Origin of the sequence: Streptomyces sp. NPDC057099 (genome assembly GCF_042671245.1) — a bacterium.
Lineage (GTDB): Bacteria > Actinomycetota > Actinomycetes > Streptomycetales > Streptomycetaceae > Streptomyces > Streptomyces purpurascens.
This window is the reverse complement of sequence record NZ_JBHUTX010000006.1, coordinates 1-56,016: the sequence shown is the minus strand read 5'-3', so window position 1 is coordinate 56,016 and position 56,016 is coordinate 1. Positions and strand designations below refer to the sequence as shown.

52 protein-coding genes (1 of these 52 only partly in view) are annotated in these 56,016 nt (G+C 72.3%); 18 read left to right on the top strand and 34 right to left on the bottom strand.

Features of this window, described 5'->3' with window-relative positions; translation table 11 throughout:
- Positions 1-375, top strand: the end of a protein-coding gene (locus ACFT4A_RS10685; protein WP_382827879.1) for an NAD(P)H-dependent flavin oxidoreductase. It extends 678 nt beyond the left edge of the window; only the last 375 of its 1,053 coding nucleotides appear in the window; its start codon lies beyond the left edge, outside the window; it ends in the stop codon at positions 373-375.
- Positions 376-399: 24 nt separating this feature from the next.
- Here the strand turns inward: ACFT4A_RS10685 and ACFT4A_RS10680 are convergent, their stop codons facing one another.
- From ACFT4A_RS10680 to ACFT4A_RS10670, 3 genes are read right to left on the bottom strand one after another with little or no spacing between them, the layout of a single operon-like run.
- Entirely contained in the window at positions 400-1,557 is a 1,158-nt protein-coding gene (locus tag ACFT4A_RS10680) for an acetyl-CoA C-acetyltransferase (protein WP_382827876.1), read from the bottom strand.
- 23 nt (positions 1,558-1,580) lie between these two features.
- Positions 1,581-2,195 carry a TetR/AcrR family transcriptional regulator gene (locus ACFT4A_RS10675; RefSeq protein ID WP_382827873.1) on the bottom strand — a complete coding sequence of 205 codons (615 nt, stop codon included), beginning with the start codon at positions 2,193-2,195 and terminating at the stop codon, positions 1,581-1,583.
- A 15-nt stretch (positions 2,196-2,210) separates the two neighbouring features.
- A complete protein-coding gene (locus ACFT4A_RS10670) occupies positions 2,211-2,999 on the bottom strand; it encodes an SDR family oxidoreductase (RefSeq protein WP_382827870.1) in 789 nt (262 codons plus the stop codon).
- 47 nt (positions 3,000-3,046) lie between these two features.
- Here ACFT4A_RS10670 and ACFT4A_RS10665 point away from each other — a divergent pair, with 47 nt between their 5' ends.
- Both ACFT4A_RS10665 and ACFT4A_RS10660 read left to right on the top strand, forming a co-directional pair.
- Positions 3,047-4,186, top strand: coding sequence for an acyl-CoA dehydrogenase family protein (locus tag ACFT4A_RS10665; RefSeq protein WP_382827868.1), 1,140 nt, complete (start codon positions 3,047-3,049; stop codon positions 4,184-4,186).
- Positions 4,187-4,302: 116 nt separating this feature from the next.
- Complete coding sequence (locus tag ACFT4A_RS10660; RefSeq protein WP_382827865.1) at positions 4,303-5,265, top strand: acyl-CoA dehydrogenase family protein; 963 nt, start codon at positions 4,303-4,305, stop codon at positions 5,263-5,265.
- On the opposite strand, the gene ACFT4A_RS10655 is transcribed toward ACFT4A_RS10660, so the two are convergent.
- The 3 genes from ACFT4A_RS10655 to ACFT4A_RS10645 all read right to left on the bottom strand — a co-directional run bounded on the left by ACFT4A_RS10655 (position 5,237) and on the right by ACFT4A_RS10645 (position 8,477).
- Positions 5,237-6,895 carry a cytochrome bc complex cytochrome b subunit gene (locus ACFT4A_RS10655; protein ID WP_382827862.1) on the bottom strand — a complete coding sequence of 553 codons (1,659 nt, stop codon included), beginning with the start codon at positions 6,893-6,895 and terminating at the stop codon, positions 5,237-5,239. The two genes, ACFT4A_RS10660 and ACFT4A_RS10655, sit on opposite strands and share 29 nt — an antisense overlap.
- A 111-nt stretch (positions 6,896-7,006) precedes the next feature.
- A complete protein-coding gene (locus ACFT4A_RS10650) occupies positions 7,007-7,732 on the bottom strand; it encodes a vWA domain-containing protein (RefSeq protein WP_382827859.1) in 726 nt (241 codons plus the stop codon).
- A 13-nt stretch (positions 7,733-7,745) separates the two neighbouring features.
- Positions 7,746-8,477, bottom strand: coding sequence for an ABC transporter ATP-binding protein (locus tag ACFT4A_RS10645; protein ID WP_382827856.1), 732 nt, complete (start codon positions 8,475-8,477; stop codon positions 7,746-7,748).
- A gap of 136 nt (positions 8,478-8,613) precedes the next feature.
- On the opposite strand from ACFT4A_RS10645, the gene ACFT4A_RS10640 reads away from it, so the two are divergent.
- Genes ACFT4A_RS10640 through ACFT4A_RS10630 form a run of 3 tightly spaced genes read left to right on the top strand, consistent with a single transcriptional unit; the run spans position 8,614 to position 15,639 of the window.
- On the top strand, positions 8,614-11,949 hold the full coding sequence (locus ACFT4A_RS10640) for an FtsX-like permease family protein (RefSeq protein WP_382827854.1): 3,336 nt from the start codon (positions 8,614-8,616) through the stop codon (positions 11,947-11,949).
- Position 11,950: 1 nt separating this feature from the next.
- Positions 11,951-14,686, top strand: coding sequence for an ABC transporter permease (locus ACFT4A_RS10635; protein ID WP_382827851.1), 2,736 nt, complete (start codon positions 11,951-11,953; stop codon positions 14,684-14,686).
- On the top strand, positions 14,683-15,639 hold the full coding sequence (locus ACFT4A_RS10630; RefSeq protein ID WP_382827849.1) for an ABC transporter ATP-binding protein: 957 nt from the start codon (positions 14,683-14,685) through the stop codon (positions 15,637-15,639). The genes ACFT4A_RS10635 and ACFT4A_RS10630 overlap by 4 nt, the downstream gene beginning before the upstream one ends.
- Positions 15,640-15,775: 136 nt before the next feature.
- Here ACFT4A_RS10630 and ACFT4A_RS10625 read toward each other — a convergent pair whose 3' ends face one another.
- From ACFT4A_RS10625 to ACFT4A_RS10615, 3 genes are all read right to left on the bottom strand, one after another.
- Complete coding sequence (locus tag ACFT4A_RS10625) at positions 15,776-17,236, bottom strand: glutamate synthase subunit beta (protein WP_382827846.1); 1,461 nt, start codon at positions 17,234-17,236, stop codon at positions 15,776-15,778.
- Complete coding sequence (gene gltB, locus ACFT4A_RS10620) at positions 17,229-21,827, bottom strand: glutamate synthase large subunit (RefSeq protein ID WP_382828469.1); 4,599 nt, start codon at positions 21,825-21,827, stop codon at positions 17,229-17,231. Before gltB ends, ACFT4A_RS10625 begins: the two co-directional genes overlap by 8 nt.
- Before the next feature lie 384 nt (positions 21,828-22,211).
- Positions 22,212-22,943 (bottom strand): VIT1/CCC1 transporter family protein, encoded by a 732-nt coding sequence (locus ACFT4A_RS10615; RefSeq protein WP_382827844.1) that lies wholly within the window; start codon positions 22,941-22,943, stop codon positions 22,212-22,214.
- Positions 22,944-23,156: 213 nt separating this feature from the next.
- On the opposite strand from ACFT4A_RS10615, the gene ACFT4A_RS10610 reads away from it, so the two are divergent.
- Genes ACFT4A_RS10610 through ACFT4A_RS10585 form a run of 6 tightly spaced genes read left to right on the top strand, consistent with a single transcriptional unit; the run spans position 23,157 to position 29,954 of the window.
- On the top strand, positions 23,157-24,173 hold the full coding sequence (locus ACFT4A_RS10610) for an ADP-ribosylglycohydrolase family protein (protein WP_382827842.1): 1,017 nt from the start codon (positions 23,157-23,159) through the stop codon (positions 24,171-24,173).
- Positions 24,170-25,384 carry an ADP-ribosylglycohydrolase family protein gene (locus ACFT4A_RS10605; RefSeq protein WP_382827839.1) on the top strand — a complete coding sequence of 405 codons (1,215 nt, stop codon included), beginning with the start codon at positions 24,170-24,172 and terminating at the stop codon, positions 25,382-25,384. Before ACFT4A_RS10610 ends, ACFT4A_RS10605 begins: the two co-directional genes overlap by 4 nt.
- Before the next feature lie 7 nt (positions 25,385-25,391).
- On the top strand, positions 25,392-26,561 hold the full coding sequence (locus ACFT4A_RS10600; protein WP_382827837.1) for an ADP-ribosylglycohydrolase family protein: 1,170 nt from the start codon (positions 25,392-25,394) through the stop codon (positions 26,559-26,561).
- The gene (locus tag ACFT4A_RS10595) at positions 26,549-27,913 is read left to right on the top strand and encodes an ADP-ribosylglycohydrolase family protein (protein ID WP_382827834.1); all 1,365 of its coding nucleotides are present in this window, start codon (positions 26,549-26,551) and stop codon (positions 27,911-27,913) included. Before ACFT4A_RS10600 ends, ACFT4A_RS10595 begins: the two co-directional genes overlap by 13 nt.
- On the top strand, positions 27,910-29,133 hold the full coding sequence (locus ACFT4A_RS10590; RefSeq protein WP_382827831.1) for a CaiB/BaiF CoA transferase family protein: 1,224 nt from the start codon (positions 27,910-27,912) through the stop codon (positions 29,131-29,133). The genes ACFT4A_RS10595 and ACFT4A_RS10590 overlap by 4 nt, the downstream gene beginning before the upstream one ends.
- Positions 29,130-29,954, top strand: coding sequence for an HpcH/HpaI aldolase/citrate lyase family protein (locus ACFT4A_RS10585; protein ID WP_382827828.1), 825 nt, complete (start codon positions 29,130-29,132; stop codon positions 29,952-29,954). The genes ACFT4A_RS10590 and ACFT4A_RS10585 overlap by 4 nt, the downstream gene beginning before the upstream one ends.
- 66 nt (positions 29,955-30,020) lie before the next feature.
- Here the strand turns inward: ACFT4A_RS10585 and lgt are convergent, their stop codons facing one another.
- From lgt to hisI, 11 genes are all read right to left on the bottom strand, one after another.
- The gene (gene lgt / locus ACFT4A_RS10580; protein ID WP_382827825.1) at positions 30,021-30,968 is read right to left on the bottom strand and encodes a prolipoprotein diacylglyceryl transferase; all 948 of its coding nucleotides are present in this window, start codon (positions 30,966-30,968) and stop codon (positions 30,021-30,023) included.
- Between the two features lie 84 nt (positions 30,969-31,052).
- Positions 31,053-31,829, bottom strand: coding sequence for a DsbA family protein (locus ACFT4A_RS10575; protein WP_382827822.1), 777 nt, complete (start codon positions 31,827-31,829; stop codon positions 31,053-31,055).
- A gap of 86 nt (positions 31,830-31,915) precedes the next feature.
- Positions 31,916-32,734 carry a tryptophan synthase subunit alpha gene (gene trpA / locus ACFT4A_RS10570; RefSeq protein ID WP_382827819.1) on the bottom strand — a complete coding sequence of 273 codons (819 nt, stop codon included), beginning with the start codon at positions 32,732-32,734 and terminating at the stop codon, positions 31,916-31,918.
- On the bottom strand, positions 32,731-34,017 hold the full coding sequence (gene trpB, locus ACFT4A_RS10565; protein WP_382827816.1) for a tryptophan synthase subunit beta: 1,287 nt from the start codon (positions 34,015-34,017) through the stop codon (positions 32,731-32,733). Before trpB ends, trpA begins: the two co-directional genes overlap by 4 nt.
- Before the next feature lie 109 nt (positions 34,018-34,126).
- A complete protein-coding gene (trpM, locus tag ACFT4A_RS10560) occupies positions 34,127-34,294 on the bottom strand; it encodes a tryptophan biosynthesis modulator TrpM (protein WP_382827813.1) in 168 nt (55 codons plus the stop codon).
- Positions 34,295-34,315: 21 nt separating this feature from the next.
- Positions 34,316-35,125, bottom strand: coding sequence for an indole-3-glycerol phosphate synthase TrpC (gene trpC, locus ACFT4A_RS10555; RefSeq protein ID WP_193480575.1), 810 nt, complete (start codon positions 35,123-35,125; stop codon positions 34,316-34,318).
- A gap of 138 nt (positions 35,126-35,263) precedes the next feature.
- The gene (locus tag ACFT4A_RS10550) at positions 35,264-35,698 is read right to left on the bottom strand and encodes a DUF2752 domain-containing protein (RefSeq protein WP_382827810.1); all 435 of its coding nucleotides are present in this window, start codon (positions 35,696-35,698) and stop codon (positions 35,264-35,266) included.
- An 82-nt stretch (positions 35,699-35,780) separates the two neighbouring features.
- Positions 35,781-36,032 (bottom strand): HGxxPAAW family protein, encoded by a 252-nt coding sequence (locus tag ACFT4A_RS10545; RefSeq protein ID WP_382827807.1) that lies wholly within the window; start codon positions 36,030-36,032, stop codon positions 35,781-35,783.
- Positions 36,033-36,156: 124 nt separating this feature from the next.
- Positions 36,157-36,798: a TIGR02234 family membrane protein gene (locus tag ACFT4A_RS10540; RefSeq protein WP_382827805.1), complete on the bottom strand. Its 642-nt coding sequence runs from the start codon at positions 36,796-36,798 to the stop codon at positions 36,157-36,159.
- Positions 36,799-36,839: 41 nt separating this feature from the next.
- Positions 36,840-38,321 (bottom strand): anthranilate synthase component I, encoded by a 1,482-nt coding sequence (locus ACFT4A_RS10535; RefSeq protein ID WP_382827802.1) that lies wholly within the window; start codon positions 38,319-38,321, stop codon positions 36,840-36,842.
- Positions 38,322-38,332: 11 nt separating this feature from the next.
- Positions 38,333-38,719, bottom strand: a complete 387-nt coding sequence (gene hisI, locus ACFT4A_RS10530; protein ID WP_382827799.1) for a phosphoribosyl-AMP cyclohydrolase — start codon at positions 38,717-38,719, stop codon at positions 38,333-38,335.
- 83 nt (positions 38,720-38,802) lie between these two features.
- Here hisI and ACFT4A_RS10525 point away from each other — a divergent pair, with 83 nt between their 5' ends.
- Positions 38,803-39,438, top strand: a complete 636-nt coding sequence (locus tag ACFT4A_RS10525; protein ID WP_382827796.1) for a TIGR03085 family metal-binding protein — start codon at positions 38,803-38,805, stop codon at positions 39,436-39,438.
- 34 nt (positions 39,439-39,472) lie between these two features.
- Here ACFT4A_RS10525 and ACFT4A_RS10520 read toward each other — a convergent pair whose 3' ends face one another.
- From ACFT4A_RS10520 to hisD, 10 genes are all read right to left on the bottom strand, one after another.
- Positions 39,473-40,120, bottom strand: a complete 648-nt coding sequence (locus ACFT4A_RS10520; protein ID WP_382827793.1) for an NYN domain-containing protein — start codon at positions 40,118-40,120, stop codon at positions 39,473-39,475.
- A gap of 115 nt (positions 40,121-40,235) precedes the next feature.
- Positions 40,236-41,384 carry a DNA sulfur modification protein DndB gene (locus ACFT4A_RS10515; RefSeq protein WP_382827790.1) on the bottom strand — a complete coding sequence of 383 codons (1,149 nt, stop codon included), beginning with the start codon at positions 41,382-41,384 and terminating at the stop codon, positions 40,236-40,238.
- Between the two features lie 168 nt (positions 41,385-41,552).
- Entirely contained in the window at positions 41,553-42,308 is a 756-nt protein-coding gene (gene hisF / locus ACFT4A_RS10510) for an imidazole glycerol phosphate synthase subunit HisF (RefSeq protein WP_382827787.1), read from the bottom strand.
- Positions 42,305-42,709: a RidA family protein gene (locus ACFT4A_RS10505; RefSeq protein WP_382827784.1), complete on the bottom strand. Its 405-nt coding sequence runs from the start codon at positions 42,707-42,709 to the stop codon at positions 42,305-42,307. Before ACFT4A_RS10505 ends, hisF begins: the two co-directional genes overlap by 4 nt.
- Positions 42,706-43,446, bottom strand: a complete 741-nt coding sequence (gene priA / locus ACFT4A_RS10500; protein WP_382827781.1) for a bifunctional 1-(5-phosphoribosyl)-5-((5-phosphoribosylamino)methylideneamino)imidazole-4-carboxamide isomerase/phosphoribosylanthranilate isomerase PriA — start codon at positions 43,444-43,446, stop codon at positions 42,706-42,708. Before priA ends, ACFT4A_RS10505 begins: the two co-directional genes overlap by 4 nt.
- A complete protein-coding gene (gene hisH / locus ACFT4A_RS10495; protein WP_382827778.1) occupies positions 43,446-44,090 on the bottom strand; it encodes an imidazole glycerol phosphate synthase subunit HisH in 645 nt (214 codons plus the stop codon). The genes priA and hisH overlap by 1 nt, the downstream gene beginning before the upstream one ends.
- Positions 44,087-44,251 carry a hypothetical protein gene (locus tag ACFT4A_RS10490; RefSeq protein WP_189729006.1) on the bottom strand — a complete coding sequence of 55 codons (165 nt, stop codon included), beginning with the start codon at positions 44,249-44,251 and terminating at the stop codon, positions 44,087-44,089. Before ACFT4A_RS10490 ends, hisH begins: the two co-directional genes overlap by 4 nt.
- Complete coding sequence (hisB, locus tag ACFT4A_RS10485) at positions 44,248-44,841, bottom strand: imidazoleglycerol-phosphate dehydratase HisB (protein ID WP_030248649.1); 594 nt, start codon at positions 44,839-44,841, stop codon at positions 44,248-44,250. Before hisB ends, ACFT4A_RS10490 begins: the two co-directional genes overlap by 4 nt.
- Positions 44,838-45,953 carry a histidinol-phosphate transaminase gene (locus ACFT4A_RS10480; protein ID WP_382827775.1) on the bottom strand — a complete coding sequence of 372 codons (1,116 nt, stop codon included), beginning with the start codon at positions 45,951-45,953 and terminating at the stop codon, positions 44,838-44,840. Before ACFT4A_RS10480 ends, hisB begins: the two co-directional genes overlap by 4 nt.
- Positions 45,950-47,275, bottom strand: a complete 1,326-nt coding sequence (hisD, locus tag ACFT4A_RS10475) for a histidinol dehydrogenase (RefSeq protein ID WP_382827772.1) — start codon at positions 47,273-47,275, stop codon at positions 45,950-45,952. The genes ACFT4A_RS10480 and hisD overlap by 4 nt, the downstream gene beginning before the upstream one ends.
- Positions 47,276-47,453: 178 nt before the next feature.
- On the opposite strand from hisD, the gene ACFT4A_RS10470 reads away from it, so the two are divergent.
- The 4 genes from ACFT4A_RS10470 to ybaK all read left to right on the top strand — a co-directional run bounded on the left by ACFT4A_RS10470 (position 47,454) and on the right by ybaK (position 51,451).
- Entirely contained in the window at positions 47,454-49,031 is a 1,578-nt protein-coding gene (locus ACFT4A_RS10470; RefSeq protein WP_382827769.1) for an oxidoreductase, read from the top strand.
- Positions 49,032-49,152: 121 nt separating this feature from the next.
- Positions 49,153-50,184: a hypothetical protein gene (locus tag ACFT4A_RS10465; RefSeq protein ID WP_382828467.1), complete on the top strand. Its 1,032-nt coding sequence runs from the start codon at positions 49,153-49,155 to the stop codon at positions 50,182-50,184.
- 11 nt (positions 50,185-50,195) lie between these two features.
- Positions 50,196-50,936, top strand: a complete 741-nt coding sequence (locus ACFT4A_RS10460) for an LON peptidase substrate-binding domain-containing protein (protein WP_382827766.1) — start codon at positions 50,196-50,198, stop codon at positions 50,934-50,936.
- 11 nt (positions 50,937-50,947) lie between these two features.
- Positions 50,948-51,451 carry a Cys-tRNA(Pro) deacylase gene (gene ybaK / locus ACFT4A_RS10455; protein WP_382827763.1) on the top strand — a complete coding sequence of 168 codons (504 nt, stop codon included), beginning with the start codon at positions 50,948-50,950 and terminating at the stop codon, positions 51,449-51,451.
- A 106-nt stretch (positions 51,452-51,557) separates the two neighbouring features.
- Here ybaK and ACFT4A_RS10450 read toward each other — a convergent pair whose 3' ends face one another.
- The 4 genes from ACFT4A_RS10450 to ACFT4A_RS10435 form a co-directional block, all read right to left on the bottom strand.
- On the bottom strand, positions 51,558-52,262 hold the full coding sequence (locus ACFT4A_RS10450; protein ID WP_382827760.1) for an AAA family ATPase: 705 nt from the start codon (positions 52,260-52,262) through the stop codon (positions 51,558-51,560).
- Positions 52,263-52,318: 56 nt separating this feature from the next.
- On the bottom strand, positions 52,319-53,140 hold the full coding sequence (locus tag ACFT4A_RS10445) for an ABC transporter permease (RefSeq protein WP_382827758.1): 822 nt from the start codon (positions 53,138-53,140) through the stop codon (positions 52,319-52,321).
- Positions 53,141-53,247: 107 nt separating this feature from the next.
- Positions 53,248-54,222 carry an ABC transporter ATP-binding protein gene (locus ACFT4A_RS10440; protein ID WP_382827755.1) on the bottom strand — a complete coding sequence of 325 codons (975 nt, stop codon included), beginning with the start codon at positions 54,220-54,222 and terminating at the stop codon, positions 53,248-53,250.
- Positions 54,223-54,345: 123 nt separating this feature from the next.
- Positions 54,346-55,557, bottom strand: coding sequence for an NYN domain-containing protein (locus ACFT4A_RS10435; RefSeq protein ID WP_382827752.1), 1,212 nt, complete (start codon positions 55,555-55,557; stop codon positions 54,346-54,348).
- A gap of 222 nt (positions 55,558-55,779) precedes the next feature.
- Between ACFT4A_RS10435 and ACFT4A_RS10430 the strand changes: the two genes are divergently transcribed.
- Positions 55,780-55,944 (top strand): hypothetical protein, encoded by a 165-nt coding sequence (locus tag ACFT4A_RS10430; RefSeq protein WP_382827749.1) that lies wholly within the window; start codon positions 55,780-55,782, stop codon positions 55,942-55,944.
- Positions 55,945-56,016 lie beyond the last annotated feature (72 nt).

Here is a 56,016-nt window from a genome sequence, read left to right as displayed (position 1 = left end):
GGGCTGCCGCACCGCATGCTGCGGACGGAACTGGTCGACGCGCTGGAGCGCTCCGGCCGGGTGCGGGGTGCCCTCCAGGCGGTCCGCAGGGCGGCGGGCTACCGGAGGCTGTCCGGCACGAGCTGGCGCCGCATGCTCCAGGACGGCCGTGCGCTCAAGCACGGCAAGGACCTGACCTGGAGCCAGGTCCTGCTGGCCGCCAACACCCCGATGCTGCTCAAGGCGTCCATGGTGGACGGCCGTACGGATCTGGGGGTGATGGCGTCCGGGCAGGTCGCCGGGGTGATCGACGACCTGCCGTCCTGCGCGGAACTGGTGGAGCGGATCATGAAGGAGGCCGAGGACATCTGCCGAGGGCTCACCGCCCCTCGATAGTGGCTCACAGCCCTCGCTGACGGCTCACAGCCTCTCGATGATCGTCACATTGGCCTGTCCGCCGCCCTCGCACATGGTCTGCAGGCCGAACCGGCCGCCGGTGCGCTCCAGTTCGTGCAGCAGGGTCGTCATCAGCCTCACGCCGGTCGCGCCGAGCGGATGGCCCAGGGCGATGGCGCCGCCGTTGACGTTGACCTTGTCCGGGTCCGCGCCGGTCTCCTTCAGCCAGGCGAGGACGACCGGGGCGAAGGCCTCGTTGATCTCGACGAGGTCGATGTCGTCGATGGCCATGCCGGTCTTCTTCAGGGCGTGGGCGGTGGCCGGGATAGGGGCGGTGAGCATCCGGATCGGGTCCTCGCCGCGCACCGAGAGATGGTGCACGCGCGCGCGTGGGGTGAGGCCGTGGTCGCGCACCGCCCGCTCGGAGGCCAGCAGCATCGCCGCCGCCCCGTCGGAGACCTGGGAGGAGCAGGCGGCGGTGATCGTGCCGCCGTCGAGGACCGGCTTGAGCCCGGCCATCTTCTCCAGGGAGGTGTCCCGGCGCGGGCCCTCGTCGGCGGTGACCTCCCCGTACGGCACGGTCTCGCGGTCGAAGCGGCCCTCGTCGATCGCCCGGGCCGCCCGCCGGTGGGAGCGCAGGGCGAACTCCTCCTGGTCCCGCCGGCTGATCCCCCACTTCGCGGCGATCGTCTCGGCGCCCACGAACTGGTTCACGGGCTTGTCCCCGTACCGTGCCCGCCAGCCCGCGCTGCCGGCGAACGGCCCCTGGGTCAGCCCCAGGGGTTCGGCGGCCTGCCGGGTGGCGAAGGCGATGGGGATCATCGACATGTTCTGCACACCGCCGGCGACCACCAGGTCCTGGGTGCCGGACAGGACGGCCTGTGCCGCGAAGTGCACGGCCTGCTGCGAGGAGCCGCACTGCCGGTCGACGGTCACGCCCGGCACCTCCTCGGGCAGCCCGGCCGCCAGCCAGGCAGTCCGGGCGATGTCCCCGGCCTGCGGCCCCACGGCGTCCAGGCAGCCGAGGACGACGTCCTCCACAGCGGCCGGGTCGACACCCGAGCGGCGCATCAGCTCCCCCAGCGCGTGCGCGCCGAGGTCGGCCGGATGGACCGCGCTCAGCCCTCCCCCGCGCCGCCCGACGGGCGTCCGCACCGCTTCGACGATGTAGGCCTCGGCCATGACAACTCCCTGACAGTTAAGGGCTATTCGCGTACGGCGATCCCGTCCAGCACCATCGACAGGTACTGCCGGGCGATCTCCTCCGGACTGTGCTGTCCGCCCGGGCGGTACCAGGACGCGGCGACCCACACCGTGTCGCGCACGAAGCGGTAGGTGAGCCGGACGTCGAGGTCGGCGCGGAAGGCCCGCTCGGCGACGCCGCGCTCCAGGGTGGACAGCCACGCCTTCTCGAATCTGCGCTGTGACTCGGCGAGGAACGCGAACCGCTCCTGCGCCACGAGCTGCTTGCTCTCCTTCTGGTAGATCGCGACGGCCGGGCGATGCCGGTCGATCTCCCGGAACGACTCGGTGACCAGGGCTTCCAGCGTCTCGCGGGGACCGAGCCCGGCGTCCAGGACGGCGTCGTAGCCGTCCCAGAGCTCGTCGAGGAAGGTCCGCAGGATCTCCTCCAGCATCGATTCCTTGGAGTCGAAGTGGTAGTAGAGGCTGCCCGCGAGCATGCCGGCGTGGTCCGCGATCTTGCGGACGGTGGTGGCGTTGTAGCCCTGCTCGGCGAAGACCTCGGCGGCGGTGCCGAGGAGTTCGCTGCGACGGGCGGGCGCTGCGGTCACCTGGGGTTTCTTCTTCGTGGGAGGCACGGGTCCATTGTCGTCCTAGGGATGGCGGCTGCTGACGGCGACTACTTCTCCCGTCATGTACGAGGAGTAGCCGGAGGCCAGGAACACGATCACGTTGGCCACCTCCCAGGGCTCGGCGTACCGCCCGTAGGCCTCGTGTGCGGTCAGTTCGGCGAGCAGTTCGGGCGTGGTCACCTTCACCAGGTGCGGATGCAGGGCGAGGCTGGGTGCCACGGCGTTGACCCGCACCCCGTAGTCGGCCGCCTCCAGCGCCGCGCAGCGGGTCAGCGCCATCACACCGGCCTTGGCGGCGGCGTAGTGGGCCTGTCCGGCCTGGGCGCGCCAGCCGACGACCGAGGCGTTGTTGACGATCACGCCGCCCCGGGTGTCCTTCATATGACGGAGTGCGGCCCGCACGCACCGGAAGGTGCCGTTCAGTGTCACGTCCAGGACGCGGGTCCACTGGTCGTCGGTCATGTCGACGAGCTGCGCGGTGCCGCCAAGACCGGCGTTGTTGACCACGACGTCGAGACGTCCGTGCTCCCGCACGGCCGTATCGAAGAGCGTGCGCACCTGTGTCTCGTCCGTGACGTCGCAGGGCACGGCGGCGACCGACGCCGCCCCGAACTCGGCGGCCAGTTCCGCCTCGTGCTCCTTGAGCCGCCGCGTGTGCGCGTCGCTGATCAGCACGCGTGCGCCCTCCTCCAGGAGGCGCCGCGCCGTGGCCCCGCCGATCCCCGCGCCGGCCGCCGCGGTGACGACGGCGGTCCGGCCGGTCAGCAGGCCGTGACCGGGCACGTACGACGGACTCTCGACGTCTGTCATGGGCTCACGCTAACCTACCAAACACTTGTTAGGGAAGGAGGGCGGTCGTGGACCTCGCGTTCTCCCCGGCGGACGAGGAGTTCCGCACCGAGGTGCGGGAGTGGCTGCACACGCACGTGCCGAGCGAACCGCTGCCCTCCCTGGAGACGGCGGAGGGTTTCGCGGCGCACCGCGCCTGGGAGGCGGAGCTGGCCGCGGACCGCTGGTCGGTGGTCAACTGGCCGTCGCAGTACGGCGGACGGGACTCCGGTCTGCTGCGGTGGCTGCTCTTCGAGGAGGAGTACTACGCGGCGGGCGCCCCGGGGCGCGTCAGCCAGAACGGCATCCATCTGCTCGCCCCGACCCTCCTCGATCACGGCACCGAGGAGCAGCGGGCCCGGGTCCTGCCCGCGATGGCCTCCGGCGAGGTGATCTGGGCGCAGGCCTGGTCGGAGCCCGAGGCCGGATCCGACCTGGCGTCGCTGCGGGCGAAGGCCGTGCGCACGGACGGCGGCTGGCTGCTGAGCGGCCAGAAGACCTGGTCGTCGCGCGCCGCGTTCGCCGACCGCGCGTTCGGCCTGTTCCGCAGCGACCCGGAGGCCCCGAAACCCCACCAGGGCCTGACGTATCTCATGTTCGGCCTGCGCGCCCCCGGTGTCACGGTCCGCCCGATCGCCCGGCTCGACGGCAAGCCTGCGTTCGCGGAGCTGTTCCTGGACGAGGTCTTCGTACCCGACGAGGACGTGATCGGCGCACCCGGCCAGGGCTGGCGGATCGCGATGTCGACGGCGGGCAACGAACGCGGGCTGATACTCCGCTCCCCCGGCCGGTTCCTCGCCTCCGCGCGGCGGCTGGAGGGGCTGTGGCGGGAGCGGGGCGGTCCGGTGTCGGCGCGGGACCGGGTGGCCGACGCCCTGATCGGCGCGCGGGCCTACCAGCTCTTCACGTACGCGGCGGCCTCCCGCTTCCTGGACGGCGAGGCGGTCGGCCCGGAGTCGAGTCTCAACAAGGTCTTCTGGTCCGAGCTGGACATCGCGCTGCAGGAGACGGCCCTCGACCTCCTCGGCCCGGAGGGCGAGCTGGCGGACACCGACTGGGCGGAGCGGTACGTCTTCGCACTCGCCGGCCCCCTCTACGCGGGCACGAACGAGATCCAGCGCGACATCATCGCCGAGCGCCTGCTCGGCCTGCCGAAGGGGCGCCGCTGATGCCGGGGGCTCCGCCGGGGCCGGGGACCGCGCCACTCGACGAGGGCTTCGAAGGAGCCGCGAGCCTTACCGGAGCGGCCGGCCCGGATGACCCGGCCCCTATCGAAAGGGCACCCATGCGCTTTCTCCTCGACCCCGAGCAACGCGCCTTCGCCGCCTCCCTGGACGCCCTGCTGACGGCGGCCGGCACAGCGGCGGTGGTGCGGGAGTGGAGCCGGGGTGACCATGCGAGCGGGCGGGCGCTGTGGTCCCGGGTCGCGGAAGCGGGCGTGTTCGCGCTGGCGGTCCCCGAGGAGTACGAGGGCCTGGGGCCACGCCCCGTCGAACTGGCCGTCGCGTTCATCGAGTTGGGCCGCCATGCCGTACCGGGCCCGCTGGTCGAGACGATCACGGCGGCGGTGCTGCTCACGGGGGCCGGCCCGGGGATCGCCAAGCGGCTGCTGCCGGGACTGGCGGCCGGGGAGACCATGGCGACGGTGGCGCAGCATGGCGCTTACGCCCTCGACGGCGACGCCGCCACCCTCCGCCTCGCCCTCGCCCCCGACGGCATCCGGCTCTCCCCCGGCCACGGCCCCGTCCGCCCCTCCCTCGACCCGGCCCGCCGCCTCACTCCCCTCGCCCCCGGCGGCGAAGTCCTCGACACCGCCATAGAACAAGCCCTCGTCTGGGCCCGGCTCGCCACCGCCGCCCAGGCCCTCGGCGTGGGCCTCGCGCTGCTCGACAGAACCGTCGCGTACGTCAAGCAGCGCAGCCAGTTCGGGGTGCCCATCGGCTCGTTCCAGGCGGTCAGGCACCGGCTGGCCGACGCGAAGATCGCCCTGGAGTTCGCGCGCCCGCTGGTGTTCGGCGCCGCGCTGACCATGGGTCCTGCCGATGTCGCCGCCGCCAAGGTCGCCGCGTGCGAGGCGGCGTACGGCACCGCGCGCACCGCACTGCAGCTGCACGGCGCGATCGGCTACACGGCGGAGTGCGACCTGTCGCTGTGGCTGACCAAGGCCCGGGCCCTGCGCACCGCCTGGGGCGATCCCGGGGAGTGCCGGGCCCTGGTCGTCAGTGCGGCTGGTGATCGCCGCTGGTGATCTGCCGGTACTCCTCCACCGTCGGCTTCTCGATCCGCGCGTCGAGCCCGAACATGGCCTTCGCGAGCCGGGCCCGCAGCCGCTCGGACCGTTTGACCTTGCGGCGGACCCCGCCCGCGTCGACCTCGGGCCCGATCTCGTACGGCGGGTTCTGCTCGTGCTGGGTGAGGGTGAACAGCTCGCTCTGCGCGAGGGGCTCGTGCAGCTCGATGTACTCGCCGTTGGGCAGCCGCTTGATCGTGCCCGTCTCCCTGCCGTGCAGCACCTTGGCGCGGTCGCGGCGCTGCAGGCCCATGCAGATCTTCTTCGTCACCATGAAGGCGACGACCGGCAGCACGAAGACACCGATCCGCACGAACCAGGTGATCGCGTTGATGGACAGATGCAGATGGGTGGCCACAATGTCGTTGCCACCGCCGATCAGCAGCACCGCGTACAGGGTCAGCCAGGCCACGCCCAGGCCGGTCCGCACGGGCGCGTTGCGCGGCCGGTCCAGAATGTGGTGCTCGCGCTTGTCGCCGGTGATCCACGCCTCGATGAAGGGATAGACGCCGAGGGCGAGCAGGATCAGCGGGAAGAGCGAGAAGGGGATGAACACGCCCAGGACGAGCGTGTGCCCCCAGAGGTTGATCTCCCATCCCGGCATCACCCGGATCAGGCCCTCGGAGAACCCGAGGTACCAGTCGGGCTGGGCGCCCGTGGTGACCAGGTCGGGTCTGTAGGGGCCGAAGGCCCACACGGGGTTGATCTGGGCGACCGCGCCCATCACCGTCAGGACGCCGAAGACGAGGAAGAAGAAGCCGCCCGCCTTGGCCATGTAGACCGGCAGGAAGGGCATCCCGACGACCGACCGCTCCTTGCGTCCGGGGCCCGGGAACTGGGTGTGCTTGTGGTAGAAGACCAGGATCAGATGGGCGGCGATCAGGCCCAGCATGAGCCCGGGCAGCAGCAGGATGTGGACGGGGTACAGCCGCGAGATGATGTCCTCGCCCGGGAACTCCCCGCCGAAGAGGAAGAACGACAGATACGTTCCGACGATCGGGATCGACAGGATCGCGCCCTGCGCGAAGCGGATGCCGGTACCGGAGAGCAGGTCGTCGGGGAGCGAGTAGCCGGTCAGGCCGGTGATGATGCCGAGCATCAGCAGGGTCCAGCCGAAGACCCAGTTGATCTCGCGCGGCTTGCGGAAGGCGCCCGTGAAGAACACCCGCATCATGTGCACCAGCATGCCGGTGATGAAGACCAGCGCCGCCCAGTGGTGGATCTGCCGGATCAGCAGCCCGCCGCGCACATCGAAGCTGATGTCCAGCGTGGACTCGAAGGCCTTGCTCATGAGCACGCCGTTGAGCTCGGTGTAGGAGCCGTTGTAGACGACCTCCTGCATGCTCGGCTCGAAGAACAGGGTGAGGTAGACGCCCGTGAGGATCAGCACGATGAAGCTGTAGAGGGTGACCTCGCCCAGCATGAAGGACCAGTGGTCGGGGAAGACCTTGCGCATGTTGGCCTTGGCCAGCCCGTAGAGCCCGAGCCGCCCGTCCGCCCAGTCGGCGAGCTGCTCGCCCTTGCCTACGGGAGGTCTCCTGCGAGCGGAGTCCGTCCCGTACACCCGTCGTGCGCCGTCGTCGCCCATACGTCGTCGCCTCCCCGTCGGATCCTTCCCAGCGTGGCACGGCATCGCGACGGTGCAAATGGGGCGTATGGACGGATAGGCCAAGGGGACGAGCGGGTGACCGCGCCGGGCTCAGGCCGGTGGCACGATCCCCTGGGCCCGGGCGGCGGCCAGCCACCTCGGGAACTCGCCCACCAGCCGGTCGTACAGCTCGGCGTCCGGCACCCTCCGCGGATCCTCGCCCGCGTGGAAGAACCCGGCGTTGTCGACGATCCGCTTGCCCGGCACAGGCAGCTCGTCCAGCTTGCGCAGGAAGTCGAACTGCTTGCTGTCCGGGTCGCCGAAGCCGATGAACTGCCAGAACAGCGGCAGCCTCGCCGCTTTGCACAGATACCGCTCGGCGGCGAGCTTGCTGAGGGGGCCGCCGTCGGTCTGGAAGATCACGAGGGCGGGCTCGGTCGCACCGCTGTCGAGGTAGTGGTCGATGACGGCGTCCATGGCCAGGTGGTAGTTGGTCTTGCCCATGTGCCCGAGCCCGGCCACGATCCGGTCGATCCGCCCCTCGTGGTCGGCCAGGGCGATCCCGGTCTCGGCGTCGATGCCGGTGGAGAAGAACACGACCGGCACGGTGCCGTCGTCGTCCAGGTGCGCCGACAGTCCGAGCACCCGGTCGGCGAGCGCCTGCACGCTGCCGTCCTTGTAGTACGGCCGCATCGAGCCGGAGTGGTCGACCACGAGGTAGACCGCGGCCCGCAGCCCGTCGAGGCCGTGTTTCGTGAGGGACACCCCGGCGCTCTTGTAGAGGTTCACCAGCGCGGGAGCGGTCTCCTGGACCTTGCTCAGACTGATCGCGACCATGGCCCCCACCTTCTCACTCCTCGGTGACCACTCCGTCGCTCAGCTCCAGCACCCGGTCGGCCAGGCCGAGGAGTTGGGGGTCGTGGGTGGCGACGAGGGCCGTGACGCCCTCGCTGCGGACCACGGCCCGCAGCAGTTCCATCACCGCCAGGCCGGTCGCGGCGTCGAGCTGGCCGGTCGGCTCGTCGGCGAGCAGCAGGGCCGGGCGGTTGGCGAGGGCCCGGGCGATGGCGACCCGCTGCTGCTGGCCGCCGGAGAGTTCGGCGGGCCGCTGTGTCTCATGGCCGGCGAGGCCCACCAGGGCCAGGAGCAGCGCCACCCGCTCCTCGCGTTCGCGCGGCTCGGCCCGGCGCAGCCGCAGCGGCACGCCCACGTTCTCGGCGGCGGTGAGGATGGGGATCAGCCCGAAGGACTGGAAGACGAAACCGATCCGGTCGCGGCGCAGTTCCAGCAGTTCGCTCCCGCTCAGCGCCGACAGGTCGGTGCCGCCCACGACGACACGGCCGCTCTGCGGGGAGTCCAGGCCGCCGATCATATGGAGCAGGGTCGTCTTGCCGGAGCCCGAACGGCCTTTGAGGGCGACCAGTTCCCCGCGCCGGACGGCGAAGGAGGCACCGCGCAGCGCGTGCACGATCGCGGCGCCCGTGCCGTAGGAATGGTGCAGGTCCGCCACCCGCAGCATCGGCTCGTCGGACGCGTCGGCGGCGAGGGCGGCACCGGACCCCGGGCTGGTGTTCTCGGTCATCATCGCATCCCATACGGAACCGGTCCGGATGGTCAAGAGTGCAACAACCCGCATTCGAACTCATGTGCCTGATCGGTAACTCCGTGATATGCATGCCGGGTTGGGGGAAATGCGGCTCGGCTCGGGTGGGGGAAGCGTGACCGGCTTACTGCTGCTGCGCCTGCGTGCGCATCGGCTGCTCCTCGTGGCTGCCCTGCTCGCCGTACTGCTGACCACCTCGGTGCTCGCCGCCCTCGCGGCCTTCTCGGGCTCCGTCGGGGACGCGGCGCTGCGCGGCGCCCTGGGCGGACGGGACGCGGCCTCCGCCTCCCTCCTCGTCGAGGCGGACGTGCCCCGGGAGCGGCGGGACGCGGCGCAGCGGGCGGTGGAGCAAGGGGCGCGTGAGGCGTTCGGCGGGCTGCCGGTGACCGTGCGGACACTTCAGCGGTCCGGGCCGTACGCGCTGCCCCGTTCCCTCCAGGACGCCGACGCCCGCGCCGGACAGCCCGACCTCACGCATCTCGCCGCCCTGGACCGGTCGCGGATCCGGACGGTCGCGGGCAGCCTGCCTGGTCCGGCCCCGGCGGAGCGCTCGGCCGCCGTGCCCGTCGCCCTGCCCGAGGCGGCGGCCGACCGGCTGAAGCTGCGGCCCGGGGCGCGCGTCACGCTCACCGACCGGCTGGGCGGCAAGCCGCTGCGGGTACGGGTGACCGGCGTGTACCGGGCGGCCGACAGCTCCGATCCCTACTGGCAGGCGGACACCCTCGGCGGCCAGGGTGTGCGCACCGTCGCCTTCACCACCTACGGGCCGCTGCTGGCGGACGAGTCGGTGCTCGCCTCCGGCCGCACCTCCGAGGACGGCACCGGCTGGGTGGCGACGGCCGACTACCGGACCCTGACCACCGACGGCATCGGCGCGCTCCGCGCGGCGACCGTCCGCGCCGCCGGGGCGCTGCGCGAGGACCCGGCGCTCGGGGGCGAGGCGGACGTGCGCACGGGGCTGCCCGAGGTGCTCGACGGGACCGGGCGGGCCCTGCTGGTGTCCCGGTCCACCCTGATGATCGTCTCGGTGCAGCTGGTGCTGCTCGCCGGGTACGCGCTGCTGCTGGTGGCACGGCTCCTGGACAGCGAGCGGGCCGGCGAGACCGAACTGCTGCGGGCCAGGGGCGGATCACGCCGCCGGATCGCCTCACTCGCCGCGCAGGAGGCGCTGCTGCTGGCGGTACCGGCCGCCGTGTGTGCCGCGCTGCTGTCCGGCCCGCTGGCCCGGCTGCTCGCCCGGTGGTCCTCGCTCGACCGGATCGGACTGCGGCTCGACACCGCCCCGACGGGCCTGGTCTGGCTGGTCGCGGGCGGGGTGGCGGCGGCGTGCGCCCTGGCGGTCGTGGGGCCCGCGCTGGCGGCGACGGCGGGCACACCGGCGAGGCTGCGACGGGTGCGGGCCGCGACGTCGGCGGCTCCGGTGCGGGCCGGAGCCGATGTGGGGCTGCTGCTGATCGCGGGCGTGGCGTACTGGCAGCTCGACCGGCAGACCGACGCGACCGGCGGCGGGGTGCTGAGCCGGGACCGGGCCGGGGAGCTGGGCATCGATCCGCTGCTGGTCGCGGCGCCCGCGCTGGCGCTGCTGGCGGGCACGGTCCTGACGCTGCGTCTGCTGCCGCTCGCGGCCCGGCTCGCGGAGCGGCGGTCCGCCGGCGGGCGCGGGCTGCCGACGGCGCTGGCGGGGTGGCAGTTCAGCCGGCGTCCGCTGCGCGGGGCGGGTCCGGTGCTGCTGCTGGTCATCGCCGTGGCGACCGGAATGCTGGCGATCGGGCACGGCGCGTCCTGGGACCGGTCGCAGGACGACCAGGCCGACTTCCGGGCGGGCGCCTCCGTTCGGGTCCTCGACCAGCGGCCCGGCAGTCCGGGGCAGTCCGGTCTCTACACGGGGCTGCCCGGGGCCCGGGACACCGCTCCCGCGCACCGCACCACCCTGGCCCTCTCCGGCGGCCGCCAGGCGACGGCCCTCGCCCTGGACACCTCCCACGCCGGGCAGGAGATGCTGATGCGCGGCGATCTCGCCGACGAGCCCCCGGCGAAGCTGCTGCGGGCACTGGCCCCGCCCGCGCGGGAGGAGGGCCGGGCGATACTGCTGCCCGAAGGCACCCGGCGGCTCGCGCTCGACGTGCGGATCACCGACGTGGCCGCACGGAACGGACGCTCCCCCTCCGCCCGCACGCCCCAGCTCACGGTGGTCGTCGAGGACCGGTACGGCATCGGGTACCGGATGGGCGCCGGGACCGTCCCGGTGGACGGCCGGGTCCACCGGGTCGCGCTCGACCTGGACCGGACGGCGACGGGCCTGCGCGCCGCCCCCGCCGGGCCCTTGCGGCTGACCGGGCTCCAGCTCGACGACACCTCTCCCGCCGGCGACGCCGAGAAGCATCGGTTCACCGTCGAACGGCTGCTCGCCACCGGCCGCGACGGCTCCGCCCGGACCGTGCCCGCGCCCGCCGGCACGGGCTGGCGGGGCGTGTGGTCGGTGACGGAGAACGGCGAGGTCGTCGACCGCTCGGCCGCGCAGCCCGCCGTGTCCGGGACCGCGCCGCTGACCGTGTCGTACGGCACCGGCTCCGACGGCATCGAGAGTGTCGGAACGCCGCCGGTCTACACCGTCCGTGTCGCCACCGCCGGGGCGAAGGCGCCCCGGGTCCTCGCCGCCGTCGCCACCCGGGACTTCCTGCGGGCGTCGGGGTCCGAGGCCGGGGACGACATCGACGTACCGCTCTCCGGGGAACAGCTGCGGGTGCGGATCGCGGGGGTGGTCGAGGAGCTGCCGACCACCGCCACCGGCTTGGACGGAAAGGCCGTGGACGGCGGGGCCCTGCTGCTCGATCTGCGTGCCGTCGACGCCGTGCTGGCCCAGCGGGGCAGTGCGCCGCTCGACCCCACCGAGTGGTGGGTGAGCGCCGCCCCCGGCAAGGCCGCCGAGATCGCCGCGGCACTGCGGGCGCGCCCCGACGTCGAAGCGCGGCAGGTGCTGGTGCGGGACGAGACCGCCGCCGAGCTGCTGCGCGACCCGCTCGGCGCCGGGCCGCGCTCGGCGCTGACGGCCGTCGCGGTGGCCGCCGTGGCACTCGCCGCCGGGGGGTTCGCGGTGAGCGCCGCCGGGTCGCGGCGGGAGCGGTCCGCCGAGTTCGCGGTGCTGCGCGCCCTGGGCACACCCCGCCGGGATCTCGCCCGGCTGGTGGCGACGGAGCAGAGCCTGCTCATCGGGGTCGGTCTGCTCGCCGGGCTCGGTCTGGGCACCGTCCTGACCCGGGCCGTCGTCCCGCTGATCGTGCTGACCTCCGGTGCCGCGCGGCCGGTCCCGTCCGTCCTCGTCGAACTCCCGGCGCACCGCGTGGCCCTGCTCCTCGCGGGGGTGGCCGCCCCGCTCCTGCTGATCACCGCCGCGTCGGCGCTGCGCCGTGCCGAGCCGGCGGTCGCGCTGCGCCATCAAGGGGAGGACTGAGATGCCGCCGAGGGAACAGGGCGCGCCCTGGGTACGGACACGGCTGCGGGCCGCGCCCGTGGCCACCGTCGCCTTCGGTGTGCTGGTGCTGGTCACGGCGTTCCTCGCGGCCGTCCTGCCCCGGGCCGTCGAGGCGTACGAGACGGGCGGGCTGCGCGCGGCGGTCGCCGGTGCGCCCCCCGAGTCCACCGTGCTGGAGCTGAAGGCGGTGCAGCCCGGTCTCGAACTGCCGGAGCAGGACCGTGCGGACGAGGTCCTGCCGAAGGCGCTGAAGGCCGTCGACAGCGAGGCGCGGGCGCTGCTGCCCGCACCGCTGCGGGCGGACCCGGCCGAGTCGGCGTACGGGGTGCGGACCGCGAAGAGCCTGGAGGCCCAGGAGGCGTCGCTGCCCCGGCCCGACGGGCTGCCGCCCCGCTTCACCCTGGCCACGCAGTCGGGACTGGCCGGCCACGCCACCGTCCGGGAGGGCCGGCTGCCGGCCGCGAAGACCCCGGTGACCGTGGACACCAGGGTGGTGGAAGGAGCCGTGACCGCCGAGACCGCACGCTCGCTGGGGCTGCGGACCGGCGCCACGCTCACCCTGGCCGGCTTCCTGGACGGGCCGCTGACCGTGCGGATCACCGGCGTCGTCGAACCCCGGCACCCGCAGCGGAGTTACTGGTCCGCCGAGCCGATCCTGCGCACCCCGGGCCTGACCTCCAACGGCGGCCGTCTCCCGCTGAACTACTGGGAGGCGGGCGTCCTGCTGGCGCCGGAGGCCGCGCCGGCGCTGCTCGGCGGGCAGGGCGAGCCGGAGAAGTACTGGCGGTTCGCGCCCGCGACCGGGCGGCTCACCGGGTCGGACACCTCGGCGCTCGTCGAGGCGGTCGCCTCCCTGGAGGACGGGCCCGGGCTGGTGCGGATGCGCGGGGCCGCCGGTCCGACGGCGCAGGTGTTCACCGGCCTGGAGCAGATCGCCGGCTCCTACACCCAGACCCTCGACGCGATCACGCCCGTGGTCGCCGTCGCGGCCTTCGGCATCGCCGCGGTCGCCGTGGTCGTCCTGGTGATGAGCGGTGGCCTGGCCGCCGCCCGCCGGGACGCCGAACTCGCCCTGCTGCGGGCCCGGGGCGGCTCCCTGCCCGGCATCGCCGGGCGGCTGCTGGCCGAGGCCGCGGTGCCGGCGGTGCCCGCGGCGGCGTGCGGTCTGCTGCTCGCGGTGCTCGTCGTTGACGCGGGCCGGCCGCTGCCCGCCGTCCTCGGGGCGGGCGCGGTGGCCCTGCTCGCCTGTGCCGTGCTGCCGGTGCGCGCGGTCGTGGCGCATCGCAGGCCGCGCGCGCACCGGGAGCGCGACGACCTCGCCCACGCCAGGCCCGGCGCGCGCCGCACTGTCGCCGAACTGACCCTGCTGGTGCTGGCCGTGGGCTCGGTGGCGGCACTGCGCCGCCGCGGTGCGGAGGCGACGGGCGACCTGCTGGTGAGCGCCGCCCCGGTGCTCATCGGGCTGGTCGCCGCGCTGGTCCTGGTACGGCTGTACCCGCTGCCCCTGCGGTGGGCCGCCGGCCCGGCCGGACGGCTGCGCGGCGTGGTCGGGTTCCTGTCGCTGGCCCACGCGGGCCGCTCCCCGGCCGCGGTCGCCACGCTGCCGCTGCTGGCCCTGCTGACGGCCCTGACCACGGCCGCGTTCGGGGGGTCCGTGCTGACGGGCGTGGCGGACGCCCGGGACCGGGCCGCGCTGCTGGAGACGGGCGCGGACGTACGGATCTCCACGACCGACGGCGACCCGCTCCCGGCGGGGCTGGCGCGGGCGGTGGGAGCGGTGGCGGGCGTGGGGCAGGTCGCCCCCGTCGGCGTCGAGTTCGCCAAGGAGCGGGCGTCCGACACGTCGCGGTCGCTGACGGTGGTCGGGGTCGAGCCGGACTCCTACGCGGGGCTGGCCCGGCAGATGGGACTCGGGGAGTTCCCGGCCGACCGGCTGCGGTCCGAGGGCGGGGTCCGGGACGCCGTCGCCTCCCCCGAGGTCGCCGAGCGGCTCGGGCGGGAGCCGCGCCGGATCGTGCTGCCGGGCGGAGCCGTCACGGTGCGGATCACCGCCGTGCGCCCCGGTACCCCGGCCGTCCCCGAGGGCGAGTTCCTGCTGGTCGACGCGGCGGGGCTGAAGGACTTCGACCGCCCCACGGTCCTGCTGGCGGCCGGTGCCGGGCTGGACGCGAAGGCGCTGCGGGCGGCCGTGCGCGGCGCCGGGCCGGACCTCTCCGTGGAACTGCGCGGCGAGGCACGCGCGGCGCTGGCCGACTCGCCGTTGCAGTCGGGCGCGGAACGGATCTACGTCTGGGCCGTCGCCGGAAGCGCGGGGTACGCCCTGCTCGCCCTGGTGCTCGGGCTGCTGCGGTCGGCACCGGAACGGGCGGCGCTGCTGGCCCGGCTGCGCACCCTGGGCCTGACGGCCCGCCAGGGGCGGCGGCTGCTGGGCCTGGAGGCGCTGCCCCAGACGCTGCTCGCGGCCGGCGGGGGCATGGCCGTCGGCTGGGCCGCGGTGGTGCTGCTCGCCCCCGGCATCGACCTGGAGCGGCTCGCGCTGGCCGGCGCGTCCGGCGTCACGGCACCGGGGCGCGTCACGCTGCGGGCCGACGCGTGGGCGCTGGCCCTGCCCGCCGTCGGAGCGGTGCTGCTGGCGGGGGCGGTGGCCGTCGCGCAGGCCTGGTGGGCGGGACGCCGGACACCGATCACTCACCTCAGGGCAGGAGACATGCGATGAGCGGTACGACGGAGTCGCTCGCGGAACTGGAGCAGCGGGCGACGCGGCACCGCGACCGGCCCGCGTACGGGCACGACGCCCTGATCGCCTGCGACCGGCTGGTACGGATCTTCGCCAAGCGCGGCGGCGGTGACGCCATGGAGGTGCAGGCGCTCCAGGGGCTCGATCTCCTGGTGCGGGACGGCGAGTTGATGGCCCTGGTGGGGGCGTCCGGCAGCGGCAAGTCGACGTTGATGAACATCCTCGCGGGCCTGGACGTCCCGACCGCGGGCGCGGCGAAGGTCGCGGGCCGCGATCTGCTGGCGATGGACGCGAAGGCGCGGTTGCGCTACCGGCGCGAGGTGGTCGGCTTCGTCTGGCAGCAGACGGCACGCAATCTGCTGCCGTATCTGACGGCGGCGCAGAACGTCGCCCTGCCCATGCAACTGGCGGGCGGCTCGCGGAGGAAGCGCGCCGGACGGGCGGACGAGCTGCTGGCCATGCTCGGGGTCGCCGACTGCCGGGACCGGCGTCCCAGCCAGATGTCCGGCGGTCAGCAGCAGCGCGTGGCGATCGCCGTCGGTCTGGCCAACTCCCCCGCCGTCCTGCTCGCCGACGAGCCGACCGGCGAACTGGACTCGGCGACCGGGCAGCAGGTCTTCGCGGCGTTCCGCCGGGCCAACGAGGAGCTGGGCACGACGATCGTCATCGTCACGCACGACCAGGCGGTCGCCGGCGAGGTCCGCCGCACGGTCGCGATCCGCGACGGCCGCACCTCGACGGAGGTACTGCGCCGCACGGAGATCGACGAGGCGGGCCAGGAGTCCCTGGTGGCCCGCGAGTACGCGATGCTCGACCGCGCGGGCCGCCTCCAGCTGCCGGACGAGTACACGACGGCGCTGGGCATGGCGGACCGGGTGCTGCTGGAGCTGGAGGAGGACCACATCCAGGTGTGGCCGGACGGACACGGCTGACGGCATGCGACAACGCCTGCCCGGTCGTCCGGTCGGGGACTGTGGGGCAGGCGCTGTCTCGGGGGGTCTGGGGGGGGAAGCCCCCCCCAGATAACCCGCCCGTACGCCTTTGTACGGGACGTTCAGGGGGTGCGCGTCAGACCATCAGCGCACGGTCCGTCGGGCGGATCGGGGCCGGCAGCTCGCTGGCGCCCGCGAGGCGGCGGTCCACCCCGCGTGCGGCCGAGCGGCCCTCCGCGATCGCCCACACGATGAGCGACTGGCCGCGGCCCGCGTCACCGGCGACGAACACGCCCGGCACGTTGGTCTGGAAGTCGGCGTCGCGGGCGATGTTGCCCCGCTCGTCGAGGTCCAGGCCGAACTGCTCGACCAGGCCGTTGTCGCGGTCGGTGCCGGTGAAGCCCATGGCGAGGGTGACCAGCTGGGCGGGGATCTTGCGCTCGCTGCCCGGCTTCGGGGTCAGCTTGCCGTCGATGAACTCCACCTCGGTGAGGTGCAGCCACTGGACGTTGCCGTCCTCGTCGCCCTCGAAGTGGGTCGTCGAGACGGAGTAGACCCGCTCGCCGCCCTCCTCGTGCGCGGAGGTGACCTTGTAGAGCATGGGGAACGTCGGCCACGGCTGGTGCGGGGCACGGTCCTCGCCCGGCTGGGGCATGATCTCCAGCTGCGTGACGGAGGCCGCGCCCTGGCGGTGGGCGGTGCCCACGCAGTCCGCGCCGGTGTCGCCGCCGCCGATGACCACGACGTGCTTGCCCTCGGCCGTGATGGGGGGCGCCACGAAGTCGCCCTCCTGGACCTTGTTGGACAGGGGCAGGTACTCCATGGCCTGGTAGATGCCCTGGAGCTCGCGGCCGGGCACCGGCAGATCGCGGGCCGTGGTCGCGCCGACGGCCAGGACCACCGCGTCGTACCGCTTCTTCAGGTCCGTCGCCTTCAGGTCGCGGCCGATCTCGATGCCCGTACGGAAGCGGGTGCCCTCCGCGCGCATCTGCTCGATACGGCGGTTGATGTGCCGCTTCTCCATCTTGAACTCGGGGATGCCGTAGCGGAGGAGGCCTCCGATGCGGTCCGCGCGCTCGTAGACGGCGACCGTGTGGCCGGCCCGGGTGAGCTGCTGGGCGGCGGCCAGACCGGCCGGGCCCGAGCCGACGACCGCGACCGTCTTGCCGGACAGGCGCTCCGGGATCTGCGGGGCGACGTCCCCGGTCTCCCACGCCTTGTCGATGATCGAGACCTCGACGTTCTTGATGGTGACGGCCGGCTGGTTGATGCCGAGCACACACGCCGACTCGCAGGGAGCGGGGCACAGACGGCCCGTGAACTCCGGGAAGTTGTTCGTCGCGTGCAGCCGCTCCGAGGCGGCGGCCCAGTCCTCGCGGTAGGCGTAGTCGTTCCACTCGGGGATGAGGTTCCCCAGCGGACAGCCGTTGTGGCAGAACGGGATGCCGCAGTCCATGCAGCGGCTGGCCTGCTTGCTGATGATGGGCAGCAGGGAGCCGGGGACGTAGACCTCGTTCCAGTCCTTGAGGCGCTCCTCGACCGGACGGGACTTGGCGACCTCGCGGCCGTGGTTCAGAAAGCCCTTCGGGTCAGCCATTGATCGCCGCCTCCATCATCTTCTCGTGGGTCTCGGTCTCGGAGAGACCGGCTCGCTCGGCGGCGTCCTTGGCGGCGAGCACTGCCTTGTACGTGCTGGGGATGATCCTGCTGAAGCGCTCGACGGCGGTGTCCCACTCGGCCAGGAGCTTCTCGGCGACGGTCGAGCCCGTCTCCTCCTGGTGGCGGCGGACCACGTCGTGCAGCCACTGCTTGTCGGTGTCGTCCAGCGGCTCGACGGCGTCCACGTTGCCGACGTTGACGTTGTCGCGGTCCAGGTCGATGACGTACGCGATACCGCCGGACATACCGGCCGCGAAGTTGCGGCCCGTCTCGCCGAGCACCACCGCGTGACCACCGGTCATGTACTCGCAGCCGTGGTCGCCCACACCCTCGGAGACGACCGTGGCGCCGGAGTTGCGGACGCAGAACCGCTCGCCCGTACGACCGCGCAGGAACAGCTCGCCGCCGGTAGCGCCGTAGGCGATGGTGTTGCCCGCGATCGTCGAGTACTCGGCGAGGTGGTCGGCGCCGCGGTCCGGGCGGACGATGACCCGGCCGCCGGAGAGGCCCTTGCCGACGTAGTCGTTGGCGTCGCCCTCCAGGCGCAGCGTGACACCGCGCGGCACGAACGCGCCGAAGGACTGGCCGGCGGAACCGGTGAAGGTGATGTCGACGGTGTCCTCGGGCAGGCCCGCGCCGCCGAACTTCTTCGTCACCTCGTGGCCGAGCATGGTGCCGACCGTGCGGTTGATGTTGCGGATCTGCACCTGGGCGCGCACCGGCTGGGCCTCGGTGGCGTCCGAGGCGGACAGGGCGTCGGCGGCCAGCTTGATCAGCTGGTTGTCGAGCGCCTTCTCCAGACCGTGGTCCTGGGCGATCAGCTGATGGCGGACCGCGCCCTCGGGCAGCTCGGGCACGTGGAACAGCGGCTCCAGGTCCAGGCCCTGCGCCTTCCAGTGGTCGACCGCGCGGGTGACGTCGAGGGCCTCGGCGTGACCGACGGCCTCCTCAATGGAGCGGAAGCCCAGCTCGGCGAGGATCTCGCGAACCTCTTCGGCGATGTACTTGAAGAAGTTCACGACGTACTCGGCCTTGCCGGAGTAGCGCTCGCGCAGCGTCGGGTTCTGGGTGGCGATGCCGACCGGGCAGGTGTCCAGGTGGCAGACGCGCATCATGACGCAGCCGGAGACGACGAGCGGCGCGGTCGCGAAACCGAACTCCTCGGCGCCGAGCAGCGCGGCGATGACCACGTCGCGGCCGGTCTTCAGCTGGCCGTCGGTCTGCACGACGATGCGGTCGCGCAGGCCGTTGAGCAGCAGCGTCTGCTGGGTCTCGGCGAGGCCGAGCTCCCAGGGACCGCCGGCGTGCTTGAGCGACGTCAGCGGCGAGGCACCCGTACCACCGTCGTGGCCGGAGATCAGGACGACGTCCGCGTGCGCCTTCGAGACACCCGCGGCGACCGTGCCGACGCCGACCTCCGAGACCAGCTTGACGTGAATCCGCGCCTGCGGGTTCGCGTTCTTCAGGTCGTGGATCAGCTGGGCCAGGTCCTCGATGGAGTAGATGTCGTGGTGCGGCGGCGGCGAGATGAGGCCGACGCCCGGCGTCGAGTGACGCGTCTTGGCGACCCACGGGTAGACCTTGTGGCCGGGCAGCTGGCCGCCCTCGCCGGGCTTGGCGCCCTGGGCCATCTTGATCTGGATGTCGTCCGCGTTGACCAGGTACTCGGAGGTCACACCGAAGCGGCCGGAGGCGACCTGCTTGATGGACGACCGGCGGGCCGGGTCGTACAGACGCTCCGCGTCCTCGCCGCCCTCACCGGTGTTGGACTTGCCGCCCAGCTGGTTCATGGCGATGGCGAGGGTCTCGTGCGCCTCCTGGGAGATGGAGCCGTACGACATGGCGCCCGTCGAGAACCGCTTGACGATCTCGGAGACCGGCTCGACCTCGTCGATGGAGATCGGCTGCCGGCCCGACTTGAAGCCGAACAGGCCGCGCAGCGTCATCAGCCGCTCGGACTGCTCGTTCACGCGCTCGGTGTACTTCTTGAAGATGTCGTAGCGGCCGGAGCGCGTGGAGTGCTGCAGGCGGAAGACCGTGTCCGGGTCGAACAGGTGCGGCTCGCCCTCGCGGCGCCACTGGTACTCGCCGCCTATCTCCAGCGCGCGGTGCGCCGGGGCGATGCCGGAGGCCGGGTAGGCCTTGGCGTGGCGGGCGGCGACCTCCTTGGCGATGACGTCGATGCCGACGCCGCCGATCTTGGTGGCCGTGCCGTTGAAGTACGCCTCGACGAAGGTCTCGTCCAGGCCGACGGCCTCGAAGACCTGGGCTCCGCGGTAGGAGGCGACGGTCGAGATGCCCATCTTGGACATGACCTTCAGCACGCCCTTGCCGAGGGCGTAGATGAGGTTGCGGATGGCCTGCTCGGCCTCGATGCCGGGCAGGAAGGTGCCGGCGCGGACCAGGTCCTCGACGGACTCCATCGCCAGGTACGGGTTGACGGCGGCGGCGCCGTAGCCGATGAGCAGGGCGACGTGGTGGACCTCGCGGACGTCACCGGCCTCGACCAGCAGGCCCACCTGGGTGCGCTGCTTGGTGCGGATGAGGTGGTGGTGGACGGCCGCGGTGAGCAGCAGCGACGGGATCGGCGCGTGCTCGGCGTCGGAGTGGCGGTCCGACAGGACGATCAGCCGGGCGCCGTTCTCTATGGCGGCGTCGGCCTCGGCGCAGATCTCATCGATGCGCGCGGCCAGCGTGTCACCGCCGCCGTGCACCCGGTACAGGCCGGAGAGCGTCGCGGCCTTGAAGCCGGGCATGTCGCCGTCGGCGTTGATGTGGATGAGCTTGGCCAGCTCGTCGTTGTCGATGACCGGGAAGGGCAGCAGGACGCTGCGGCAGGAGGCCGCGTTCGGGTCGAGCAGGTTGCCCTGCGGGCCCAGCGCGGAGCGCAGCGAGGTGACGAGCTCCTCGCGGATCGCGTCCAGCGGCGGGTTGGTGACCTGCGCGAACAGCTGGGTGAAGTAGTCGAAGAGCAGCCGCGGGCGGTCCGAGAGCGCCGCGATCGGCGAGTCGGTGCCCATCGAGCCGATCGGCTCGGCACCGGCCTTGGCCATCGGCGCGACGAGGACGCGCAGCTCCTCCTCGGTGTAGCCGAAGGTCTGCTGGCGGCGGGTGACCGAGGCGTGGGTGTGGACGATGTGCTCGCGCTCGGGCAGGTCGCCCAGCTCGATCTCGCCGGCTTCCAGCCACTCCGCGTACGGGTTCTCGGCGGCGAGTTCGGCCTTGATCTCGTCGTCCTCGATGATGCGGTGCTCGGCGGTGTCGACGAGGAACATGCGGCCGGGCTGGAGGCGGCCCTTGCGGACGACCTTGGCCGGGTCGATGTCCAGGACGCCGACCTCGGAGCCGAGGACGACGAGGCCGTCGTCGGTGACCCAGTAGCGGCCGGGGCGCAGACCGTTGCGGTCGAGCACGGCGCCGACCTGGACGCCGTCGGTGAAGGTGACACAGGCCGGGCCGTCCCAGGGCTCCATCATCGTGGAGTGGTACTGGTAGAAGGCGCGCCGGGCCGGGTCCATGGAGTCGTGGTTCTCCCACGCCTCCGGGATCATCATCAGCACGGAGTGCGGCAGGGAGCGGCCGCCCAGGTGCAGGAGTTCGAGGACCTCGTCGAAGGAGGCGGAGTCGGAGGCGTCCGGCGTACAGACCGGGAAGATCCGCTCTATGGCCTTGTCGTCCGAGCCGAACAGGTCGGAGACGAGCTGCGACTCGCGGGCGACCATCCAGTTGCGGTTGCCCTTGACGGTGTTGATCTCACCGTTGTGCGCGACGAACCGGTAGGGGTGGGCCAGCGGCCACGACGGGAACGTGTTCGTCGAGAACCGGGAGTGCACGAGCGCGACCGCGGAGGCGAAGCGGCGGTCGGACAGGTCCGGGAAGAAGGGCTCGAGCTGGCCGGTGGTCAGCATGCCCTTGTAGACGATGGTCCGCGCGGACAGCGACGGGAAGTACACGCCGGCCTCGCGCTCGGCGCGCTTGCGCAGCACGAACGCCTTGCGGTCGAGGGCGATGCCCGTCGAGGACCCGTCCGCGACGAAGATCTGGCGGAAGACCGGCATGGTCGACCGGGCGGTGGCGCCCAGCAGCTGGGGAGCGACCGGCACCTCGCGCCAGCCGAGCACCGTGAGGCCCTCCTCGGACGCGATCGTCTCGATCTTCGAGACGGCGTCGGCGGTGGAGTCCTCCGGCAGGAAGGCGATACCGACGGCGTAGCCGCCGGCCTCGGGCAGCTCGAATCCGGCCACGTCACGGAAGAAGGCGTCCGGAACCTGCGACAGGATGCCGGCGCCGTCGCCGGAGTCGGGCTCGGAGCCGGTGGCACCGCGGTGTTCGAGGTTGCGCAGGACGGTCAGAGCCTGCTCGACCAGCGTGTGGGACGCCTCGCCTGTGAGGGTGGCGACGAAGCCGACGCCGCAGGCGTCGTGCTCGTTGCGGGGGTCGTACATACCCTGCGCAGCAGGGCGAGCATCCATGAAGGACCAGTTCTGGCCATTCGCGGAGTGCTGGGACGGCTGGCGCGGCGTACGCATCGGCTCTCCCGTCGTCGTCATGTGGCATATGCAAGGTGCCGAGGGACGACGTTGGCCCTCTGCGTGATCGCAAAATTTCGTGCAGGTTACATGATGGAGCGGTTCTCGGGAAGCGGGATAATCCGTTCCAACATGCGGACACCGTAGGTGTGCGACAGGGGTTCCGCGCCGACGGTGGAAGCTATGGGGGGCCAGTACGGAACGACCGGGTGAGATCGATGCCCGTCGGGCCCGGTGGCGGGAACGGGCGCCTTCACCCATCCCGCTGGGGTGCGCGGCGAGCGTCGTTGCCCGCAGCGCTTACGGCTCATGCCCGGTGATTGCGGATCCGAAACCAGCGAGTAACGGCTATTTATACGGCCTCACGCATAAGTCCGAGCCGAGCTATCCTACGGCCGTTCCGAACAGGGTGCCCAGGGCGTACGTCACACCGGCCGCCGCGCCTCCCAGCAAGAGTTGCCGCAGTCCGCTGTACCACCAGGTGCGGGCCGTCACCTTGGCCACCACCGCACCACACAGGAAAAGCCCCAGCAGCGCCAGGAGCACGGCGGGCCACAGGGTGCTCGCCCCCAGCAGATACGGCAGTACGGGAATCAGCGCGCCCAGCGCGAAGGAGCCGAAGCTCGACACCGCGGCCACGGTGGGCGAGGGCAGATCGCCGGGGTCGATGCCCAGCTCCTCGCGGGCATGGATCTCCAGCGCCTGCTCGGGATCCTTCGACAGCTGCCGGGCGACCTCCCGGGCCAGCTTCGGCTCGACGCCTCTCCCCTCGTAGAGCGAGGCCAGCTCGGCTTCCTCGTCCTTCGGGTGCTTGCGCAGCTCGCGCCGTTCCACGTTCAGCTCGGCCTCGACGAGCTCGCGCTGCGAGGCCACGGAGGTGTACTCGCCGGCGGCCATGGAGAAGGCACCGGCGGCCAGCCCCGCGAGTCCGCTGATGACCACGGTCTGCTGACCGACGGCCCCGCCGGCGACACCGGTCATCAGGGCCAGGTTGGAGACGAGGCCGTCCATCGCACCGAACACCGCGGGACGCAGCCAGCCGCCGTTCACGTCCCGGTGCGTGTGGTTGTCCCGGTGCGCCTCGTGCAGCGTCGCCTCGGTCTCGATGATGGCCATGAAAGATCCCCACTCCCCTACTTGGACATGTTCCAGTTTTCGACAACACTCAAAATACGCTCCGCATTCCGCTCCCGCCAGCAAGGAAAGGCTGCGCTAACCTGCGGTTTTACCTTTACCTGCTCACTTGATAACGATCTTGCACAGATGTCGACCGGGTGATGCTGAGGTTCTTGAGGCTCGGGCGGATCGCCGGAGTGGGACACATCCCGTATGGCATCGATCGCCTGCATCCCCTCCGTCCCGGCGCCCGGGGACGCCGCCGCGCTCCGCGAACGGGCACGGGGCGCACTGCTGGGCCTGGCCGTCGGTGACGCCCTCGGCGCCCCCGCCGAGAACATGAAGCCGTCCGAGATCCGCGCCCGGTGGGGCCGTATCACCGGCTACGTCAGCGACAACCCGTCCGGCACGGACGACACCGAGTACGCGATCTTCTCCGGTCTCCTCCTGGCCCGGCACGGCTCCGCGCTCACCCCGGCGCATGTGGAGGCGGCCTGGCACGAGTGGATCGCCGACCGCGACGAGGGCCCCTTCCGGGGCGCCGGCTTCAGTGAACGCGGCACGCTGGAGAACCTGCGCAGGGGCCTGGCCGCCCCGATCTCCGCCCAACACCGGCATGCCTGGAGCGACGGCCTGGCCATGCGCGCGGCCCCCTTCGGGGTGTTCGCGGCGGGCCGCCCGGCGGAAGCGGCCCGACTGGTCGCCATCGACGGCTCGGTGAGTCACGACGGCGAGGGCATCTACGGCGGCCAGGCGGTGGCGGCGGGTGTGGCGGCGGCGATGGCGGGCGCCCCGGCGATCGCGGTCGTGGCCGCCGCCCTCGCGGTCGTGCCGGACGACTCGTGGACGGCCCGCAGCCTGCGCCGCGCGGTCGCGGTGGCCCACCGCGGCGAACGGGCGGTCCGCTCCGCCGTCGTCATCGGCGGCTACCCCTGGACCGACCTGGCTCCCGAGGCGGTCGCCCTCGCCTTCGGCGCGTACGCGGCGGCCGACGGCGACTTCGAGCGGTCCGTCCTGACCGCGGTGAACATGGGCCGCGACGCGGACACGACGGCGGCGGTGGCGGGGGCGCTGGCGGGCGCGACGCAGGGCGTCTCGGCGATCCCGGAGGCCTGGGCCACCCCCATCGGCCCGGTCCGCGGCCGCTGCCTGCCGGCGATGGCGGGCTACCACGTACGGGACGTGGCGGACCTGCTGACGGCGGACCGTGAGACGGAGGTACGAGCATGAGCCCTCTCCAGGGGCCACCCGCGGCCGCCGACGGCGAAAGCGCCCCACGGGAGACCAGGACCCCTCGGGTGACCGTTACGGGCGGTGCGCGGGTGGGAGGCAAAAAGGCCGAAGGCCTCCTGCTCGGACTCGCCGCCGGAGACGCCGCCGGCTGGCCCGCCGCCCGCCACAGAGCCGCCCGCATGCCCGACTGGACCCGCCGCCTCACCCGCGAACTGGACACCTTCGCCGAACACAACGCCACCACCACCCTCCCCGTCCCCATCGCCCTGAACCAACCCCCCGAACCCCTCCGCCTCGGCCCCTCCGACGACGCCGAATGGGCGGCCTTCGCCGCCGAGGCCCTCCTCCGCGCCGGCGACGACACCGTCCTGAACGACCTCAGCCGAGAACGCCGCACCCGAGCCGCGATCGACCTCACCTGGAACGCCATCGCCAGCGAGGTGGCCGCCGCGGCGGACCGCGCCCCCGAGATCGAGTCCGCCGTCCTCCCCCTGCGCGCCCGCATCTCCGTCCGCGCCGGCCTCGGCAACCTCGCCACCGGTCTGCGACCGCCCGCCACCGGCCACGACAACCCGCACTACTTCGACGACGCGGCCTGCGTACGCGCCTGCGTCCTGGCCATGGCCCACCCGGGCGACCCGGGCCGCGCCGCCGCACTCGCCGAGTTCGACGCCCGCTACACCCAGGACGGCGACGGCGTACACGGCGCCCGCGCGATGGCGGCGGCCCTCGCTCTCGCCCTGGCCGGGGCGGACGTCGACGCCTGTGTCACGGCGGCCCTCGCCGAACTCCCCGAGGAGACGGAGATCGGCCGCAACGCCCGGCACGCCCTGCACCTCGCCGCCGCCGCGGACAGCGCCTTCGCCCTGGTCCCGCCCCTGGAACACCAGATCGTCGACCACGTCTACAGCTACGGCATCGCCGCCGCCGAAACGGTCCCGGTCGCCCTCGCCCTGGCCACCGCCGCCCGCGGCCGCATCGCGGAGGCCGTCCCCGCCGCGGCCTGTCTGTCCCGGGTCGCGGACTCCGCCCCGGCCCTGGCGGGCGCCCTCACCGGCGCACTGGGCGGCGGCGCCTCCATCCCGGCCTCCTGGCGGGAGACCTGCCGCACGCTCTCCGGCTGCGCCCTCCCCCGTCTCACCGGCACCGACCTCGTAGAACTCGCCGAACTCCTCGAAGCCGCACTACCGGCCCGCCCAGGTGGATGATGCGGCCATGCACCCCAAACCACACCAAAACACCTCATTGGACGAGCGGATCGCCGGTGCCCTGGTCGGCGCGGCCGTGGGCGACGCCCTCGGCGGCCCGGTCGAGGGCTACTCCCCCGAGCAGATCCTCGAACGCCACGGCGGCCGCGTCCACGGCATCGTCGGCCCCTGGCACGGCGACGCCTGGCGCACGGCCCGCCCCCTCGCCCCGTACCACAAGGGGGACGGCCACGTCACCGACGACACCTTGATGACCCACGCCCTGGTCCGCGTCTACGCCCGGGTCCGCGACCACCTGGACGCCTACGCGATCGCCGACCACCTGGTCCCCGACCTGATGACCGAGCCGCGCTGGATCCCGGAACTGGAGACCGAGGCCCTCCCCCTCCAACGGATCTTCCTGGCGGAGAAATGGCTGGTGACGAGGCTCCACTACGGCCATGCCGACCCGCGCGAGGCCGGCACCGGCAACATCGTCAACTGCGGTGCGGCGATGTACATGGCCCCGGTGGGCCTGGTCAACGCGGCCGATCCGGCGGCGGCGTACGCCGAGGCCCTCGACATCGCGGGCGCGCACCAGTCGTCGTACGGCCGTGAGGCGGCGGGCGTCCTGGCCGCGGCGGTGGCGGCGGCGTGCACGCCCGGCGCGACCCCGGACTCGATCGTCTCGACATGCCTCTCCCTCGCGAAGGACGGCACCCGCACCGCCATCGAGCGGGTCTGCGAGGAGGCCTCCCGCCACACGGACTTCGAGTCGGCGCTGCGCCCCCTGCGCGAGGCGGTCGCCCCCTACGACACGGTGGGCCCCGACTACCGTTCCCCTTCCCTCGGCGCCCGCCGCCCTTCCCGCCTCCACGCGATCGAGGAACTCCCCGTAGCCCTGGGCCTGTTGCTCGTGGCCGGGGGCGACTACCGCCACGCGGTCCTCGGCGCGGTGAACTACGGCCGCGACTGCGACTCCATCGCCACGATGGCAGGGGCCATGGCCGGCGCCCTCGGCTCGCCGGTCCCCGAGGACTGGTCCAAGACGGTCGCGGAGGCCAGCCGCCTGGACCTCTGGGAACCGGCTGCGGCCCTCACGGCCGTGACCCGCGAGATCTTCGCCCGGGACGTGTCCCGCCGCCGCACCCACGAACAGGCCTTCGCGTCCCTCGGAGGCCCGGCATGCTCCGACTGACCTGGGTCCAGCCGGAGGACCTGATCGGCCACGAACTCCGCCAGGCCTCCCAGGACGGCCGCGAGCCGAAGGCGATCGCGGCCCGCTGGAAGGCGGCGGGCGGCCAGGAGGCTCCTCTCACAGCAGGCGCGTCCCCGACCCCGGCGTCCCGATACCTCCGCCAGTTGGCAGAAGACCTCCTGGACGAACTGGCGGACCTGCCGAGCGCCTTGGCCGACGACGAACCGACGGACCTGGAGGAGATCAGACGCCTGTGCCCGGACTGGCCAGAGCCTGCGGGCAGTCGCGCCGCCGCCACGCCGCAGCACCTGGAAGCCGCCTGGCTGGGCCGAGCCGCCGGCTGCCTCCTGGGCAAACCAGTGGAGAAGCTCCCCCTGGAAGCCATCCGCCAACTGGCCAAGTCCACCGGCAGCTGGCCCCTCACCACCTACTTCACCGCCCGAGGCGTCCCCGAAGACCTCCTCCTGAAGCACCCCTGGAACCGCCGCTCAGCGCATACCTCCCTCGCCGAGAACATCGACGGCATGCCCGAGGACGACGACCTCAACTACCCCCTCCTCAACCTCCTCGTCCGCCAACGCCACGGCAGCACCTTCACCACCACGGACGTGGCCCGCACCTGGCTCGACGAACTCCCCGCCGGCCGCACCTTCACCGCCGAGCGCATCGCCTACCGCAACCTCCTCTCCGGCCTGGAACCCCCGCACACCGCCCGCCACCGCAACCCGTTCCGCGAATGGATCGGCGCCCTGATCCGCGCCGACGTCCACGGCTGGACCAACCCCGGCGACCCGGCCGCCGCCGCGGAACAGGCCCACCGCGACGCCACGCTCACCCACACCGCCAACGGCGTCTACGCGGCGATGTTCACGGCGGCCACCCTCGCGACCGCCGCGACCGGCGCACAGGACATCCACGCCTGCCTGCGCACCGGCCTCACCGTCGTCCCCCCACGCTCCCGCCTCGCCCGAGCCGTCCACCACGCCGTCCGACTGGCCCGGGAGCACAGCGACTTCGACACGCTCGTGGACGAACTCCACGCCACCCACTCCCCCACGTACCACTGGGTGCACGCCGTCCCCAACACCGCCCTGATCACCGCCGCCCTCACCCACGCGAACGGCGACTTCTCCGGCTCCGTCTGCCGTGCCGTGAGCGGCGGCTGGGACACCGACTCCAACGGCGCGACGGCCGGCAGCGTCGCAGGCCTGCTGGCCGGACACCCCGCGGCGCTCCCCGACCGCTGGACGGCTCCGCTGAAGAACCGTCTCTCCACGTCCGTCGGCGATTTCGACGGCATCGGCTTCGACGCTCTCGCCCACCTCACGCACCGGGAGACCCACCGCCCATGACCGCTGCCACGCCCCCGCCCGCGACCGCTCCCATCACCGCGCCCCTCACCGGCCTCCGCGTCCTCGACCTTGCCACCCTCTTCGCCGGCCCGCTCGCCGCCACCCTGCTCGGCGACTTCGGCGCCGAGGTCGTCAAGGTCGAGCACCCGTCGAAGCCCGACCCTTCTCGCGGCCACGGCCCGTCGAAGGACGGCATCGGCCTGTGGTGGAAGACGCTGGGCCGCAACAAGCGCACCATCACCCTGGACCTGTCGAAGCCCGGCGGCCGCACCACCCTCCTGCGCCTCGCCGCCACCGCCGACGTGGTCATCGAGAACTTCCGCCCCGGCACCCTGGAGAAGTGGGACCTGGGCTGGCCGGAGCTGTCGGCCGCCAACCCGCGCCTGGTCCTGGCCCGCGTCACCGCGTTCGGCCAGTTCGGCCCCTACGCGCACCGCCCCGGCTTCGGCACCCTCGCCGAGGCGATGAGCGGCTTCGCCGCGATCACCGGCGAACCGGACGCGCCCCCGACCCTGCCACCGTTCGGCCTGGCCGACTCCATCGCGGGCCTGACGACGGCGTACGCGGTGATGACGGCGCTGGCCGCACGCGAGCGCACCGGCGAGGGCCAGGTCGTCGACATGGCCCTGATCGAACCGATCCTGGCCGCCCTCGGCCCCCAGCCCCTCTGGTACGACCAGCTCGGCCACGTCCAGCCCCGCACCGGCAACCGCTCCCCCAACAACGCCCCGCGCGGCGTCTACCGCACCGCGGACGGCACCTGGGTCGCCGTCTCGACCTCGGCCCAGTCGGTCGCGGAGCGCGTGATGCACCTGGTGGGCCGCCCGGAACTGATCGACGAACCGTGGTTCGCCACCGGCGCCGACCGTGCCCGCCACGCCGACCTCCTGGACGAGGCGGTCGGCTCCTGGATCGCCGCGCGCACCCGCACGGACGTCCTGTCGGCCTTCGAGAAGGCGGAGGCGGCGGTGGCCCCGGTCCAGGACGTCCGGGACGTGATGGCGGACCCGCAGTACCAGGCCCTGAACACCATCACCACGGTCGACGACCCGGAACTGGGCCCCCTGCGCATGCAGAACGTCCTCTTCCGCCTCTCCGCCACACCCGGCGCGATCCGCTGGGCCGGCCGCCCGCACGGCGCCGACACGGACGAGGTCCTGACCGAGCTGGGCCTCACCCCGGCCGACCTCACGGCGCTGCGCACCGAGGGCGCCCTGTGACGGCGGCGTACCCGCTCACCTGGCTGTACGCCCCGGGCGACCGCCCGCACCTGGTGGCGAAGGCCCTCACCTCGGGCGCCGACATCATCGTGGTCGATCTGGAGGACGCGGTCGCCCCGGACCGCAAGGCCTACGCCCGCGCCGCCACCGCCGACCTGCTCGGCAGCCTGCCACCGGTCCCGGTCCATGTCCGCGTCAACGCCCTGGACACCCCTTGGGCCGCGCCGGACATCGCGGCCGTGGCCCGCGCCCCCGGCCTCTGCGCCCTGCGGCTCCCCAAGATCACCTCACCCGCCGAGATCGTCCGGATCGCCGAGCGCGCCGTCCCTCCGGGGCTGCCCCTGTACGCCCTGCTGGAGTCGGCCCTCGGTGTGGAACAGGCGTACGCCATCGCCGGGGCCCACCCGTCCCTGCGGGGCATCGCGCTCGGGGAGGCGGATCTGCGGGCCGACCTGGGCGTACGGGACGACGCGGGTCTGGACTGGTCCCGCTCCCGGGTGATCGTGGCCGCCCGGGCGGCAGGGCTGCCCCCGCCAGCGCAGTCGGTCCACCCGGACATCCGCGACCTGGAGGGTCTGGCCGCCTCCTGCGCCCACGGCCGCGCGCTGGGCTTCCTGGGCCGCGCCGCGATCCACCCACGCCAGCTGCCGGTCATCGAACGCGCCTATCTGCCCACCGAGGGGGAGATCGAACAGGCGGAGACGATCCTCAAGGCGGCGGCGACGCAGCAGGGCGCCCAGGCTCTGGCGGACGGCTGCTTCGTCGACGCGGCGGTGGTGACGGCGGCCCAGCGCACGCTGTCCCTGGCCCGCCACCGCTGAGACACACCGAGGGCGCCCGGAGCATCTCCGGGCGCCCTTGGTCACACGTACACGTACGGCGGACGGTCAGGTCTTCTTCGCCGACCCGGCCCCGTCCTTGGCCTCGTCGTCCTTGGCCTCGTCCTCGGCCTCGTCGGCTTCCTTGTCAGCGTCAGCGGCGGCCTTCTCGCCCCCGTCGGCTTCACCGCCGGAGGCCTCCGCGCCGGGCTCCACGACCTCTTCCCGGCCGGGGCTCTTCTTCGAGGAGATCACCAGGTAGGCGACCGCGAGCAGGAACACCAGGATCGCGGTCCACACGTTCAGCCGGAGGCCCAGGATGTGGTGGGCGTCGTCGACGCGCATGTACTCGATCCACCCGCGCCCCGCGCAGTACGCGGCGACGTACAGCGCGAACGCCCGCCCGTGTCCGAGCCGGAAGCGGCGGTCGGCCCAGATGACCAGGACCGCGACGCCGATGCACCAGAGCGACTCGTACAGGAACGTCGGGTGGTAGGTGCCCGGCACGCGCCCGTCCGCCGAGGACGTGATCTCCAGGGCCCACGGCAGGTCGGTCGGCTTGCCGTACAGCTCCTGGTTGAACCAGTTGCCCCAGCGGCCGATGGCCTGGGCGAGGGCGATGCCCGGGGCGACGGCGTCGGCGTAGGCCGGCATCGGGATGCCCCGGCGGCGGCAGCCGATCCACGCGCCCAGCGCGCCCAGCGCGATCGCGCCCCAGATGCCGAGACCGCCCTCCCAGATCTTGAAGGCGTCCACCCAGTCACGGCCCTCGCTGAAGTACAGCTCGTAGTCCGTGATCACGTGGTAGAGCCGGCCGCCGACCAGGCCGAAGGGCACGGCCCAGACCGCGATGTCGGCCACCGTGCCGGCCCGCCCGCCCCGGGCGATCCAGCGCTTGTTGCCGAGCCAGACGGCAACGAAGACGCCGATGATGATGCAGAACGCGTAGCCGCGCAGCGGAATGGGGCCGAGGTACAGCACCCCGCGCGACGGGCTGGGAATGAAGGCAAGTTCCATGGCAAGGTCGACGCTACCCTGCCGCACCGGGCCCACGGCAGGCAGCCCGGCTACGGGTCCATAACGGGGGCGTGAGAAAGGCCTTTACCCCTTGTTCGCCTCCAGCACCATCTTCTTCAGCTTCGCCGGGGTCATCGCCGCGTCCTTGTAGACGTTCTCGCCCTTGAACAGCACGGTCGGCGTGCCCGAGAAGCCGCCCTTGTTGAAGGCCTGATGGGACTTGGCGACCCAGCCGTTGTGCGTGCCGTTCTGCACGCACGTGCGGAAGGCGGGGGTGTCCAGGCCGTCGACCTTGCCGGCCAGCTCGATCAGCTTGTCGTTGTCGGCGTAGGCGTCGTCGACCTCGGGGGGCTGGTTGTCGAAGAGCACGTCGTGGTACGCGGGGTACTTCCCGGCGTCCTGGGCGCAGGCCGCGGCGTTGGCCGCGTTGCGGGAGCCGGTGCCGCGCATGTTGCCGTCGATGAGGGTGACGAGGTGGTACTCCACCTTCAGCTCGCCGGCCTTGGTCAGCTCGTGGATCACCGGCCGGTACGTCGTCTCGAAGGACTTGCAGGCCGGGCAACGGAAGTCCTCCCACACCGTGAGCGTGGACTTGGCGCTGTCCTTGCCGACCGGGATGGCGAGGCCGTCCTTGCCCTGCGCTCCCGAGGGGGCCACGACCGGGCCCGACGCCTCGCTGTCGTCCTCCTTGCCGGCGTTGGCGGCGACGACGCCGATCACCGCCGCGAGACCCAGGACGGCGACGACGGCCCCGCCCACGATCAGCGCGCGCCGGCGCTTGTCCGCGGACTTCTGCTTCTCACGCTCGACCGCCAGCTTCTCCCGGGCGGTGCGCTTTCCCTCACGGTTCTTCTCGCTCACACCCCGGAAACGAACCGGGGAGGCGCACCGCGCCTCCCCGGCCCCAGGTCCACCCTTACGAGGGACCGGTATGACTTCCCGGTTTCTTACGCCTGCCGGCGCACGCCCTTCGCGAGGTCGCCCGCGAGCGCGCGGACGGCCTCGACACCGGCCGCGTCGTCCGGGGCGTCCAGCATGGCCTTGACGAACGCCGAGCCGACGATCACGCCGTCGGCGAAGCGGGCGACCTCGGCGGCCTGGGTGGCGTCGGAGACGCCGAGCCCCACGCAGACCGGCAGGCCGGTGCCGGTGGCGCGGGTGCGTGCCACCAGGTTCTCGGCCTGCGAGCTGACGGTCGCGCGGGTGCCGGTGACGCCCATGAGGGAGGCGGCGTAGACGAAGCCGCTGCCCGCGGCGGTGATGTCCGCGAGCCGCTCGTCCTTGCTGCTGGGGGCGACGACGAAGACCGTGGCGAGCCCGTGCTTCTCCGCGTGCTCCCTCCACAGCGCCGACTCCTGCACGGGCAGGTCGGGCAGGATGCACCCGGCGCCGCCCGCCTCGGCGAGCTCGGCGGTGAACCGCTCGACGCCGTAGCGGTCGATGGGGTTCCAGTACGTCATGACCAGGATGGGCTTGCCGGTGGCCCGGTGGGCCTCGCGGACCGTGCGCATCACGTCGGCGATCCTCACGCCGCCGCGCAGCGCGATGTCGTCGGCGGTCTGGATGACGGGGCCGTCGAGGACGGGGTCGCTGTGCGGCAGACCGACCTCGACGACGTCGGCGCCGCCGTCGATGACGGCCTTGACGGCCTCGATGCCGCCGTCCACGGTCGGGAACCCGGCCGGGAGGTAGGCGATCAGGGCCGACCGGCCCTCGGACTTCGCCGCTGCGAGGGTGTCGCTCAACAGCTCGATGTTGCCGCTCACTTGGCGTCCCCCTCGATCTCTGCGGTGTCGGTGTCCGCGTCGGCGGCGACCTCGGCGTCGGTGTCGTAGAGGCCGAAGTAGCGGGCGGCGGTGTCCATGTCCTTGTCGCCGCGGCCGGACAGGTTGACCACGATCAGCCCGTCCTTGCCCAGTTCCCTGCCGACCTCCAGGGCGCCGGCCAGCGCGTGGGCGCTCTCGATGGCCGGGATGATGCCCTCGGTGCGGGACAGCAGGCGCAGGGCCTGCATGGCCGCGTCGTCGGTGACCGCGCGGTACTCGCCGCGGCCGGAGTCCTTGAGGTAGGAGTGCTCGGGGCCGATGCCCGGGTAGTCCAGACCGGCGGAGATCGAGTAGGGCTCGGTGATCTGGCCCTCGTCGTCCTGGAGGACGTACGAGCGCGAGCCGTGCAGGACGCCGGGCTCGCCCGCGGTCAGGGTGGCCGCGTGCTCACCGGTCTCGACGCCGTGGCCCGCCGGCTCGCAGCCGACGAGGCGTACGTCCGGGTCCGGGATGAAGGCGTGGAAGAGGCCGATGGCGTTGGAGCCGCCGCCGACGCAGGCGATCGCCGCGTCGGGGAGGCGTCCGGCGCGCTCCAGGAGCTGGCGGCGGGTCTCGACGCCGATGACCCGGTGGAAGTCGCGGACCATGGCCGGGAAGGGGTGCGGGCCGGCGACCGTACCGAAGAGGTAGTGCGTGTGGTCGACGTTGGCGACCCAGTCGCGGAAGGCCTCGTTGATGGCGTCCTTCAGCGTGCGGCTGCCGGACTTCACGGCGATGACCTCGGCGCCGAGCATGCGCATGCGGGCGACGTTGAGGGCCTGGCGCTGGGTGTCGATCTCGCCCATGTAGATCGTGCACTCGAGGCCGAAGAGCGCGCACGCGGTGGCCGTGGCGACGCCGTGCTGGCCGGCGCCCGTCTCGGCGATGACGCGGGTCTTGCCCATGCGCTTGGTGAGCAGGGTCTGGCCGAGCACGTTGTTGATCTTGTGGGAGCCGGTGTGGTTGAGGTCTTCCCGCTTCAGGAAGATCCGTGCGCCGCCCGCTTCCGCGGCGAAGCGGGGGACCTCGGTGAGTGCCGAGGGGCGACCGGTGTAGTTGACCAGGAGGTCGTCGAGTTCCTTGGCGAACTCCGGGTCGTGCTTGGCCTTGTCGTACTCGACTGCCACTTCGTCGACTGCGGCGACGAGGGCCTCGGGGATGAACTTGCCGCCGAAGGCCCCGAAGTAGCCTTCGGGGTTCGGGGTTTGACCCTCCGGGTCGGGGATGAAGAACTGACTGGGCATGCGAATACCTTCACGGTGAGTTGTGTGTGGAATGCACTAGTCGCCGTGGGGGCGGGATCGTCTGTTGACTGCGGGCCGTGTGTGGTTGCTCGCGCAGTTCCCCGCGCCCCTAAAGGCCCTGCTGCCATCGCATGCCGTTGACCTGGCCCGGTTCGTCACCGATGACGTACCGCACACGGCGGCCGTGGACCCGGCGGGCCGGGGCTCGGCAGCCGCGGGGGCGGCAGCCGCGCGCGAGGCGGGCGTACCGGTCCACGGTCGTCATGGTGAGAGTCATCGGGGCAAGCCTAGCGGGAGATCAGCCCCGGCCGTGCCGGAGTGCGGGATGTTCGCCCGCCGCCACCAGGTCGGAGACCGCCGTCTTGGGGTCCTTGCCGGTGACGAGGGACTCGCCGACCAGGACCGCGTCGGCGCCGGCGTTGGCGTAGGCGATGAGGTCGTGCGGGCCGCGGACGCCCGACTCGGCGATCTTGATGATGTGGTCGGGGATCTCGGGCGCCAGGCGCTCGAAGGTGCCGCGGTCGACCTCGAGGGTCTTGAGGTTGCGCGCGTTGACGCCGATCACACGGGCGCCGGCGTCGACCGCCCGCTCGACCTCGTCCTCGTCGTGCACCTCGACGAGCGGGGTGAGCCCGATGGACTCGGCGCGCTCGATGAGGGACTCCAGGGCGGGCTGGTCGAGGGCCGCGACGATCAGCAGGACGACGTCGGCGCCGTAGGCCCGGGCCTCCCAGAGCTGGTACGACGTGACGACGAAGTCCTTGCGCAGGACGGGGATGTCGACGCGGGCGCGGACCGCCTCGAGGTCGGCGAGCGAGCCTCCGAAGCGCCGCTGTTCCGTGAGGACCGAGATGACGGCCGCGCCGCCCGCCTCGTAGTCCGCGGCGAGCCCGGCCGGGTCGGCGATCGCGGCCAGCGCGCCCTTGGACGGGCTGGAGCGCTTGACCTCGCAGATGACCTTGACGCCGTCGCCGCGGAGTGCCGCCGCGCCGTCCTTGGCCGCGGGAGCCTTCGCCGCGCGCTCCTTGAGTTCGTCGAGGCTGACGCGCGCCTGCCGCTCCGCGAGGTCGGCACGGACTCCGTCGATGATCTCGTCGAGCACACTCACGCGAGCGGCCCCCTTCCAGACGGTTGACAGTTCCAGCGACCATCGAAACCGGTGGTCACTGCGATGGTATCCGCAGCGGGGCGTAGGCCTCACATCCGGTTGACGCCTGGTCCCACTACCTGGACGTCTGCCGCCGGATCAAGGGTGGAGCCAGCCACCGAAGGGCAGGTTCCGGACAACCGTGAAGACCAGCAGCAACGCGCCGAGGCTCCACACCTGCGCCGGCCGGGGATCGATCCGCAGCGGGCGCCCGCGGACCGCGTGGACCACCCATACGGTCCACAGTACGGCGAAGCCGAGATAGCCGAGGACGGCGAGCGCGTTGTCCTGGAACGCCGCCGCGACGTCGCCGTGGACGAAGGCGTGCGCGCTGCGCAGTCCGCCGCAGCCGGGGCAGTACAGGCCGGTGTAGCGCAGCAGCGGGCAGACGGGGTAGTGGCCGGGTTCGTTGGGGTCCACCGTGCCCACGTAGGCGAAGGCGGCGGCGACGGCCGCCAGCACCCCGGCGGGGACGGCCAGGCGGCTCGGGACGCTGCGCGTCACCCTTCGGCTGTCGGCGTTCACGGAATGCATTGTGCCCCGCACGCGCGTGAGGGGCGGTCCCGGCATCCCAGTGCCGGCCGCCCCTCACGCGACAACGGTGTGTTCCGGGGGATCAGCCCTCGGCGCGCGCCGGCTCGCGGTCGCCCGTCATCGCGTGCGGGTGGTGCAGGTCCTTGGGCTGGCCCATGCCCATCGCCCGCATGGCCGCGCCGACGACACCGCCGAGCAGCACGACCACCATGCCCGCCCAGAAGCCCAGCGGCTGGTCCAACACCATGAACGCGCCCGCGATGCAGAAACCGATGAAGGCGATCGTGACACCGGTCCAGGCGGCCGGGGTGTGACCGTGGCTGCTGCCCGCCATTGCTTGCTCCTCGTTGCTGTGTGCGTGTCTGAGCAGGACGCTCGCGCCCATTGTCCCGCACGTGCGCGCGTCCGGTGAGCGGGGGTACTCCCTCCGCTTCTCGTGCCGCGCGCACCCGCGCGGTTCACGCCCCGGTCGGGTCCTCGCCCCGGTCGAGGGCCTTCCAGAGGTCCTCGGGCCGGTCGGGGTCGACTACGGGGGCCTTGCGGCGCGGCCGGGGCGTGCCGTCCCGCTCGTAGCGGCCGGACATCGCGGGCCAGAGGCGGCCGTAGCGCAGGGCGAGCAGTCCGGCCAGCAGGAGCAGGACGCCGCCGACGGCCGCGACGTAGGGCCAGGCGGTGTGGCTGAGGGCCGCCACGGAGGCGGAGGTGTCGCCGGAGGCCTCGGCGGCCTTCTCGTCGAGCGCGGAGCTGTCGGAGGCGCCGAGCAGGGCGGCGGCGACGGTGCCCGCGCCGGAGAGCGCCAGCAGGGCGGCCACGACGACGCGGCCGCTCCGGCGGACGGCGAAGACGGCGACGAGCGCGGCGAGGCCCACTATGGCGAGCGCGGCGGGGACGCCCGTGACGTCGCTGCCCGTGGCGGTCAGGGGGAAGGCGCCACCGGCCACCGTCGCGGTGCCCTCCGACCAGCTCTGCCGGGTGGCGAGCAGCGCCACGGCAGCGCCGAGCGCGCCGCACAGCAGGGCGACGGCGAGGCTCAGTCGGCCGGCCCGGGCGGATCCGGAGGCTTGGGAACGTGGGTGCGGTACAGCAGTCACGTACCCCACTATCGCCTGAACCCCGGGCGAACCGTCACCCGGGGTTCATCTCAGGCCTTTCCCAGCCGGTTCGCCGTGTGGACGGCCCGCAGGACCGCCGCCGCCTTGTTGCGGCACTCGGTGTCCTCGGCGACCGGGTCGGAGTCGGCGACGATGCCCGCGCCGGCCTGGACGTAGGCGGTGCCGTCGCGCAGCAGGGCCGTGCGGATGGCGATGGCGGTGTCGGAGTCGCCCGCGAAGTCGAGGTAGCCGACGCAGCCGCCGTACAGCCCGCGACGGGACGGTTCGAGTTCGTCGATGATCTGCATGGCGCGGGGCTTCGGGGCGCCGGAGAGGGTGCCGGCCGGGAAGCAGGCGGTGAGGACGTCGAAGGCCGTGCGGCCCGGGGCGACGCGGCCCGTCACCGTCGAGACGATGTGCATGACGTGCGAGTACTTCTCGATGGACATGAAGTCGACGACCTCGACCGAGCCGGGCTCGCAGACCCGCCCCAGGTCGTTGCGGCCCAGGTCGACGAGCATGAGGTGCTCGGCGCGCTCCTTGGGGTCGGCGAGGAGTTCGTCGGCGAGGGCCTGGTCCTCCTGCGGGGTGGCGCCGCGCCAGCGGGTGCCGGCGATGGGGTGGACCATGGCCCGCCCGTCCTCGACCTTGACCAGGGCCTCGGGGGACGAGCCGACGACGTCGAACCCGTCGAAGCGGAACAGGTACATGTACGGCGACGGGTTGGTGGCCCGCAGGACCCGGTAGACGTCCAGCGCGCTCGCCGTGCAGGGCGTCTCGAAGCGCTGGGAGGGCACCACCTGGAAGGCCTCGCCGGCCCGGATGCGCTCCTTGATGTCCTCGACGGCCTCCTGGAAGTCGGGGCCGCCCCAGAGCGCGGAGTACTCGGGGACTTCGGAGGGCGGCAGGACGGCGGGGGGCTGGGCCACCGCGCGCGAGAGGTCCGCCTCCATGGCGTCGAGGCGGGCGATCGCGTCCGCGTACGCCTCGTCGACACCGGTGTCGAGGTCGTTGTGGTTGATCGCGTTGGCGATCAGCAGGACCGAGCCCTCCCAGTGGTCCATGACGGCGAGATCGCTGGTCAGGAGCATGGTCAGCTCAGGCAGCTTCAGGTCGTCGCGCTCGCCGGGGCCGATCTTCTCCAGGCGGCGGACGATGTCGTAACCGAGATAGCCCACCATGCCGCCGGTGAAGGGCGGCATGCCCTCCTGGTGCGGGGTGTGCAGGGCCTCGATGGTGGCGCGCAGGGCGGCGAGCGGGTCGCCGTCGGTGGGGACGCCGACGGGCGGGGTGCCCAGCCAGTGCGCCTGTCCGTCACGCGTGGTCAGGGCGCCGGCGCTGCGGACTCCGACGAAGGAGTACCGGGACCAGGAGCGGCCGTTCTCGGCGGACTCCAGCAGGAAGGTGCCGGGGCGCTCGGCGGCGAGCTTGCGGTAGAGCGCGACCGGGGTGTCGCCGTCGGCGAGGAGCTTGCGGGTGACGGGGATGACCCGCCGGTCGGTGGCGAGCTTGCGGAACGTCTCGAGGTCCATGGCGGCTGACCTTACTGATCCGCGGCGGCGGCGTCCGAACCGCCGTCCTTGAGCAGCACGTCCTCGTCGAAGCAGGTGCGGGCACCGGTGTGGCAGGCGGCCCCGACCTGGTCGACCTTGACGAGCACGGTGTCGGCGTCGCAGTCGAGGGCGACGGACTTGACCCACTGGAAGTGGCCGGACGTGTCGCCCTTGACCCAGTACTCCCGGCGGCTGCGGGACCAGTACGTGCAGCGGCCGGTGGTCAGGGTGCGATGCAGTGCCTCGTCGTCCATCCAGCCGAGCATCAGCACCTCTCCGGTGTCGTACTGCTGGGCGATGGCGGGCAGGAGGCCGTCGGCGCTGCGCTTGAGGCGCGCTGCGATCTCCGGGTCGAGGCGGCTGGGCGTGCTGGTCATGTGGTCCATTGTGCCGGGCGCCACTGGCAGGGTCGGTGGAGTGTCCACTGTCCGGACCAGGTGCGCGGTCGTAGGCTGGCGGCATGTCGACCCATGCCAAGCGTGAACGACTTCTCCTCGCCGATCTGTTGGAGACCGCGGGCCCGGACGCGCCGACCCTGTGCGAGGGCTGGACGACGCGGGACCTCGCCGCGCACGTGGTGGTGCGCGAGCGCCGCCCTGATGCCGCGGGCGGGATACTGATCAAGCAGCTCGCCTCGCGCCTGGACCGGGTGATGGCCGAGTACACCGGCAAGCCCTACGAGGAGCTGATCCAGCTGATCCGTACGGGTCCGCCGCGCTTCTCGCCCTTCTCCCTCAAGCCGGTCGACGAGATGTCGAACCTCATCGAGTTCTACGTCCATACGGAGGACGTCCGGCGCGCCCAGCCCGACTGGTCGACGCGCGAGCTCGACGCGGTCTTCCAGGACGCCCTGTGGTCCCGTCTGGAACGCACCGCCCGGCTGATGGGCCGCGGCGTCCCGACGGGCCTGGTCCTGCGCCGCCCCGACGGCCAGACGACGGTCGCCCAGCGCGGCACACCGGTGGTGACGGTGACCGGCGAGCCGTCCGAGCTGGTCCTGTTCTCCTACGGCCGGCAGAGCGCGGCCAAGGTCGACCTGGACGGCGACGGGAACGCGATCGCGAAGCTGCACGAGTCGAAGCAGCTCGGGATCTGACACGCTGGGAGGGGCTCCCGCGGAGCCTCCCGGCTCACTTCCACTTGGCGGGCCGCTGGTACAGGGCCCCCTGGGTGACGTCGGGGACCACAGGCGGGAGCTGGCAGGCGCGCAGGGCCGTTTCGTTGATGTTGAAGTAGCCGACACCGGCGAAGTTGGCGCTGGGAGACATGTTTCCCGGCGGCAGGGCGAGATAGATCGCTCTGTTCGGATCAACGCGGCGGGCCGACTCGACAGCCGGTACCAGGTCGGTGTCCGCGGAGATGATCAGGGCCACATCAGAGGCCCCCAGCGCGCTGTCCTCGACCAGCCGCGACCCGATGGCTACGTCGGTCGCCTTCTCCTCATAGGTGCGGTAAACCCGCGAGGGAATGCAGGCGCACTGCCAGCCGGTGCGGCACCGGCCGCAGCGCGGGCGCTTCTCCGTGAAGCGCCCCAGCGTGATGTCCACCTCTCCCCGGTTGTGGGCGGCCAGGGCATCGAGATACACGCGCTGGTTCTGTGCGGCCGAGGGCTCGGCGCGGACCATGGCCGTGAAGTAGCGGACCTTGACCAGCGTGTCGTTCGGTCTCAGCCGCCTGACCAGGGCGGCGAGGTCCAGCCAGTAGTAGCGGTGGCCGTATTTGGCCCGCATTCCGTAATAAAGGTTGAAGCCGTCGACGTAGGCGATGACGGTGCTCACGAGTCTCTCCCGGCCAGGTATGCCGCCTGCTAACGTGAAGTCATACAAGGTCGGCGCATGCCGACAGGAACGGCCCCGGCAACGGGGCCGTTTTTTGATGCGGGTGCGGCCCTGCCTAGTCGCCCGCGGTCGCCGGCTCGGGCTGATGGCGGACCCGGTGGTAGGCGGCGTTCGTGGGGTCGTGAAGTGCCCCGTACACGGCGTACGCGGACTGCTTCGGCCCATTGATCGTGTAGTTGCCGCGCGGTGTCTGGGTGAGCACGGTGCCCAGCCAGTGGTCGCCCTTGCGCCAGTCGACCGGCCGCAGGCTCTCGAGCAGTGCCTCGCGGCGCGTGTCGCGTTCCTCGGGCGGGGCAGTCAGCAGGGCGCGGCCCATCGCTCCGACCGCGGCGAGGACCGTACCGGTGCCCGCGACGCATCCCTCGCGGTCCGTGAGTTCTGCGCCGAAGGCTTCCGAATAGGCCGTCAGCCAGTCACGGGCCACGGTTTCGAGATCCTCGAGGTCGACCCTGTCGACGGGTGCGGGCTTGGCACCGAACTGCACGCCCGCGATGCCGTGCGCCATGTTGATGACGCACTGCCGCAGATCCTGCAGCTTGATCACCTTGGAACTGTTCTTCTTGATCTGGCGGGCGATCCGTTCGACCCGGCCGCTGAAGAAGGGCACCTCGTCCGAGATCCGGCCCACGACGGCCATCACCGGGTCAGTGGTGTCCATGGACAGGGCGATGGTGGAGTTGACCCGGACGCCGAGCACGTTCAGGTCGTGGAAGAACTTCCGGGCCTGCATGTGCGGCCGGTCGTCGTGCACCACGGCGCTCAGGTAGGAGGTGGCGTGCTGTTCCTTCGCGTCCTGACCGAGGGTCAGGTCCTGCTGAAGGTGATAGTGGCTCGCTAGCTGCGTCTCCCCGTCGATGGCGATCAGCTTCAGGCCGTACGGCACGCAGAGGTAGTGCTGCACCACACCGCTCTCGGCGAACTGGTGGACGGACAGGGTCCGTTCGGTCCACAAGTGCATGGGAGGGAGCACTCCGTGCTCCTCCCCCATCACGCGGCGCCGGATGTACGCCGCGTACTTGGGGATGTTCGACTTCTTGCCCAGCTCGAGGCCGCGCTGTACCAACGAGTGCAGTTCGACGTCGTCCTCCGTGACGTCCGAGGGGCGCAGCTTCGCACCCGGCTGGAGGACCGCGGGGTCATGCGTGACCGCGCGCAACTGCTGGAACTGCACCTGGATGTGCGTGGTCCGCTCGTCGATCGGCATGCAGCGGATGAATGTACCCGCCGCCGGGTTGAACCCGTCGGTGCTCAGCGTTGCCACAACCCCACCCATTTCTTCAGCACCATCGCTGATAGTCCATCAGGGTAGGGCGTGACTCGAGCTCGGCGCAGAGCTTTCTCGAGATTGGTGACTTTCCGCCTCGAGAAAGTGCTACCTCACCGGATACGACGCTTGACGCAGGACTTCCTTCACCTCGCCGATCCGCAGGTCCCCGAAGTGGAAGACCGACGCGGCCAGCACCGCGTCCGCGCCCGACGCGACGGCCGGGGGGAAGTCGGTCAGCTTGCCGGCGCCGCCCGAGGCGATGACGGGGACGGTCACGTGCTTGCGTACGGCCCGGATCATCTCCAGGTCGTAGCCGTCCTTCGTACCGTCCGCGTCCATCGAGTTGAGCAGGATCTCCCCCGCGCCCAGCTCGGCGGCCCGGTGCGCCCACTCGACGGCGTCGATGCCGGTGCCGCGACGGCCGCCGTGGGTGGTCACCTCGAAGGAGCCCGACTCGGTGCGGCGGGCGTCCACCGAGAGGACCAGCACCTGCCGGCCGAAGCGCTCGGCGATCTCACGGATCAGCTCGGGACGCGCGATGGCGGCGGTGTTGACACCCACCTTGTCCGCGCCCGCGCGCAGCAGCTTGTCCACGTCCTCGGCGGTGCGCACACCGCCGCCGACCGTGAGCGGGATGAACACCTGCTCGGCCGTACGGCGCACCACGTCGTACGTCGTCTCGCGGTTGCCCGACGAGGCGGTGATGTCCAGGAACGTCAGCTCGTCGGCGCCCTCGGCGTCGTACACCTTGGCCATCTCGACGGGGTCGCCCGCGTCGCGCAGGTTCTGGAAGTTGACGCCCTTGACGACCCGGCCGTTGTCCACGTCCAGGCAGGGGATGACTCGGACCGCCAGGGTCATGAATCCACGGCTCCTCTATACGCTTCCACTTCGACTGACACCAGGACCCGCGAGTCGATGAAGCCCTCCACGACCAGCAGGGTCGTGACCGGGCGTACGGAGTCGAACAACTCCTTGTGGGCGCGGCCCACCGCATCGACATCACGCGAATGTGCCAGGCACACACGCGTCCGGATCACGGACTCGATGCCGAGCCCGAACTCACCGATCGCCTCGACCGCACTGGCGAAGGCCACCTTGGTCTGTTCGTACGGGTCGCCGTCGCCGTACAGCACGTCGCCCTTGAAGGCGGTCGTGCCCGCCACGATGACACGGTCACCCGCCGCCACGGCCCGTGCAAAACCGAAGGACTCTTCCCAGGGACTTCCGCTCTGCACGCGCCGTACGGCTTCGGATGTCATGACGCCACAGCCTCCAAGGCTTCTTCCAGGGTGAACGCCTTCGCGTACAGGGCCTTCCCGACGATGGCCCCCTCGACACCGGCCGGGACGAGACCCGCGATCGCGCGCAGGTCGTCCAGCGACGACACGCCGCCCGAGGCGACGACCGGGCGGTCGGTGGCCGCGCAGACGTTCTTCAGGAGTTCCAGGTTGGGGCCCTGGAGCGTGCCGTCCTTGGCGATGTCCGTCACGACGTACCGGGCGCAGCCCTCCTTGTCGAGGCGCGCCAGCGTCTCGTAGAGGTCGCCGCCGTCGCGGGTCCAGCCCCGGCCGCGCAGGGTCGTGCCGCGTACGTCGAGGCCGACGGCGATCTGGTCGCCGTGCTCGGCGATGACCTTGGCGACCCACTCGGGGGTCTCCAGGGCGGCCGTCCCGAGGTTCACCCGGGTGCAGCCGGTGGCCAGGGCGGCGGCGAGGGTGTCGTCGTCGCGGATGCCGCCGGACAGCTCCACCTTGATGTCCATCGCCTTCGCGACCTCGGCGATCAGCTCACGGTTGTTCCCGGTGCCGAACGCGGCGTCCAGGTCGACCAGGTGCAGCCACTCGGCGCCGGACCGCTGCCAGGCGAGGGCGGCGTCCAGCGGGGATCCGTAGGAGGTCTCCGTACCGGACTCGCCGTGCACCAGGCGGACGGCCTGGCCGTCACGGACGTCGACGGCGGGGAGGAGTTCGAGCTTCACGGAAGACTTCGGGGACATCAGAGGGTTCCGATCCAGTTGTTCAGCAGCTGCGCTCCGGCGTCGCCGGACTTCTCGGGGTGGAACTGCGTGGCCCACAGGGCGCCGTTCTCGACGGCGGCGACGAACGGCTTGCCGTGCGTGGACCAGGTCACCTTGGGGGGCTCGAGGGTCGGGTTGTGGGTCTCCAGCGACCAGTCGTGGACGGCGTAGGAGTGCACGAAGTAGAAGCGGGCGTCCGTGTCCAGGCCGGCGAAGAGCCGCGAGCCGGGCGCGGCCTCCACGGTGTTCCAGCCCATGTGGGGCACGACGTCGGCCTGGAGCGGCTCGACCGAGCCGGGCCACTCGTCGAGGCCGTCGGTCTCCACGCCGTGCTCGATGCCGCGCGCGAAGAGGATCTGCATGCCGACGCAGATGCCCATGACGGGGCGGCCGCCGGAGAGCCTGCGGTCGACGATCCAGTCGCCGCGCACCTCGCGCAGGCCCTTCATGCAGGAGGCGAAGGCGCCGACGCCGGGGACGAGCAGCCCGTCGGCGTTCATGGCCTTGTCGTAGTCACGGGTGATCTCGACATCGGCTCCCGCGCGGGCGAGGGCACGCTCGGCGGAGCGGACGTTGCCGAAGCCGTAGTCGAAGACGACTACCTTCTTCTGAGGGGTGCTCAATTCCACACCTCCAGCCGCACGACGCCGGCCACGAGGCACATCGCGGCGCCGATCGACAGCAGCACGATCAGGCCCTTGGGCATCTTCTGCTTGACGAAGGAGTAGATCCCGCCGACGAGGAACAGGCCGACGACGATCAGCAGGGTCGAGATGCCGTTCACAGGGCGCCCTTCGTGGACGGGAGGATGCCGGCCGCGCGCGGGTCACGCTCGGACGCGTAGCGCAGGGCCCGGGCCAGCGCCTTGAACTGGCACTCCACGATGTGGTGCGCGTTGCGCCCGTAGGGCACGTGCACGTGCAGCGCGATCTGGGCCTGGGCCACGAAGGACTCCAGGATGTGCCGCGTCATCGTGGTGTCGTACTCGCCGATCATCGGCGCCATCTTCTCGGGCTCGGTGTGCACGAGGTAGGGGCGGCCGGACAGGTCGACGGTGACCTGCGCGAGGGACTCGTCCAGCGGGACCGTGCAGTTGCCGAAGCGGTAGATCCCCACCTTGTCGCCGAGGGCCTGCTTGAAGGCGGCGCCGAGCGCGAGGGCGGTGTCCTCGATGGTGTGGTGCGAGTCGATGTGCAGATCGCCCTCGGTCTTCACGGTCAGGTCGAACAGACCGTGCCGGCCGAGCTGGTCGAGCATGTGGTCGTAGAAGCCGACGCCGGTGGAGATCTCCGTCTTGCCGGTGCCGTCGAGGTCGATCTCGACGAGGACCGTGGTCTCCTTGGTCGTCCGCTCCACGCGTCCGGTGCGGCTCATTGACTCTGCTCCTTCTTCAGTGCACGAACCGCGTCGAGGAACGCGTCGTTCTCTTCGGGGGTTCCGGCCGACACCCGCAGCCACCCGGGGATGCCGTTGTCCCGGACCAGAACGCCCTGGTCGAGGATCTTCTGCCAGGCCGTGTGCGAGCCGCCCTCGTCGTCGAATCGCCCGAACTGCACGAAGTTGGCATCGGACTCGACGACCTCGTAGCCGGTCGCGCGCAGTTCGCGCACCAGCCGGTCCCGCTCGGCCTTGAGCTGCTCGACGTAGCCCAGCAGCGTCTCGGTGTGCTCCAGGGCGGCCAGGGCGGTCGCCTGCGTGACGGCCGACAGGTGGTACGGCAGCCGGACCAGCTGGACGGCGTCCACGACGGCCGGGTGCGCGGCGAGGTAGCCGAGGCGCAGGCCCGCCGCGCCGAACGCCTTCGACATCGTGCGGGAGACGACGAGGTTCGGTCGGCCCTCGATCAGCGGCAGCAGCGAGTCGCCGTGGCTGAACTCGATGTACGCCTCGTCCACCACGACCATCGACGGCTTGACCGCCTGCGCGGCCTCGTACAGCGCGAGGACCGTCTCGGGCGGGACCGCGTTGCCCGTGGGGTTGTTGGGCGTGGTGATGAAGACGACGTCGGGCCGGTGCTCGGCGATCGCCTTCTCGGCGGCCTCCAGGTCGACCGTGAAGTCCTCGTTGCGGGGGCCGGAGATCCAGCCCGTGCCCGTGCCGCGCGAGATGAGCCCGTGCATCGAGTACGACGGCTCGAAGCCGATCGCGGTGCGGCCCGGCCCGCCGAAGGTCTGCAGCAGCTGCTGGATGACCTCGTTGGAGCCGTTGGCCGCCCAGACGTTGGCCAGGCCGACCTCGTGGCCGGAGGTGTCCGTCAGGTACTCGGCGAGCCTGGTGCGCAGCTCGACCGCGTCCCGGTCCGGGTAGCGGTTGAGGTTCCGGGCCGCCTCACGGACCCGCTCGGCGATGCGCTCGACCAGCGGCTCGGGCAGCGGGTAGGGGTTCTCGTTGGTGTTCAGCCGTACGGGGACGTCCAGCTGGGGCGCGCCGTAGGGGGACTTGCCGCGCAGCTCGTCCCGTACGGGGAGATCGTCGATGCCTGTCACTTGCCTTCTGGAACCTTCCAGCCGAACCTTGCCTTGATCGCCGCGCCGTGCGCGGGCAGGTCCTCCGCCTCCGCCAGCGTCACCACATGGTGCGCGACCTCGGCCAGCGCGTCCTTCGTGTAGTCGACGATGTGGATGCCGCGCAGGAAGGACTGGACGGACAGGCCCGAGGAGTGGCAGGCGCAGCCGCCGGTGGGCAGGACGTGGTTGGAGCCGGCCGCGTAGTCGCCGAGGGAGACGGGGGCCCAGGGGCCGATGAAGATCGCGCCGGCGTTGCGGACCCGGTCGGCCACCGCCGCGGCGTCGGCCGTCTGGATCTCCAGGTGCTCGGCGCCGTACGCGTCGACCACCCTCAGGCCCTCGTCGACACCGTCGACCAGCACGATCGCGGACTGCTTGCCGGTCAGGGCCGGGACGATCCGGTCGTCGACGTGCCGGGTGGCCGCGACCTGCGGCTCCAGCTCCTTCTCCACGGCGTCCGCCAGCTCGACCGAGTCGGTGACCAGGACGGCGGCGGCCAGCGGGTCGTGCTCGGCCTGGCTGATCAGGTCGGAGGCGACGTGCACCGGGTCGGCCGTGTCGTCGGCGAGGACCGCGATCTCGGTCGGGCCGGCCTCGGCGTCGATGCCGATCTTTCCGGTGAAGTAGCGCTTGGCGGCGGCGACCCAGATGTTGCCGGGGCCGGTGACCATGTTCGCGGGCGCGCAGGACTCGGTGCCGTAGGCGAACATCGCGACGGCCGTGGCACCGCCGGCCGCGTACACCTCGTCGACACCGAGCAGCGCGCAGGCGGCGAGGATGGTGGGGTGGGGCAGGCCGTCGAACTCGGCCTGGGCGGGCGAGGCGAGCGCGATGGACTCGACGCCGGCCTCCTGCGCGGGCACCACGTTCATGATCACGGAGGACGGGTAGACGGAGCGGCCGCCGGGCGCGTACAGCCCGACCCGCTCGACCGGCACCCACTTCTCGGTCACGGCGCCGCCGGGCACGACCTGGGTGGTGTGCGTGTCACGGCGCTGGGCGCGGTGGACGATGCGGGCGCGGCGGATGGACTCCTCCAGGGCCGCGCGCACGGCCGGGTCGAGCTCCTCCAGCGCGCGCGTGAGCGCGGCGGCCGACACCCGCACCCGGTCGAGCCTGACCCCGTCGAACCGCTCGGCGAAGTCGATCAGCGCCGCGTCGCCCCGATGATGCACGTCCTCGCAGATGGGACGCACCTTCTCCAGGGCGGCCGCTACGTCGAATTCGGCTCGGGGCAGCAGGTCACGCAGGGCGGTGCCCTCGGGGAGGGCGTCGCCGCGCAGATCGATTCGGGAGATCACGTGCTCAATTCTCTCAGACCCGGGTGAGGCGTCGTCCGCGCGTATCAATGGCTGATACAGAACGCGGAGCGAAGCCGGAGGATCCCCCTCACGTTTCGCGTTCGGGGCGTCACCCAGCGGGCATGAACTGTTGTACGAAGAAACCAACCCGCGAGTACCCGGGGAGGAAGGGAAGAGCGTGACCGAGGGGGCCGGCGTACGTGCCGGGGATGTGCCCGAGGACCTGACCGCGGCCGAGGCCGGCATGTGGCAGGCCTTCCGTAACGGCAGCGTGTACGACCTGAGCAGCGGCGACCCGCTGGTGGACGATCCGCACGGCGGCAGCCCGTGGGGCGAGGAGCGGACCGTGCGGGCCCGGATCGTCTGCTGGCTGCTTCTCGACGGCCCGCCCGCCCTGGCCGGCCGGGTGTCGGCACTGAAGCTGGCCGGCATACGGATCAGCGGCTCGCTGGACCTCGCGGGGGGCACGGTGGTGCCGTACGTCGAGATGCGCCAGTGCCGGTTCGAGCAGGACGTGCTGCTGCCGGAGGCCCGCTTCACGACCCTGCGGATGGTGGACTGCTCGGTGCCGCGCCTGGAGGCGGCCCGGGTGCACACCGAGGGCGATCTGCATCTGCCGCGCTGCCGGTTCCACCGCGGCATCCGGATCACGGACGCGCAGATCGGCACGGACCTGATGCTCAACCAGTCGATCGTGCACCGGGACCGCAGCGGCCGGTCGATCGCCGCGGACGGCCTGACCGTCGGCCAGGACTTACAGGCCGAGCTGCTGGAGTCGCACGGCGAGCTGAGCCTGCGCGCCGCCACCGTCGGCGTCTCGCTGAGCCTGCGCGGCGCGCGCCTGGTCAACCCCTACGAGCGGCTCGCGCTGAACGCCCCGCAGCTGACCGTCGAGCGCAGCCTGTATCTGACCCCGGCGGGGGTCGGCGCCCAGGCGATGAGCGGGATGACCCCGGCGCGCGGCACACGGATCCAGCGGTTCGAGTGCGAGGGCGGGATACGGCTGGACGACGGGCGGTTCGGCGACGCCGTCGACTTCGAGCGAGCCCGGTTCGCCCTCACCGACGACCAGGAGCTGTCGCTGCGCCGGGTGCAGACACCCGAGCTGCGGTTCCTCGGGGAGCATCCGGCGCGCGGGCGGGTGGTGCTGTCGGGGGCGAAGATCATCAACCTGATGGACCGGGCGGACGCCTGGCCCGGCCCCGGGCGGCTGCACATGGGCGGCTTCGCCTACGAGAACCTCGTGCCGCGCGGCCCGTTCCCACTGGCGGAGCGGCTGGACTGGGTGGCGGCGGCGACCGCCGAGTACAACCCGGAGCCGTACGAGCGTCTCGCGTCCGTGCTGCGGGCCGGCGGGGAGGACCAGGACGCCCGTGAGGTGCTGCTCGCCAAGCAGCGCCGGCACCGCGAGAGTCTGCCGCCGGCGGCCAAGCTGTGGGGCTATGTGCAGGACTGGACGGTCGCCTACGGGTACCGGCCGGGCCGGGCCGCCGTCTGGATGGCGGTGCTGTGGGCGGCGGGCTCGTTCGCCTTCGCGCAGGCCGGCCATCCGCCGCTGAAGCGGGGCGAGCATCCGGAGTGGAGTCCCACGCTCTTCACGCTCGATCTGCTGCTGCCGGTCATCGACCTGGGCCAGGTGGGCTTCTGGCAGTTGCGCGGGGGCTGGCAGTGGCTGGCGACGGCGATGATCCTGCTGGGCTGGATCCTGGCGACGACGGTGGCGGCGGGGGCCACCCGATTGCTGCGGCGCAACTGATGTTGCCGGTGTGATCACAGTTGTTGAACTGTCACACCTTTACCTTCTCTTGACCATGAGGCGTACAACTTTCGGCGAGTTCCCCGAACCATCTGGCGCCGCTGTGACCAGCGGTCTTTCAATGGTCGACACCATGGCTCTGCAGCTCCCGTTCATCCGCGCGAGCCGGATGACAAGGACCTCCCCCCACCCCGTCAGCGGGCCTTTCGCCGACGACGAGGTGCTGCTCGACGCGCCGGACGCGCGGCTGAGTCCGGCGCTGGTCGCCGCCGCCCGCGGCGACCACGGACCGGCCGCCGGGCTGCTCCACGCCACCCGCGCGGCGTCCGAGTGGGAGCGACGCGACCGGTACGTGACCCGGCTGGCCGCCTTCGCCCGCTCGCGCCCCGAATGGCTGGACGCCTGGCTCGCCATCGCCCCGCACGACCCCGACGCGCTGCTGGTCGGGGCCCAGCTGGCGGTGGACCGCGCCTGGCTCTCACCGGCCCGCGCCGAGCTGCTGCGCGAGGTGAGACCGCTGCTCACGGCCGCGGCCCGGGGCGACCAGCGGGACCCGGTGCCGTGGCGGCTCGCGCTCGACCACGCGCGGGGCGCGCAGGCCGGGCACAAGTACTTCGAGGAGCTGTGGGCGGCGGCCGTACGCCGTGCCCCGCACCACTACGGCTGTCATGTGGCCGCCCTGCGCTATCTGGCCGCCTTCTGGCACGGATCGCACCAGGAGTGCTTCGACTTCGCCGACCGGGCCGCGCAGGACGCGCCCGCCGAGGCGCTCGCCCAGGCTCTCCCGCTGCGTGCGGCCTTCGGCTACCTGACCGACGGCTGCGGGCCCGAGGTGCCGCGGGCGCGGCTGGACGCGGCCGTGGACCGGGCGATCGCGCTGTCCCCGCTGCTGCCGGCGGCCGACCCCTGGCCGGCCCGGATGCGGAACCTGCTGATCTTCGTCCTGGTGCGCCTGGAGCGCTGGCCGGACGCCACTGAGCAGCTGCGTCTGAACGGCCCGTACGCCACCTCGTTCCCCTGGGACCAGGTGTCGGACGACCCGCTCGGACACTACCTGCGGGTGCGCGACGACGTCCGGGCCGCGACGGCGGGCCGGCCGTCCTGGCATCCACGGAGTGAACGGGGCGGACGAGTCCGCTCCGGCGACCATTAGGCTTTTGCGTCGTGACCACCGTCCGGCTCCCCCTCTTCCCCCTGAACTCGGTGCTGTTCCCGGGGCTCGTGCTCCCGCTCAACGTCTTCGAGGAGCGGTATCGCGCCATGATGCGCGAGCTGCTGAAGACCCCGGAGGACGAGCCTCGCCGGTTCGCCGTCGTGGCGATCCGCGACGGCCACGAGGTGGCCCCGAGCGCGCCCGGCATGCCCGACCCGACGGCGCTGCCCGACAAGGGCCCGCTGGCCGGCTTCGGCGCGGATCCGGTCAAGGCGTTCCACAAGGTGGGCTGTGTGGCGGACGCGGCGACGATCCGGGAGCGGACCGACGGCTCCTTCGAGGTGCTGGCGACCGGCACCTCCCGGGTGCGGCTGCTGTCCGTCGACGCCTCCGGCCCCTTCCTGACGGCCGAGCTGGAGACGCTGCCCGAGGAGCCGGGGGACGAGGCCGCGCCGTTGGCCGAGGGGGTACTGCGGTCCTTCCGCCAGTACCAGAAGCGGCTGGCCGGCGCGCGGGAACGCTCCCTGGCGACCGGTGCCGAGCTGCCCGACGAGCCGGGCGTGGTGTCGTATCTGGTGGCGGCGGCGATGATGCTGGACACCCCGTCCAAGCAACGCCTGCTCCAGGCCCCCGACACGGCGTCCCGCCTGCGCGACGAGCTGAAACTCCTTCGCTCGGAGACGGCCATCATCCGTAATCTGCCGTCGTTGCCGGCGTCGGAACTGACGCGCGGCCCGATGAGCCTCAACTGAAGCGGACCGGCATGGCGAAGAAGTCGAAGAAGCAACAGCAGCCGGGGGGCACGCCCGCCACGGTCGCGCTCACGACGGCGGGCGTGGACTTCACCGTCCACTCCTACGACCACGACCCCGCCCACCCCTCCTACGGCGAGGAGGCGGCCGAGGCGATGGGCGTCTCTCCGGACCGGGTCTTCAAGACCCTGGTGGCGGACGTCGACGGGGCGTTGACGGTCGCGGTGGTCCCGGTGGCGGGCCAACTGGACCTCAAGTCCCTGGCGGCCGCGGTAGGCGGCAAGCGCGCGACGATGGCCAACCCGACCCTGGCCGAACGCACCACGGGCTATGTCCGCGGCGGCATCTCGCCCTTGGGCCAGCGCAAGAAGCTCCCCACGGTCCTCGACGCCTCGGCCTCGACCCACCCGACGATCTGCGTCTCGGCGGGCAGGAGGGGCCTGGAGGTGGAGTTGTCACCGGAGTCCCTGGCCAAACTGACGGAGGCGGTACTCGCACCGGTCAGCCGGGCCTAGAGCCTGCGGGCATGCGTGCCGCTAGGGGCGGCACGGGTGGGCGCAGGCGGCACCCCGCTCCGCCGGGCTGCGGACCCACCCGCGCCTCAGCACCAACGCCGAGCACCTACGCGGCAGGCGGTGCCTCATAAGGCCCGTGCTCGAACTCCGGCTCCGGATCCCGAGGCCCGAACAACGCCGTGAGCCCCAGATGCAACACCAGCGCGGCCAACGGCCAGGCCAGCAACGCCCCCTTCGCCCCCAACTTCAACGGCGCGGAGAACGTCACCCCCCGCCCCGCATCCCTCGCCCGCGCGATGACATCCTCCGCGGGCCCGAGCCACACCCCGAGCCGCCAGGCCAGCAACGACCCGAGCAGCCCGCCGACGGCCAGCCCCACCACCAGCGGCACACCCCCGCGCCGCCGCAGCAGGAACACGACCAGCGCGCTGACGGCCCCGAAGCCCAGCGCGAGCAGCGTGAACGTGCCGTCGACCCCGACGGCCTGCTCGCCCTCGGTGTCCTTGAGGTAGACGACCCAGTTGCCCTCCACCACGTCACCGACCAGCGGCACGTGCGGTGCGAGCCACCACCACAGCGCTCCGAGCAGCACCCCGCCGAGCGCCACGGCCAGCGAGATCACGGCGGCTTCCCGTACTTCGGTCTTCATGCCGGGGCCGTCCTGTCCGTACCAGCCGTGCCCGGCGTATTCGGCGTGCTGAGACCCGGGAGCCTGGGGCCCGTTCGCCCCGGGCCCGTCGGCCGGCGGCTGCCACGCGTCCTGCGCGGAACGTTCATGCGGGGGCGGTGGCGGAGTCAGTGGTGCGGTCACCCTGCCATCGTGCCAGTCCCGCCTGTGCGCCGCGTCACCGGACGACCGCTCCGCGCTCACCGGACGGCCGCCCGGCGGTACGCCCAGGTCGCCACGGCCAGCGAGACGACGCCCACGACCCCGCACACGGCGAGGTCACCGAGCACGAAGGCCCAGTCGGGATGCGGATCGAACGTCCGCGCGAAGGCCTCGACGCCGTACGTCGACGGCAGCAGGTCCCGCGCGAAGCGCACGACCTCCGGCATCCGGTCCGCCGGCAGCACGCCCAGCAGCAGCGCCGCCGACATGCCCAGCTGTCCGAGCAGCGTGGCCAGCTCCGGCCGGGGCGCGAGCAGGCCCAGCGCCGCCCCCAGCCCGGCGAGCGCGGCGCCCGCGAGCGGGATGACGGCCATCAGGACCCACAGATGGGCCAGCGGCAGCCCGAACAGCGCGCAGCCGAACACCGCCGTCACGATGGTCCCCGGCACGGTGAACGAGGCGTACGCGCCCGCCGCGCCCAGCACCACCGCCGCCGGCGGCACCGGCAGGGTCGCGTAGTGGTCGAGTCCGCCACTGGCCCGCAGCTGTCCGAAGTACTGCGCGAGCAGGTTCAGCGCGACGAAGGCGACGACCAGGACCGAAGACCCGGCGACGACCGCCTGCGCCTCCGCCCCGTCGTCGACGACCCCGCGCATCAGGATCATGATCCCGATCGACTGGAAGGTCGCCACGAACAGCAGCGGGATCCGCGCGACCCGCGCCCGGGACAGCTGGGCCCGGTACACGGCCGCCAGCGAGGGCCACAGCCGCGCCCTGGGCCCGAGCTCGGCCGCGCACGCGGCGGGCTCCTCCGCGGCCAGGGCACTGCCCGGCAGGACATCGGCGGGTACGACACTCACGTCGCGCTGCTCCCCTTCGCTCGGGTCCACTGCGGCGGTCGCCCTGTTCGGTACGTATGCGGCGGGCTGTGCGCTCAAGCCCCCCGCACCCAAGGCCCCGGTACTCCTCACGCCTTCACCAGCCCCTGCTGCACGGCACCGCCCAGGGCCAGGTACACGTCCTCCAGGCTGGGCGTGGCCAGCGTGAAGTCGTCCAGGGCGGCGAAGGCGGCCCCGCCGGTGACGGTGGCGACGACCGCCCGGGCCTCCTCGGGCCCGAGCCGGAGCGTCCAGCGGCGGCCCGACTCCACGACGCGGTCCCGCAGCGCGGCCACCTCGGGGACGTGCAGCGGCGGCGCGTCCCGCCACACCAGCTCCACCCGCACCTCACCGGCGACCTGTTCCTTCAGCCCGGCCGGGGTGTCGCAGGCGATCACCTTTCCCCGGTCGAGGACGGCCACCCGGTCCAGTACGGTCTCGGCCTCGATGACGTTGTGGGTGACGAGCAGCACCGTCGTCCCCCGTTCGGCGCGTCGCCGGTCGACGGCGGACCACACGGCCCGCCGCGCCACCGGGTCCATGCCGGAGGTCGGCTCGTCGAGCACGAGGAGCGAGCGCTCCCCCACCAGCGCCGCGGCGAAGCACGCCAGGCGCCGCTGGCCCCCGGAGAGCTTCTTCAGCGGCCGCCCGGCGAGGGGCGCGAGCCCCAGCTCGTCGAGTACGTCGTCCCGCTCGGCGCGCGCGGCCCGTACGTCCAGGCCGCGCAGCCGCGCGGTGGTCTCGGCGGCGAGCGACACGGTCAGCTCGTCGAGGGCGGTCGACTCCTGCCCGAGGTAGGCGAGGATGCGCGCGGCCCGTTCCGGGTGGCGCACGATGTCGTGCCCGAGGATCTCCACGCTGCCGCGGTCGGGCCGCATCAGCCCGGTGAGCTGCCGTACGAGGGTGGACTTGCCGGCGCCGTTCGGCCCGAGCAGGCCGAAGATCTCGCCGCGCCGGATGTCCAGCCGTACGTCGTCCGTGGCCCGGACCTCGGGAGTTCCCGGTGCGCCGCGCCGGCCCCGGACCGCCGGATAGGTCTTGGTCAGCCCGCGGACCGCGCACACGACGTCACCATCGTGCCGAAATGCCTGTGCCGCGCGCTTACTCACAAGGGACGAGACTACGGGGTCGGGAACCCCGGTCGGCTCTCGGGTCGGTCCATTCCGGGAAATCCGCTCGCACAGATCTCAGTCGCCGACGGGCGTGTGCTCCACGCCCGTGCGCACGCCGATCTCCCGCCAGAAACCTGCCCGGATGGCGTAACGGTCCCGCTCGTCGATCTGGTCGTCCTTGTGGGCGAGCAGGCCGAAGCGGGCGGCGTAGCGCAGCAGCTCCCCGTCGACCCGGTGCGGGATGCGCGGGTACATCCCGGACAGTTTCGGCAGCTGACCCTGGTCGCCGAGGCGCTCCACCCAGCGCCGTGCGAACACCTGTCCCACCTCGTAGGGGTCGCCGCCAACCGTGGTGATGTCCTCCTCGCGGTCGGCCCACCGCTGCTCCGCCGTGGTCAGCTGGGCGAGCGTCGGCATCGAGGCGGCCTCTGGGGGCTCGGCCGTGGGCCGGTCGACCCAGCCCTTGTCGGAGGACCAGCGAAGGGTGGCGGAGGCGGGGGGCTGGGCGGGCTGGGTTCCGGGGGCGCGCAGGGCCGCCAGGTCCTTGGGCGTGGGGACGCCTTTGGGGGCCGGAACCCGCTCCTCGGTGCCGTTCTGCCCGGTGCCGGCCGCCGGGTGCGGGGGCGGCGGGGCGGGGCGCTCGGCCGTGGCGGCGAGCGAGGACTCGGGCAGCGGCGCGGAGAGGATCGCGGCGATCTCGGGCCGGGGCACGGGCTGCGGGGCGCACACGCCGGTGTACTCCTTGGCGCGGACCGCCTTGGTGATCCACGTCCGGTCCAGGACACGCCGCTCGTCGGCCTCGGCGACCAGGTCCTCGGACTGGTTGTAGTCGCCGTCGGCGGCCTGGACGGCCCACAGATGGACGGCGACGCCGTGCTCCTTGGCGGCCATCATGCCGGGCAGCAGGTCGCCGTCGCCGGTGACGAGGACGACGTCGGAGCAGGCGCGGTTGCGGGCCAGCTCGGTGAGCTCGGCGTGCATCGCGGCGTCCACGCCCTTCTGCGCCCAGCGGCCGTCGCTGCGGGTCAGCGCGCCGAGCCGGACGGTGACCCGGGGCATCACGCGCAGCCGGCGGTGCTCCGGTTGCGGGACGCGGTCGGGGGCGCCGTCGAACCAGTAGATGCGCAGCAGGGGCTGCTGCGTATCGGACTCCGCGCGTTCGCGCAGCCCCTGAATGAGGGCCGTGTGGTCGACGGTGATGCGGGACCGTGAGGGCTCCCCGGCGAGGAGACTCGCCGCGGCTCCCAGCAGATACCCCGCGTCCACCAGGACGATGCAGCGGTCCACACGACTCACCCTCTTCCCAGGAGGTTTGCTTCGGGCTTGCTTCGAGTCTGCCCGACGCCGCGGAGGTTAACGGCCGGAACTCGATCTTCGGCGTGGCGTTTCGGGAGTTCCCGCTCCGACCAGCCCTGTCACGCACGGTAATTGTCCGACATGCGATCGTTGTCGGCCTGTGTGAATCTGGTCCCGGCCCTGGCCCCTAGATCCCCCACAGGAGGCACCACCATGGCCAAGAACAAGAACCGTGAACGCAAACAGCGTCCCACCGAGCGTGGCCAGCGGGCGGACCGCAGCCCCGCGGCGCAGACGGAGCCCCAGCCCGAGGCCGAGGTCACCGCCCCCGGTGACCTGGCGACCCGTAAGCGGAAGCGCAGCTTCGGCCACAACTGACATCTGCGTGACGGGTCGTTGAGACCCACCCACTTGCGCATATGCGTGAGGGGCGTACCCGGTACCGGGTAC

Bases quoted from the DNA above. Each gene is read 5' to 3' on its own strand.
- ACFT4A_RS10680 (WP_382827876.1), bottom strand. From the start codon at position 1,557: ATGGCCGAGGCCTACATCGTCGAAGCGGTGCGGACGCCCGTCGGGCGG.
- ACFT4A_RS10670 (WP_382827870.1), bottom strand. From the start codon at position 2,999: ATGACAGACGTCGAGAGTCCGTCGTACGTGCCCGGTCACGGCCTGCTG.
- ACFT4A_RS10660 (WP_382827865.1), top strand. From the start codon at position 4,303: ATGCGCTTTCTCCTCGACCCCGAGCAACGCGCCTTCGCCGCCTCCCTG.
- ACFT4A_RS10655 (WP_382827862.1), bottom strand. From the start codon at position 6,895: ATGGGCGACGACGGCGCACGACGGGTGTACGGGACGGACTCCGCTCGC.
- ACFT4A_RS10650 (WP_382827859.1), bottom strand. From the start codon at position 7,732: ATGGTCGCGATCAGTCTGAGCAAGGTCCAGGAGACCGCTCCCGCGCTG.
- ACFT4A_RS10645 (WP_382827856.1), bottom strand. From the start codon at position 8,477: ATGACCGAGAACACCAGCCCGGGGTCCGGTGCCGCCCTCGCCGCCGAC.
- ACFT4A_RS10635 (WP_382827851.1), top strand. From the start codon at position 11,951: ATGCCGCCGAGGGAACAGGGCGCGCCCTGGGTACGGACACGGCTGCGG.
- ACFT4A_RS10630 (WP_382827849.1), top strand. From the start codon at position 14,683: ATGAGCGGTACGACGGAGTCGCTCGCGGAACTGGAGCAGCGGGCGACG.
- ACFT4A_RS10625 (WP_382827846.1), bottom strand. From the start codon at position 17,236: ATGGCTGACCCGAAGGGCTTTCTGAACCACGGCCGCGAGGTCGCCAAG.
- gltB (WP_382828469.1), bottom strand. From the start codon at position 21,827: ATGCGTACGCCGCGCCAGCCGTCCCAGCACTCCGCGAATGGCCAGAAC.
- ACFT4A_RS10615 (WP_382827844.1), bottom strand. From the start codon at position 22,943: ATGGCCATCATCGAGACCGAGGCGACGCTGCACGAGGCGCACCGGGAC.
- ACFT4A_RS10610 (WP_382827842.1), top strand. From the start codon at position 23,157: ATGGCATCGATCGCCTGCATCCCCTCCGTCCCGGCGCCCGGGGACGCC.
- ACFT4A_RS10605 (WP_382827839.1), top strand. From the start codon at position 24,170: ATGAGCCCTCTCCAGGGGCCACCCGCGGCCGCCGACGGCGAAAGCGCC.
- ACFT4A_RS10600 (WP_382827837.1), top strand. From the start codon at position 25,392: ATGCACCCCAAACCACACCAAAACACCTCATTGGACGAGCGGATCGCC.
- ACFT4A_RS10595 (WP_382827834.1), top strand. From the start codon at position 26,549: ATGCTCCGACTGACCTGGGTCCAGCCGGAGGACCTGATCGGCCACGAA.
- ACFT4A_RS10590 (WP_382827831.1), top strand. From the start codon at position 27,910: ATGACCGCTGCCACGCCCCCGCCCGCGACCGCTCCCATCACCGCGCCC.
- lgt (WP_382827825.1), bottom strand. From the start codon at position 30,968: ATGGAACTTGCCTTCATTCCCAGCCCGTCGCGCGGGGTGCTGTACCTC.
- trpB (WP_382827816.1), bottom strand. From the start codon at position 34,017: ATGCCCAGTCAGTTCTTCATCCCCGACCCGGAGGGTCAAACCCCGAAC.
- trpM (WP_382827813.1), bottom strand. From the start codon at position 34,294: ATGACTCTCACCATGACGACCGTGGACCGGTACGCCCGCCTCGCGCGC.
- ACFT4A_RS10550 (WP_382827810.1), bottom strand. From the start codon at position 35,698: ATGCATTCCGTGAACGCCGACAGCCGAAGGGTGACGCGCAGCGTCCCG.
- ACFT4A_RS10545 (WP_382827807.1), bottom strand. From the start codon at position 36,032: ATGGCGGGCAGCAGCCACGGTCACACCCCGGCCGCCTGGACCGGTGTC.
- ACFT4A_RS10535 (WP_382827802.1), bottom strand. From the start codon at position 38,321: ATGGACCTCGAGACGTTCCGCAAGCTCGCCACCGACCGGCGGGTCATC.
- hisI (WP_382827799.1), bottom strand. From the start codon at position 38,719: ATGACCAGCACGCCCAGCCGCCTCGACCCGGAGATCGCAGCGCGCCTC.
- ACFT4A_RS10525 (WP_382827796.1), top strand. From the start codon at position 38,803: ATGTCGACCCATGCCAAGCGTGAACGACTTCTCCTCGCCGATCTGTTG.
- ACFT4A_RS10515 (WP_382827790.1), bottom strand. From the start codon at position 41,384: ATGCCGATCGACGAGCGGACCACGCACATCCAGGTGCAGTTCCAGCAG.
- hisF (WP_382827787.1), bottom strand. From the start codon at position 42,308: ATGACCCTGGCGGTCCGAGTCATCCCCTGCCTGGACGTGGACAACGGC.
- ACFT4A_RS10505 (WP_382827784.1), bottom strand. From the start codon at position 42,709: ATGACATCCGAAGCCGTACGGCGCGTGCAGAGCGGAAGTCCCTGGGAA.
- priA (WP_382827781.1), bottom strand. From the start codon at position 43,446: ATGTCCCCGAAGTCTTCCGTGAAGCTCGAACTCCTCCCCGCCGTCGAC.
- hisB (WP_030248649.1), bottom strand. From the start codon at position 44,841: ATGAGCCGCACCGGACGCGTGGAGCGGACGACCAAGGAGACCACGGTC.
- ACFT4A_RS10465 (WP_382828467.1), top strand. From the start codon at position 49,153: ATGGTCGACACCATGGCTCTGCAGCTCCCGTTCATCCGCGCGAGCCGG.
- ybaK (WP_382827763.1), top strand. From the start codon at position 50,948: ATGGCGAAGAAGTCGAAGAAGCAACAGCAGCCGGGGGGCACGCCCGCC.
- ACFT4A_RS10430 (WP_382827749.1), top strand. From the start codon at position 55,780: ATGGCCAAGAACAAGAACCGTGAACGCAAACAGCGTCCCACCGAGCGT.